This is a genomic window from Dactylosporangium sp. NPDC048998 (assembly GCF_043197855.1).
Taxonomy (GTDB): domain Bacteria; phylum Actinomycetota; class Actinomycetes; order Mycobacteriales; family Micromonosporaceae; genus Dactylosporangium.
This window is the reverse complement of the sequence record NZ_JBICTV010000001.1, coordinates 355,588-411,539: the sequence shown is the minus strand read 5'-3', so window position 1 is coordinate 411,539 and position 55,952 is coordinate 355,588. Positions and strand designations below refer to the sequence as shown.

At 72.2% G+C, this 55,952-nt stretch carries 55 protein-coding genes and 1 pseudogene (2 of these 56 only partly in view); 11 read left to right on the top strand and 45 right to left on the bottom strand.

The window, feature by feature from the left end; translation table 11 throughout:
• The 5 genes from ACGFI8_RS01950 to ACGFI8_RS01930 form a co-directional block, all read right to left on the bottom strand.
• Positions 1 to 1,178, bottom strand: the 5' portion of a protein-coding gene (locus ACGFI8_RS01950; RefSeq protein ID WP_392798566.1) for a M50 family metallopeptidase. The gene continues 121 nt to the left of window position 1, outside the view; only the first 1,178 of its 1,299 coding nucleotides appear in the window; it begins with the start codon at positions 1,176 to 1,178; the stop codon falls past the left edge of the window.
• Positions 1,178 to 2,371: a 1-deoxy-D-xylulose-5-phosphate reductoisomerase gene (dxr, locus tag ACGFI8_RS01945; RefSeq protein ID WP_392799608.1), complete on the bottom strand. Its 1,194-nt coding sequence runs from the start codon at positions 2,369 to 2,371 to the stop codon at positions 1,178 to 1,180. The genes ACGFI8_RS01950 and dxr overlap by 1 nt, the downstream gene beginning before the upstream one ends.
• 338 nt (positions 2,372 to 2,709) lie before the next feature.
• A complete protein-coding gene (gene aspS, locus ACGFI8_RS01940) occupies positions 2,710 to 3,939 on the bottom strand; it encodes an aspartate--tRNA(Asn) ligase (protein ID WP_392798563.1) in 1,230 nt (409 codons plus the stop codon).
• Positions 3,940 to 4,213: 274 nt separating this feature from the next.
• The gene (locus ACGFI8_RS01935) at positions 4,214 to 4,912 is read right to left on the bottom strand and encodes a DUF2786 domain-containing protein (protein ID WP_392798561.1); all 699 of its coding nucleotides are present in this window, start codon (positions 4,910 to 4,912) and stop codon (positions 4,214 to 4,216) included.
• Between the two features lie 9 nt (positions 4,913 to 4,921).
• A complete protein-coding gene (locus ACGFI8_RS01930; protein ID WP_392798558.1) occupies positions 4,922 to 6,532 on the bottom strand; it encodes a Rieske 2Fe-2S domain-containing protein in 1,611 nt (536 codons plus the stop codon).
• Positions 6,533 to 6,703: 171 nt separating this feature from the next.
• On the opposite strand from ACGFI8_RS01930, the gene ACGFI8_RS01925 reads away from it, so the two are divergent.
• Positions 6,704 to 6,925 carry a DUF2631 domain-containing protein gene (locus tag ACGFI8_RS01925; protein ID WP_392798555.1) on the top strand — a complete coding sequence of 74 codons (222 nt, stop codon included), beginning with the start codon at positions 6,704 to 6,706 and terminating at the stop codon, positions 6,923 to 6,925.
• A 130-nt stretch (positions 6,926 to 7,055) separates the two neighbouring features.
• On the opposite strand, the gene ACGFI8_RS01920 is transcribed toward ACGFI8_RS01925, so the two are convergent.
• The 8 genes from ACGFI8_RS01920 to ACGFI8_RS01885 form a co-directional block, all read right to left on the bottom strand.
• The gene (locus ACGFI8_RS01920) at positions 7,056 to 8,165 is read right to left on the bottom strand and encodes a DivIVA domain-containing protein (protein ID WP_392798553.1); all 1,110 of its coding nucleotides are present in this window, start codon (positions 8,163 to 8,165) and stop codon (positions 7,056 to 7,058) included.
• A complete protein-coding gene (gene rlmN, locus ACGFI8_RS01915) occupies positions 8,162 to 9,346 on the bottom strand; it encodes a 23S rRNA (adenine(2503)-C(2))-methyltransferase RlmN (protein ID WP_392798550.1) in 1,185 nt (394 codons plus the stop codon). Before rlmN ends, ACGFI8_RS01920 begins: the two co-directional genes overlap by 4 nt.
• Positions 9,347 to 9,418: 72 nt before the next feature.
• Complete coding sequence (locus ACGFI8_RS01910; RefSeq protein WP_392798547.1) at positions 9,419 to 10,273, bottom strand: phosphatidate cytidylyltransferase; 855 nt, start codon at positions 10,271 to 10,273, stop codon at positions 9,419 to 9,421.
• Between the two features lie 137 nt (positions 10,274 to 10,410).
• Positions 10,411 to 10,968 carry a ribosome recycling factor gene (gene frr / locus ACGFI8_RS01905; RefSeq protein ID WP_392798544.1) on the bottom strand — a complete coding sequence of 186 codons (558 nt, stop codon included), beginning with the start codon at positions 10,966 to 10,968 and terminating at the stop codon, positions 10,411 to 10,413.
• Positions 10,965 to 11,756 carry a UMP kinase gene (gene pyrH, locus ACGFI8_RS01900; protein WP_392798541.1) on the bottom strand — a complete coding sequence of 264 codons (792 nt, stop codon included), beginning with the start codon at positions 11,754 to 11,756 and terminating at the stop codon, positions 10,965 to 10,967. The genes frr and pyrH overlap by 4 nt, the downstream gene beginning before the upstream one ends.
• 93 nt (positions 11,757 to 11,849) lie before the next feature.
• A complete protein-coding gene (gene tsf / locus ACGFI8_RS01895; protein WP_392798538.1) occupies positions 11,850 to 12,677 on the bottom strand; it encodes a translation elongation factor Ts in 828 nt (275 codons plus the stop codon).
• Between the two features lie 36 nt (positions 12,678 to 12,713).
• Positions 12,714 to 13,565, bottom strand: a complete 852-nt coding sequence (gene rpsB, locus ACGFI8_RS01890) for a 30S ribosomal protein S2 (protein ID WP_392798535.1) — start codon at positions 13,563 to 13,565, stop codon at positions 12,714 to 12,716.
• Positions 13,566 to 14,094: 529 nt separating this feature from the next.
• Complete coding sequence (locus tag ACGFI8_RS01885; RefSeq protein ID WP_392798533.1) at positions 14,095 to 15,234, bottom strand: hypothetical protein; 1,140 nt, start codon at positions 15,232 to 15,234, stop codon at positions 14,095 to 14,097.
• 441 nt (positions 15,235 to 15,675) lie between these two features.
• On the opposite strand from ACGFI8_RS01885, the gene ACGFI8_RS01880 reads away from it, so the two are divergent.
• On the top strand, positions 15,676 to 16,854 hold the full coding sequence (locus tag ACGFI8_RS01880; RefSeq protein WP_392798531.1) for a pyridoxal phosphate-dependent aminotransferase: 1,179 nt from the start codon (positions 15,676 to 15,678) through the stop codon (positions 16,852 to 16,854).
• Between the two features lie 5 nt (positions 16,855 to 16,859).
• Here ACGFI8_RS01880 and dprA read toward each other — a convergent pair whose 3' ends face one another.
• The 4 genes from dprA to ACGFI8_RS01860 form a co-directional block, all read right to left on the bottom strand.
• Positions 16,860 to 18,062, bottom strand: a complete 1,203-nt coding sequence (gene dprA, locus ACGFI8_RS01875; RefSeq protein ID WP_392798527.1) for a DNA-processing protein DprA — start codon at positions 18,060 to 18,062, stop codon at positions 16,860 to 16,862.
• Between the two features lie 14 nt (positions 18,063 to 18,076).
• Complete coding sequence (locus tag ACGFI8_RS01870; RefSeq protein ID WP_392798524.1) at positions 18,077 to 19,591, bottom strand: YifB family Mg chelatase-like AAA ATPase; 1,515 nt, start codon at positions 19,589 to 19,591, stop codon at positions 18,077 to 18,079.
• Positions 19,591 to 19,944 (bottom strand): YraN family protein, encoded by a 354-nt coding sequence (locus ACGFI8_RS01865; RefSeq protein ID WP_392798521.1) that lies wholly within the window; start codon positions 19,942 to 19,944, stop codon positions 19,591 to 19,593. The genes ACGFI8_RS01870 and ACGFI8_RS01865 overlap by 1 nt, the downstream gene beginning before the upstream one ends.
• Positions 19,945 to 20,105: 161 nt before the next feature.
• Positions 20,106 to 21,029, bottom strand: a complete 924-nt coding sequence (locus tag ACGFI8_RS01860; RefSeq protein WP_392798518.1) for a GNAT family N-acetyltransferase — start codon at positions 21,027 to 21,029, stop codon at positions 20,106 to 20,108.
• Between the two features lie 13 nt (positions 21,030 to 21,042).
• On the opposite strand from ACGFI8_RS01860, the gene ACGFI8_RS01855 reads away from it, so the two are divergent.
• The 4 genes from ACGFI8_RS01855 (at position 21,043) to ACGFI8_RS01840 (ending at position 24,147) form a co-directional block, all read left to right on the top strand.
• A complete protein-coding gene (locus ACGFI8_RS01855; RefSeq protein WP_392798515.1) occupies positions 21,043 to 21,414 on the top strand; it encodes an ACT domain-containing protein in 372 nt (123 codons plus the stop codon).
• Entirely contained in the window at positions 21,411 to 21,770 is a 360-nt protein-coding gene (locus tag ACGFI8_RS01850; RefSeq protein ID WP_392798512.1) for a hypothetical protein, read from the top strand. Before ACGFI8_RS01855 ends, ACGFI8_RS01850 begins: the two co-directional genes overlap by 4 nt.
• A 71-nt stretch (positions 21,771 to 21,841) precedes the next feature.
• Complete coding sequence (locus ACGFI8_RS01845; protein ID WP_392799605.1) at positions 21,842 to 22,729, top strand: tyrosine recombinase XerC; 888 nt, start codon at positions 21,842 to 21,844, stop codon at positions 22,727 to 22,729.
• 254 nt (positions 22,730 to 22,983) lie between these two features.
• Positions 22,984 to 24,147 (top strand): aminotransferase class V-fold PLP-dependent enzyme, encoded by a 1,164-nt coding sequence (locus ACGFI8_RS01840; RefSeq protein WP_392798509.1) that lies wholly within the window; start codon positions 22,984 to 22,986, stop codon positions 24,145 to 24,147.
• Between the two features lie 107 nt (positions 24,148 to 24,254).
• Here ACGFI8_RS01840 and ACGFI8_RS01835 read toward each other — a convergent pair whose 3' ends face one another.
• Positions 24,255 to 24,815, bottom strand: coding sequence for a M23 family metallopeptidase (locus tag ACGFI8_RS01835; protein ID WP_392798506.1), 561 nt, complete (start codon positions 24,813 to 24,815; stop codon positions 24,255 to 24,257).
• Between the two features lie 138 nt (positions 24,816 to 24,953).
• On the opposite strand from ACGFI8_RS01835, the gene ACGFI8_RS01830 reads away from it, so the two are divergent.
• Positions 24,954 to 25,136: a hypothetical protein gene (locus tag ACGFI8_RS01830; protein WP_392798503.1), complete on the top strand. Its 183-nt coding sequence runs from the start codon at positions 24,954 to 24,956 to the stop codon at positions 25,134 to 25,136.
• A 36-nt stretch (positions 25,137 to 25,172) separates the two neighbouring features.
• Here ACGFI8_RS01830 and ACGFI8_RS01825 read toward each other — a convergent pair whose 3' ends face one another.
• The 19 genes and pseudogenes from ACGFI8_RS01825 to ftsY all read right to left on the bottom strand — a co-directional run bounded on the left by ACGFI8_RS01825 (position 25,173) and on the right by ftsY (position 42,754).
• Positions 25,173 to 25,493: a DUF2469 domain-containing protein gene (locus ACGFI8_RS01825; protein ID WP_033357832.1), complete on the bottom strand. Its 321-nt coding sequence runs from the start codon at positions 25,491 to 25,493 to the stop codon at positions 25,173 to 25,175.
• Positions 25,490 to 26,236, bottom strand: a complete 747-nt coding sequence (locus tag ACGFI8_RS01820) for a ribonuclease HII (RefSeq protein WP_392798500.1) — start codon at positions 26,234 to 26,236, stop codon at positions 25,490 to 25,492. Before ACGFI8_RS01820 ends, ACGFI8_RS01825 begins: the two co-directional genes overlap by 4 nt.
• A 2-nt stretch (positions 26,237 to 26,238) precedes the next feature.
• On the bottom strand, positions 26,239 to 26,697 hold the full coding sequence (locus tag ACGFI8_RS01815; protein ID WP_392798497.1) for an NUDIX hydrolase: 459 nt from the start codon (positions 26,695 to 26,697) through the stop codon (positions 26,239 to 26,241).
• Between the two features lie 21 nt (positions 26,698 to 26,718).
• Positions 26,719 to 27,360, bottom strand: coding sequence for a signal peptidase I (gene lepB, locus ACGFI8_RS01810; protein WP_392798494.1), 642 nt, complete (start codon positions 27,358 to 27,360; stop codon positions 26,719 to 26,721).
• A gap of 21 nt (positions 27,361 to 27,381) precedes the next feature.
• Positions 27,382 to 28,254, bottom strand: a pseudogene (gene lepB, locus ACGFI8_RS01805) (signal peptidase I); the annotation flags it as partial.
• Positions 28,255 to 28,888: 634 nt separating this feature from the next.
• Complete coding sequence (rplS, locus tag ACGFI8_RS01800; RefSeq protein WP_366226223.1) at positions 28,889 to 29,248, bottom strand: 50S ribosomal protein L19; 360 nt, start codon at positions 29,246 to 29,248, stop codon at positions 28,889 to 28,891.
• 131 nt (positions 29,249 to 29,379) lie between these two features.
• Entirely contained in the window at positions 29,380 to 30,096 is a 717-nt protein-coding gene (gene trmD / locus ACGFI8_RS01795) for a tRNA (guanosine(37)-N1)-methyltransferase TrmD (protein ID WP_392798491.1), read from the bottom strand.
• Positions 30,093 to 30,641: a ribosome maturation factor RimM gene (gene rimM, locus ACGFI8_RS01790; protein WP_392799602.1), complete on the bottom strand. Its 549-nt coding sequence runs from the start codon at positions 30,639 to 30,641 to the stop codon at positions 30,093 to 30,095. Before rimM ends, trmD begins: the two co-directional genes overlap by 4 nt.
• Before the next feature lie 7 nt (positions 30,642 to 30,648).
• Positions 30,649 to 30,906, bottom strand: coding sequence for an RNA-binding protein (locus tag ACGFI8_RS01785; protein WP_033357826.1), 258 nt, complete (start codon positions 30,904 to 30,906; stop codon positions 30,649 to 30,651).
• Positions 30,881 to 31,342, bottom strand: coding sequence for a 30S ribosomal protein S16 (gene rpsP / locus ACGFI8_RS01780; protein ID WP_392798488.1), 462 nt, complete (start codon positions 31,340 to 31,342; stop codon positions 30,881 to 30,883). Before rpsP ends, ACGFI8_RS01785 begins: the two co-directional genes overlap by 26 nt.
• Positions 31,343 to 31,566: 224 nt before the next feature.
• On the bottom strand, positions 31,567 to 32,190 hold the full coding sequence (locus tag ACGFI8_RS01775; protein ID WP_392799599.1) for a DUF402 domain-containing protein: 624 nt from the start codon (positions 32,188 to 32,190) through the stop codon (positions 31,567 to 31,569).
• A gap of 29 nt (positions 32,191 to 32,219) precedes the next feature.
• Positions 32,220 to 32,870 carry a DUF402 domain-containing protein gene (locus tag ACGFI8_RS01770; protein WP_392798485.1) on the bottom strand — a complete coding sequence of 217 codons (651 nt, stop codon included), beginning with the start codon at positions 32,868 to 32,870 and terminating at the stop codon, positions 32,220 to 32,222.
• Positions 32,871 to 33,083: 213 nt separating this feature from the next.
• Positions 33,084 to 34,157: an amidohydrolase family protein gene (locus ACGFI8_RS01765; protein ID WP_392799596.1), complete on the bottom strand. Its 1,074-nt coding sequence runs from the start codon at positions 34,155 to 34,157 to the stop codon at positions 33,084 to 33,086.
• A 259-nt stretch (positions 34,158 to 34,416) separates the two neighbouring features.
• Entirely contained in the window at positions 34,417 to 35,973 is a 1,557-nt protein-coding gene (ffh, locus tag ACGFI8_RS01760; protein ID WP_392798482.1) for a signal recognition particle protein, read from the bottom strand.
• Positions 35,974 to 36,435: 462 nt separating this feature from the next.
• Positions 36,436 to 38,691, bottom strand: a complete 2,256-nt coding sequence (locus ACGFI8_RS01755; protein WP_392798479.1) for a [protein-PII] uridylyltransferase — start codon at positions 38,689 to 38,691, stop codon at positions 36,436 to 36,438.
• A gap of 19 nt (positions 38,692 to 38,710) precedes the next feature.
• The gene (locus ACGFI8_RS01750; protein WP_190249674.1) at positions 38,711 to 39,049 is read right to left on the bottom strand and encodes a P-II family nitrogen regulator; all 339 of its coding nucleotides are present in this window, start codon (positions 39,047 to 39,049) and stop codon (positions 38,711 to 38,713) included.
• 27 nt (positions 39,050 to 39,076) lie between these two features.
• Complete coding sequence (locus ACGFI8_RS01745) at positions 39,077 to 40,393, bottom strand: ammonium transporter (RefSeq protein ID WP_392798475.1); 1,317 nt, start codon at positions 40,391 to 40,393, stop codon at positions 39,077 to 39,079.
• Positions 40,394 to 40,636: 243 nt separating this feature from the next.
• Positions 40,637 to 41,425: an aminoglycoside phosphotransferase family protein gene (locus ACGFI8_RS01740; protein WP_344611383.1), complete on the bottom strand. Its 789-nt coding sequence runs from the start codon at positions 41,423 to 41,425 to the stop codon at positions 40,637 to 40,639.
• Positions 41,426 to 41,530: 105 nt separating this feature from the next.
• Entirely contained in the window at positions 41,531 to 42,754 is a 1,224-nt protein-coding gene (gene ftsY / locus ACGFI8_RS01735) for a signal recognition particle-docking protein FtsY (protein ID WP_392798472.1), read from the bottom strand.
• A gap of 118 nt (positions 42,755 to 42,872) precedes the next feature.
• On the opposite strand from ftsY, the gene ACGFI8_RS01730 reads away from it, so the two are divergent.
• Positions 42,873 to 44,528: an alkaline phosphatase D family protein gene (locus ACGFI8_RS01730; RefSeq protein ID WP_392798469.1), complete on the top strand. Its 1,656-nt coding sequence runs from the start codon at positions 42,873 to 42,875 to the stop codon at positions 44,526 to 44,528.
• Positions 44,529 to 44,606: 78 nt separating this feature from the next.
• On the opposite strand, the gene ACGFI8_RS01725 is transcribed toward ACGFI8_RS01730, so the two are convergent.
• Positions 44,607 to 45,041: an NUDIX domain-containing protein gene (locus tag ACGFI8_RS01725; protein ID WP_392798466.1), complete on the bottom strand. Its 435-nt coding sequence runs from the start codon at positions 45,039 to 45,041 to the stop codon at positions 44,607 to 44,609.
• A gap of 228 nt (positions 45,042 to 45,269) precedes the next feature.
• On the opposite strand from ACGFI8_RS01725, the gene ACGFI8_RS01720 reads away from it, so the two are divergent.
• Positions 45,270 to 45,752 (top strand): glutathione peroxidase, encoded by a 483-nt coding sequence (locus ACGFI8_RS01720; RefSeq protein ID WP_392798464.1) that lies wholly within the window; start codon positions 45,270 to 45,272, stop codon positions 45,750 to 45,752.
• A gap of 51 nt (positions 45,753 to 45,803) precedes the next feature.
• On the opposite strand, the gene ACGFI8_RS01715 is transcribed toward ACGFI8_RS01720, so the two are convergent.
• The 3 genes from ACGFI8_RS01715 to ACGFI8_RS01705 form a co-directional block, all read right to left on the bottom strand.
• Entirely contained in the window at positions 45,804 to 46,421 is a 618-nt protein-coding gene (locus ACGFI8_RS01715) for an HAD family hydrolase (RefSeq protein WP_392798461.1), read from the bottom strand.
• Positions 46,418 to 49,990, bottom strand: a complete 3,573-nt coding sequence (smc, locus tag ACGFI8_RS01710; protein WP_392798458.1) for a chromosome segregation protein SMC — start codon at positions 49,988 to 49,990, stop codon at positions 46,418 to 46,420. Before smc ends, ACGFI8_RS01715 begins: the two co-directional genes overlap by 4 nt.
• 282 nt (positions 49,991 to 50,272) lie before the next feature.
• Positions 50,273 to 50,467 carry a hypothetical protein gene (locus tag ACGFI8_RS01705; protein ID WP_345124836.1) on the bottom strand — a complete coding sequence of 65 codons (195 nt, stop codon included), beginning with the start codon at positions 50,465 to 50,467 and terminating at the stop codon, positions 50,273 to 50,275.
• 302 nt (positions 50,468 to 50,769) lie between these two features.
• On the opposite strand from ACGFI8_RS01705, the gene ACGFI8_RS01700 reads away from it, so the two are divergent.
• Both ACGFI8_RS01700 and ACGFI8_RS01695 read left to right on the top strand, forming a co-directional pair.
• Positions 50,770 to 51,417: a CAP domain-containing protein gene (locus ACGFI8_RS01700; protein ID WP_392798455.1), complete on the top strand. Its 648-nt coding sequence runs from the start codon at positions 50,770 to 50,772 to the stop codon at positions 51,415 to 51,417.
• Between the two features lie 26 nt (positions 51,418 to 51,443).
• Positions 51,444 to 52,223, top strand: coding sequence for a spherulation-specific family 4 protein (locus ACGFI8_RS01695; protein WP_392798452.1), 780 nt, complete (start codon positions 51,444 to 51,446; stop codon positions 52,221 to 52,223).
• Here ACGFI8_RS01695 and mutM read toward each other — a convergent pair.
• The 4 genes in view from mutM to ACGFI8_RS01675 are tightly spaced (at most 50 nt apart) and all read right to left on the bottom strand, a layout consistent with a single transcriptional unit that may run on beyond the window.
• The gene (gene mutM / locus ACGFI8_RS01690; RefSeq protein ID WP_392798449.1) at positions 52,159 to 53,013 is read right to left on the bottom strand and encodes a bifunctional DNA-formamidopyrimidine glycosylase/DNA-(apurinic or apyrimidinic site) lyase; all 855 of its coding nucleotides are present in this window, start codon (positions 53,011 to 53,013) and stop codon (positions 52,159 to 52,161) included. The two genes, ACGFI8_RS01695 and mutM, sit on opposite strands and share 65 nt — an antisense overlap.
• A 10-nt stretch (positions 53,014 to 53,023) precedes the next feature.
• Positions 53,024 to 54,250, bottom strand: coding sequence for a hypothetical protein (locus ACGFI8_RS01685; protein WP_392798446.1), 1,227 nt, complete (start codon positions 54,248 to 54,250; stop codon positions 53,024 to 53,026).
• On the bottom strand, positions 54,225 to 54,989 hold the full coding sequence (gene rnc / locus ACGFI8_RS01680) for a ribonuclease III (protein WP_392799593.1): 765 nt from the start codon (positions 54,987 to 54,989) through the stop codon (positions 54,225 to 54,227). The genes ACGFI8_RS01685 and rnc overlap by 26 nt, the downstream gene beginning before the upstream one ends.
• A gap of 50 nt (positions 54,990 to 55,039) precedes the next feature.
• Positions 55,040 to 55,952, bottom strand: partial view of a phosphate acyltransferase PlsX gene (locus ACGFI8_RS01675; RefSeq protein ID WP_392798444.1) — the 3' portion only. It continues 140 nt past the right edge of the window; only the last 913 of its 1,053 coding nucleotides appear in the window; its start codon lies off the right edge, out of view; its stop codon occupies positions 55,040 to 55,042.

The window sequence follows — 55,952 nt, the reverse complement described above, 5'->3', positions numbered from 1 at the left end:
TCGGGCCGGCCCATCCGGGCCGCGATGAACGACCGGATCCGCTCGAACCAGGCGATGGCGATGTGCCCGCCGTCCATGGGCAGCAGCGGGAACAGGTTGAAGATGCCGAAGAACAGGTTGAGGGTCGCGAACAGCGACAGCAGCGTCGGCCAGTCGCCGAGCGCGAACAGCTCGCCGCCGATGCGGCTGGCGCCCACGACGCTGACCGGCGTGTTCGGGTCGCGCGGCTCGCCGAGGATCGCCTTGAACAGGTTCGGGATGCGCCCGGGGATGGCCTTGAACGACTCGAACGTGCGCTCGACGAGGGTGGCGGTGGCCGACGCGGTCTGGCCGACGCCACCGGCCGGGCCGTAGCGCAGGACTGGCAGGTCGGAGCTGCGGATGTCGACGCTGATACCCAGCATCCCGCCGCGCTCAAGGTCGTCGGGGGTGATCTGGTCCGGGGTCTTGTCCGTGATGCCGAGCTTGAGCCGCTGCGCCTCCGGGATCAGGGCCGTGCCCGAGAGGGTCTGGTCCCCGCGCTTGTACTGCACGGTCACCGTCTGCCCGACGTCGTCCTTGAGCTCGTCGCGCAGCGCCTGGTTGCCGCCGATCGCGTGCCCGTCGATGCTCAGGATGATGTCCCCGGGCTGCAGACCGAGCTGGGCGGCCGGGCTCTTCGGGTCCTTGGCCGGGTCACAGGGCTTCTGGGCCTTCGTCTGCGGGTCGACCACGTAGGTGGGGCTCACGCACTGGGAGATCGCGCCGACCCGGACGGGCACCTGGTTGGCCTTGGTCACGTCGGGGATCCCGACGAACGAGAAGAGCACCCACAGCGTGACCAGGGCCAGCGCGAAGTGAGTGATGGAGCCCGCGGCCATGACGATGGTGCGTTTCCACACCGGGTATCGCCACATGGCCCTCGGATCGTCGGAGCCCGGCTTGCCGGTCTCGGGATCGACGTCCTCCTCGTTCGGGGTCATCCCGACGATCTTGACGAACGCACCGAACGGCAGGGCCTTCAGCCCGTATTCGACGCCTTTGCGCTTGAACGCGAAGATCGTCGGACCGAACCCGATGAAGAAGCGGGTCGCCTTCATCCCGAACCAGCGGGCCGTCCAGAAGTGCCCGGCCTCGTGCAGGCCGACGGCGATCAGGATGCCCAGGGCGAACACGACGACGCCCAGCGCGAAGGTCATCAGACCCCTCTCCGGTCGGCGCCCGCGGCGATGAGCGCACGGGCGTGGGCCCGCGCCCAGGACTCGGCGGCGAGCACGTCATCGACGGTACCTGGTTCGGCGAAATCCGGGGCCTCGGCGAGGGTTCGCTCCAGCGTCTCGACGATGCCCAGGAACGGCAGATCACCCGCCGTGAACGCGGCCACACACTCCTCGTTGGCGGCGTTGTAGATCGCCGGACGGCATCGGCCGGCCTCTCCCGCGGCCTTGGCCAGCGCCACAGCCGGGAACGCCTCCTCGTCCAGGGGCCGCAGCTCCCAGGTGTGCGCCTTGGTCCAGTCCACGGCGGGGGCGGCGTCGGGGACCCGGTCGGGCCAGCCCAGTGCGAGGGCGATCGGCAGGCGCATGTCGGGCGGGCTGCACTGGGCGAGGGTGGAGCCGTCGGTGAACTCAACTAGCGAGTGGATCACCGACTGCGGGTGGACCATGACCTGGATCGCGGAGTACTCCACGCCGAACAACTCATGCGTCTCGATCACCTCCAGCCCCTTGTTCACCAGGGTGGCGCTGTTGATCGTGACGACGGGCCCCATGTCCCACGTCGGGTGGGCGAGGGCCTCCTGCGGGGTAACGCCGACGAGCTGGTCGCGGGTGCGGCCGCGGAACGCGCCGCCGGAGGCGGTCAGCACGAGCCGGCGCACCTCGCCGCGGCTCCCGCCGCGCAGCCCCTGGGCCAGCGCGGAGTGCTCGGAGTCGACGGGGACGATCTGGCCCGGCCGCGCCGCGGCGCGCACCAGCGGGCCGCCGGCGACCAGGGATTCCTTGTTGGCCAGGGCGAGGGTGCGCCCGGCGCCCAGGGCGGCGAGCGTCGGGGCGAGCCCGAGCGAGCCGACGACGCCGTTGAGGACGGTGTCGCAGGGCCAGTGCGCGAGCTCGGTCATCGCGTCGGGCCCGGCGAGGATCTTCGGCAGCCGGAAGTCGCCGGTCGCCCAGCCGCGGCGCTGCGCCTCGGCGTAGAAGGCGAGCTGAAGGTCCTGGGCGACGCTGGCCCGGGCCACCCCGACGGCCTCGACGCCGAGCTCGAGCGCCTGCCGGGCGAGGAGGCCGACGTTGCCGCCGCCGGCACCGATCGCCACGACCCGGAACCTGTCCGGGTTACGCCGCACGATGTCGATCGCCTGAGTGCCGATCGACCCGGTGGAGCCGAGGAGCACGATCTCTCGGGGTGTCACACCCTCATTGTGTCAGGCGCCGGCCCGGGCCGCCCCGGCCGTGCACCGTGCCCGCCGCAAACCTTCACGAACCCCCCGCCGGACACGGTGTCCTATGTGGAATTACGTCGAGGCACGGCCGACGAAATCCCCCCGCCGGCCGTGCCCCACTATGACTCAGCCCGCTACCGCCGGATGCGATCAACAGCGGTATGAACTGGGCCGATGCGATGCGCGCAGGGCGCGCCCCCATCCATCAGCGTGGTGAATCCCAGATGCCATCCCCGTTCGTACGCATGTATTAATTATAGATCATCACTTGCCGCCCGGCAATCGAATTACTACGGCGCCAGGCGGTGCAGGTCCCGCGGGAACAGCGTCGTCTCGCGCACGTTCGCGGCCCCCGTGAGCCGGGCCAGGAACCGCTCCAGGCCGATCGCGAAGCCGCCGTGCGGCGGCATCCCGTGACGGAACGCGGCCAGGTACCCCTCGAGGTGCTCGGCCTGCGGGCCGAGCACGGCGAGGTAGTCGCCGAGGCGGTGCAGCCGCTGCCCGCCGGTCACCAGCTCCACGCCCCGGAACAGCAGGTCGAACGAGTTCGACCAGCGCGGATCCGACGGCTGCGGGTGGGTGTAGAAGGGGCGTTTGGCCATCGGGTACCCCTCGACGTACACGAGGTCCGAGCCGTGCTCCCGCAGCGCCCACGCGCCGAGCGCCCGCTCGTGCTCGGGCGCCAGGTCGGGCTCGTCCCCGGGCGCGCCGGCCAGCCGCAGCGCCTCGCTGAAGTGCACCACCGGCACCTCGTCCGGGATGCGCACGGCGTCCAGACCCGCGGCGGCCGTCATCGCCCGCACGACCTGGGTCAGCACGGCCATCACGTCGCGGTGGTCGCGCACGAAGCCGAGCTCGGCGTCCAGCGAGGTGTACGTGGCCAGGTGCCGCGACGTGTCGTGCGGCTCGGCCCGGAACACCGGCCCGACCTCGTAGACCCGCTCGAACACCCCGACCATCGTCTGCTTGTAGAACTGCGGGGACTGGGCGAGGTACGCGGGACGGCCGAAGTAGTCGAGTGCGAAGACGTTGGCGCCGCTCTCCGTCGCGGTACCGACGATCTTGGGGGTGAAAACTTCGGTGAAGCCGAGGCCGTCCAGCGTGGCGCGGAACGCCCCGACGGCGGCCGCGGCCGCGGCGAACACGGCCCGGCGCGCCGGGTGGCGCAGCGTCACCGCGGCGTGGTCCAGCAACGCCGGCAGGCCCGCCTCGACCGCCGGGCGGAACAGCTCGACCGGCGGCGGTTGGGCCTCCGACAGCACCTCGATCGACTCGTGCACCACCTCGAACCCGCCCGGCGCGACGTCGTTGGCCACCACCCGGCCGGTGACCTCGATCACGGACTCCTCGCCCGGCACCGGCACCCCCGGCGGCACCACCACCTGGGCCAGCCCGGCGCGGTCGCGCACGATCAGGAACGTGACCTTCGCCAGCACCCGGCGGCGATGGACCCAGCCACACAGCCGGATCGTGGCTCCCGTGTGCCGGGCGAGCTCGCCGGACAACACGCGGTACGACATGAAACACCTCCTCGGAAGGGACGCTCCCCGGAGGTGTGGGCGATGGGGCCGGTCGCGGTGCCACCACACCTTTACCGCGGCGGGACGCCGCGGCCTCTCGGCCCCGGTGACGGGGGGCCGGCCGGCGGGGCATCCACGGCGGTCGTCACCCGCCGCCCCGCACCATCGAGGATGCCGGGTTCGCCGATCCGGCGCGACGGAATTCCCGCTCGGGTGAGCAGCCCCCTGGTGCCCGGCCGGTGGGTGCCGGCCCGGCCGGCCACCGACGTGGTCCTCAGCGGGCGGTGACCCCGGCCCGGCCGGCCGCGTCGACCCGGGCCCCGCCGAGGTCGGCCCGCTGCCCGGCCGCGCTGCCGGCCTCGAAGCCGCCGCCGCTGAGCCGCCGCCGGCGCCCGGCGCGCACGTTCGGGTACTCCGCGGCCACCGCGGCGTCGACCGCGCGCTCCCGGTCGGCGAGGACCAGCGCGGTGCCCGGCTCGGCCAGCTCGTCCGGACGGGAGGCGGCGGCGAAGCGCTGCGCGACCGCCGAGCCGAACCCGACCAGCCAGGATCGCCGCCACGCCGCGGCCTGCTGGCCCGGCGGCACCGGCTCGCGCAGCAGCCCGCGCGCCGCCTGGACCAGCAGCGAGGCGAAGAGCAGCTCGACGCCGGCGACGTCGGGCTCGAAGCCGAACAGGTGCACCGACACCCGCAGCCCCTCGGCGGCGCGCCGCTCCAGGCGGATCGAGCGGCAGCGCAGCGCCGCCGCCACGATGTGCAGCAGGTACGCCTTCTCCCGCAGATACGGCGCGGCCAGCTCGACGACCCGGTTGCCGACCACCTGCGGCCGCTCCTCGCGGGCGTCCAGCAACGCCTGGTCGATGCCGTACTTGGCGATGAGCGCGGCCGCCTTCGCGGTCAGCGCCTCCGCCTCCTCCGGCGTGCACGCCGGGTCCTCGGCCTTGGCCAGCAGCTTGCGGACCTTGTCGAGCACCGGCCGCGCCTAGTCGCCGTCCGCCGCGGCCCCGGCGGGAGCCTCGATCGGGGCCTCGATCGCGGCCGAGTCCGGCGCCGGGGTGCCGGCCGGGCGGGAGCGCAGCTCGTGCCCGACGCTGGTCAGGCAGCGCCCGCTGGGCAGGTCGAACTTCCAGCCGTGCAGCTGGCAGGTCAGGGTGTTGCCGTCGACGATGCCGAACCGGGTCAGGTCCGCCTTCAGGTGCGGGCAGCGCCGCTGCACGACCCAGTCGCCGAGCTTGATGTCCTCGGCGTCGGGCTTCTGCTCGGCGAACCAGCCCTCGGCGTACTGCAGGCGCTCCTCGGACAGGCACTTGAAGAACGAGTAGACGAACTCGTTGTACTGCCCGATGCGCGCGGCGGAGAACCGGCAGGACAGGAACAGCGAGTTGACCCAGTCGACCTCCTCGACGAACAGGAGGTGCTCGATCAGGGCCCGCTCGGTGCGGAACCGGTAGCGGACCTTCTCGTCGGCGTAGGCGCGCACCTGCTTGTCCGGGAAGTCCACGACGATCGACTCGACGGATTCGCCGTCGTAGCCAACCAGGTCGAAGCGGACCGGGCCGCCGACGCCCTTGGCCAGGTACACCGACTCGTCCAGCAGCGGCTCGATGCGCCGCTTCATCTCCTTGAGCACGTCGACCTCGGGGTGCCGCCAGCTCGCCTTCGCCGCCTCGATGACGGGCCGCTTGCGCTCCCGCATCTCCTCCAGGTGCTCGCGCTTGTGCGCGAAGAACTCCTCGACGTCGGTCGGATGCGTCGTCTCGGCGGAGTCGGCGGTGAGCGTCATCACCGAGCCCGGCAGCAGGACCGTCGAGTTGGTGCCGCCGACCTTGGCGTACTCCTGCTGGAACACCCACTGGTCGGGGAAGATGTTGCCCTCGTCGCCGAAGATGTCGTTGAACTGCCACAGCTCGTCGTCGAGGAAGCACGGCGGCCCGGCGATCGGCACCACGTGCGAGGCATTCAGGTCGGCGATGTAGCGGAAGGTGCGGTCGAACTGGCGGTCCCGCTTCTGCTTGCCGAACGCGCGCTTGGCGGCCTCGGGCAGCTCGTAGACCATCGGGTACCAGATCGCGCCGGAGAACTGCAGCAGGTGGGCGTGCACGTGGCCCAGCGCGTGGAACGTGGTCAGGTCGGTCGGGCGGGCGTCGTTCTGGTTGAGCAGCCGGACCCCGTCGTGCTCGACCCACAGCGACGAGTCGCCGATCGGCCCGTCCGTCGGCGACGTCAGCGCCTGGACCATGATCTTCAGGCCGCCGTCGAGCTCGTGCACCTCGTTCGACTTCGTCTCCAGGAACCGGGTGAAGCCCAGCGCCTCCAGCTCGTCGCGCATCTCGCTGGTCGGGAACTCCGGCAGCAGGACGGTCGCCTTCTTCGACACGAACCGCTTCAGGTGCTCGGCGTCGAAGTGGTCGCGGTGCAGGTGCGACACGTACAGGTAGTCGCAGTCGCCGAGCGTCTCCCAGTCCAGCAGCGAGTTGTCCGGGAACGGGAACCACGAGGCGAAGTAGGCGGGGTTGACCCACGGGTCGCACAGAATGCTCCCGGCCGGCGTGTCGATGCGCAGGCTGGCATGGCCGGTCCCGGTGATACGCACCGTGCTTCCTCCTTCGTTGGTACCGCCTGAGTTGGTACCGCGTACTGCCCGCACCGACGCTACCCGACCGACCCGCAGCCGTCCCTGCCGGTGCCGCATGCCAGACTTTGTGCAGAACCACCCCGGCCGCCTGATCCTCCGCGGCGGCCCCGAGCGCCGAAAGGACGAGCCGTGTCCGAGCAGCACGAGCCTGTGACCTCCCCCGACCAGCTCAAGCCGGGTCACCCGCGCGCGGCCCGCATTGGTGCGGCCGTCTCGGCGCTGATCCTGCTGAGCATGCTCATCGGCAACCACCGCGGCCGCGTCGAGGACATCTTCCTGATCGTGAGCGCCTCGCTGCTCGTGCTCGCCCTGGTCGGCGACTGGGTGCTGCGCCGCAACGGCCTGCGCTGAGGCGGTTTCCGCCTCGTCACCCACCGTGACGTTGGGTGATGACGAGCAACTGTCATGTTTCGAACTGTGCACACGAAGAGGGCGCGTCCGGCATCCGCCGGGCGCGCCCTCTTCGATGTTGCGTGCTTGATCAGCGACGCCGCGTGACGATGTCGCGGACCTCCTTCAGCGCCGCGTCGACCTCGGCCTCGAAGTAGCCGCCGGGCACCAGGTTGAAGTGCGACGGGTCGAGGTCACCGTCGGTCAGTGGGCCGCCACGGCCGGTCAGCGACGCCATGACGCCCTCGAAGAGGCGGTCGACCTGCGCCCGGTCGTAGCCGCTGCCGAAGCGGCGCAGCTGGAACGTGCGGCGCAGCTGGTCGATGCGCGCCACCTCGGCCGACTGGTGCTGGACCGGCGGGCCGCCAGGAGGGCCGCCATACGGGTCGGCGGGGGCGCCGCCATACGGGTCGCGGTCGGCCGGCGGGCCGTAGGGGTCACGCTCGGGCGGGCCGCCGTACGGGTCGCGGTCGGGGCCGCCGCCATACGTCACCGGCTCGGGCCGGTCCAGGCGGATCTCGGCGGTCATGTCCGCCCGCGGCCCGCGGGGGCCCTGGTCGTAGGGGCCGCGGTCCTCGTCGAAGGCGCCGCCGTAGGTGGGCTCGTCGTAGCGGCCGTAGCTCGGGTCGCGCGGCGGCGGGCCGGCCGGCGGCGGCGGGGTGGGCCGCGTCGGCAGGGGCGCACCGGGCGGCGGGGGCGCCATGCGGTCCATGGGCGGCGGGCCCATGCGATCCATCGGCGGCGGGCTCATCCGGTCCATCGGGGGCGGACCCATGCGGTCGGGCGGCGGGGGCGCCATGCCGACCCGGTCGGGCATCCGCTCCGGCATCCGCTCCGGCATCCGCGGCGGCTCCATGCGCTCCGGCATGCGCTGGGGCTCCATGCGCTCCGGCATCCGCTCGGGCGCCATGCGCAGCTCGCCGCTGCGCGGCTCCAGGGACCGGCCGAACCCGCCGCTGCCGCGCTCCTCCAGCTCGGCCAGCTGGCGCTCGACGCGGTCCAGGTGCAGGTCGACCTGCCACTCGTCATATCCGCCGAAGCGCACGCGGAAGACCACGTCGTGGACCTCCTGCGCGCTCACCGGCGCACCCATCGGGTCTCCGGAGAGGGTTGCCTCCACCCGGTCGAGGAACGAGTCGACCTCGTCGACCTTGTATCCCCGACGCATCGCACGGCGCCGGAACCGCTGACCCTGACTCACTGTGTCTCCTTGTTCGCTCGCCGTGCTAGCAAGCTGTCTTCTCCCACCTTGCCACCTCCGGAGGCCGCAAGCTGCCCGCAAGCTCCGTCAATCTCCCGACCCCGGGTGTCACGCACCGTAGTGGGAACACCGGCGGCGCGGAGCCGCCGGACGAACTCCCGCTCAACCGGCTTAGGGCTAGCGTCCCACTTGCTGCCCGGAGTCGGATTGAGCGGGATGAGATTGACATGTGCGAGACGGCCGGACAAGAGCCGACCGAGCAAATCCGCCCGCCACGGATGATCGTTCACATCCCGGATCATTGCGTATTCAATGGACACGCGCCGACCCGTGCGAGCCGCATACTCGAACGCGGCATCAAGCACTTCGGCGACCTTCCAGCGTTGGTTGACCGGCACGAGCGTGTCGCGCAGATCATCATCGGGCGCGTGCAGCGACAGCGCAAGCGTCACCGACAGCCCCTCCTGCGTCAACCGCCGCATCGCGGGGACCAGCCCGACGGTCGACACCGTGATGTGCCGCTGCGACAGGCCGAGGCCCTCCGGCGCCGGCTCGGTGAGCCGCCGCACGGCCGCGACGACCCGGTTGTAGTTCGCCAGCGGCTCGCCCATGCCCATGAACACCACGCGGGAGAGCCGGTCGGGACAGCCTGGCAACGCGCCGCGAGCGGCGAGGCCGGCAAACCACACGACCTGGTCGACGATCTCCGCGGTGGACAGGTTGCGGGTCAGCCCGGCCTGCCCGGTCGCGCAGAACGGGCACGCCATGCCGCAGCCGGCCTGGCTGGACACGCAGACGGTGACCCGGTCCGGGTATCCCATGAGCACGCTCTCCACGAGCGAGCCGTCGTGCAGGCGCCACAGCGTCTTGCGGGTTGCGCCGCTGTCTGTGGCGAGCTCCCGCACGGGCTCCAGCAGCTGCGGCATCAGCGCCCCGGTGATCGCGGCGCGGGTGCTGGCCGGCAGGTCGGTCATCGCCTCGGGGTCACGCACGAGCCGGCCGAAGTAGTGCGCGGAGACCTGCCCGGCGCGGAAGGCGGGCTCACCCAGCTCGGCGACGGCGGCGCGCCGTGCGGCAAGGTCGAGGTCGGCCAGGTGGCGCGGGGGCAGGGCGGCGCGGCGGCCGTCGCTCGTGGTGCCGGTCGCGCTGGAGGACAGGTTCAGTAGGGGAAGCTGCGTCATGAGGTTTCCAGTGTCCCATGCCGCGCCGCATCGTCTCCAAGACCGCCGGACAGCGCGGCAGGGCGACGAGGGCTACCTGGGGGGCACCAGGAAGGCGAGGACCGCATAGGCCGTGGGCAGGGCCAGCAGTACCGAGTCGAGGCGATCCATGAGGCCGCCGTGCCCGGGCAGCAGGTTGCTCATGTCCTTGACGCCGAGGTCCCGCTTGATCAACGACTCGCCGAGGTCGCCGAGGACGGAGGCGATCGACACGGCCACGCCGAAGATCGCGCCGTGCCACCAGACGGCGCCGTCGAGCAGCAGCGGCAGGGCGATCGCGCTGCCGGCGCCGGTCCACACGATCGAACCGGCGAAGCCCTCCCAGGACTTGGCCGGGCTGACCGACGGGGCCATGGGGTGCCGGCCGAGGAAGACGCCGGTGGCGTACCCGCCGGTGTCGGAGAGCACGACGGCGAGGATCGTCACCAGGACCCGGACGCTGCCGTCGTCGGCCGGGTAGGCCAACAGCGCCGCGAAGGAGCCGAGAAACGGCACGTACACGGCGATGAGCGCGGCGGCGGTGACGTCGCGCTGGTAGTGCTGGACGCCGTCGGCGAAGCGCCAGAGGAAGACCAGCAGCAGCGTGGCGAGCAGGCCCAGCGGGAGCCGCTGCGCGCCGCCGAACCAGGCCAGGCAGACCATGAGCGGTGCGCCGAGCAGCAGCGGTACCAGCGGCGGGCGCGCCTTGCGGACGCTGACCGCGCGGACCATCTCCCAGACGCCGACCAGCACGGCGACGATGACCAGGCCGAGGAAGAGCCACTTGTCCCAGACGAACAGGGAGAGGACGACCAGCCCGCCGAGCCCGGCGCCCACCCCGATCGCCGCCGGCAGGTTGCGCCCGGCCCGGCTCTTGCGCTGCTGCGGCGGCTCGGGGGTTTCTTCCACGGACGACGTCTTTCCCACGGACGGCGTCTTTTGCACAGACGGCGTCTTTTGCGCAGACGGCTCGGGCGCGGCATCGTTCTGCCGCGCCCGCGTCGGTGACGGGTCGGGGGCCCGGTGAGCCCGGTCGAGATGGGCCATCAGACCTCGAGTAGCTCGGTTTCCTTGTGCTTGAGCAGCTCGTCGACCTGCGCCACGTACTTGTGCGTCAGGTCCTCGAGCTCCTTCTCGGCGCGCCGGACCTCGTCCTCCCCGGCCTCGCCGTCCTTGACGATGCGGTCGAGCTCCTCCTTGGCCTTGCGGCGCACGTTGCGGATCGCGACGCGGGAGTCCTCCGCCTTGTTCCGGGCCACCTTGATCATGTCGCGGCGCCGCTCCTCGGTCATCTGAGGCAGCAGGATGCGGATCTGGGTGCCCTCGTTGTTCGGGTTCACGCCGAGGTCGGAGTCGCGGATCGCCCGCTCCATCGCGCCGATCTGCGACGCGTCGTAGGGCTTGATGATCGCCATGCGCGGCTCGGGGATCCCGATCGAGGACATCTGCGGCAGCGGGGTCGGGGTGCCGTAGTAGTCGACCATCACCTTGCCGAACATCGCCGGGGTGGCGCGGCCGGTACGAATGACCGCGAACTCCTCCTTGGCGTGGTCGATCGCGCGGTCCATCTTCTCTTCGGCCTCGAAGAGTGTCTCTTCGATCACGTGGTCTGTCCTCCTCGATCCGGGACGGGCTCGGCGGTGATGAGCGTGCCGATCCTCTCACCACTCAACGCGCGAGCGACGTTGTCCTCCCCCTCCGCACCGAAGACCAACATCGGCAGCGCGTTTTCCTGGCAGAGGCTGAACGCCGTCTGGTCGACTACCCGCAGACCCTGCACCAACGCCTCGGCGAACGTGATGTGGTCGATCTTGCGGGCGGTCGGATCGGTGCGCGGGTCGGCGGTGTATACGCCGTCGACCCCGTTCTTGCTCATGAGCACGGTGTGCGCGTGGATCTCCAGGGCGCGCTGGACGGCGACCGTGTCGGTGGAGAAGTACGGCATGCCGGCGCCGGCCCCGAAGATGACCACACGGCCCTTCTCCAGGTGGCGGATCGCCCGGCGGGGGATGTAGGGCTCGGCGACCTGGGCCATGCTGATCGCGCTCTGCACGCGCGTGTCGATGCCGTCCTTCTCCAGGAAGTCCTGTAGCGCCAGGCAGTTCATCACCGTGCCGAGCATGCCCATGTAGTCGGCGCGGGAGCGGTCCATGCCGGCCCGGGAGAGCTCGGCGCCGCGGAAGAAGTTGCCGCCGCCGACCACGACCGCGACCTGCACGCCGTGCCGCACGACCGCGGCGATCTGGCGTGCCATGCCGCGCACGACGGTGGGGTCGACGCCGACGGCGCCGCCTCCGAACACCTCACCGGAGAGCTTCAGCACGACGCGCCGCGCCCCGATCGGGGCGGGGGTCAGGGACTGCCTTGCCGCTTCAACGGCGGTGTTCGTCATGTGGGCACCCTTCTGTCTGTCCGGTTCTGTGGAAAGGGGGTCACGGTCTCCATCCGATGGACCGTGACCCCCTGACTTCCGTTGTACGGCCGATCAGGCCTGGCCGACCTCGAAGCGCACGAACCGCGTCACTTCGATACCGGCCTCGGCCAGCACCTGCTTGACGGTCTTCTTGTTGTCCCCCACCGAGGGCTGCTCAATGAGGACGAAGTCCTTGAAGAAGGCGTTGACCCGGCCCTCGACGATCTTCGGCAGGGCCGCGTCCGGCTTGCCCTCCTCGCGGGCGGTCTCCTCGGCGATGCGCCGCTCCGACTCGACGACGTCCGCGGGCACCTCCTCGCGGGTGAGGTACTTCGGCCGCATCGCGGCGATCTGCATCGCCACGCCGCGGGCGTCGGCGAGGGCCGCCTCGTCGGTCTTGCCGGTGAACTCGACCGCGACGCCGACCTGCGGCGGCAGGTCGGGGCTCTTGCGGTGCATGTAGATCGCCACCTGCTCGCCCAGTACCGCGATGCGGTTGATGACGAGCTTCTCGCCGATGCGCGCCGACTCGGCCTGGACCAGGTCGGCGACCGTGGCGTCGCCGACCTTCGAGGCCAGCAGCGCGTCGACGTCGGCCGGCTTGGTCGCGTCCACCTGCTGCGCCAGCTTCTGGCCCAGCTCGACGAACGCCTCGTTCTTGGCCACGAAGTCGGTCTCGCAGTTGATCTCGACCAGACCCGAGCCGTAGTGCGCGACGAGGCCGTTGGCCGTGGTGCGACCGGCGCGCTTGCCGACGTCCTTGGCGCCCTTGATGCGCAGCAGCTCGACTGCCTTGTCGAAGTCGCCCTCGGCCTCCTCGAGCGCCTTCTTGCAGTCCATCATGCCGGAGCCGGTCAGTTCGCGGAGCCGCTTGACGTCAGCGGCGGTGAAGTTGGACATGACTCTCTCTCGCTCTGGTGGTGAACGCCTGGGCTGTTATGCCTGGGGGTTGTCTTCGGCGGCGGGAGCAGCGGCAGGAGCAGCGGCGGGAGCGGCGTCGGCGGACTTGGCGCCCTCGAGCAGCTCGCGCTCCCACTCGGCGAGCGGCTCGTCACCGGCCACGACGCCCGGCTCGGGCTTCTGGTCGGCCCGGGTGGCGCGCCCGGACCGGGCGATCAGCCCGTCGGCGACGGCGTCGGCGACCACGCGGGTCAGCAGCGCCGCGGAGCGGATGGCGTCGTCGTTGCCCGGGATCGGGAAGTCGACCTCGTCCGGGTCGCAGTTCGTGTCGAGCACGGCGATGACCGGGATGCCCAGCTTCCGCGCCTCGTCGACCGCGATGTGCTCCTTCTTGGTGTCGATCACCCAGATCGCCGACGGCAGCTTCTGCATGTCGCGCAGACCACCCAGCGTGCGGCTCAGCTTGGTCTGCTCGCGCGACAGCTGCAGGGTCTCCTTCTTGGTGTACCCCTGCGCGGTGCCCGTCAGGTCGAGGCTCTCGAGCTCCTTCATCCGCTGCAGCCGCTTGTACACCGTCTGGAAGTTCGTCAGCATGCCGCCCAGCCAGCGGTGGTTCACGTAGGGCTGGCCCACGCGCGTCGCCTGCTCGGCAATCGCCTCCTGGGCCTGCTTCTTCGTGCCGACGAACAGCACGGAGCCGCCCTCGGCCACGGTGTTGCGGATGTAGTCGTACGCCTTCTCGATGTAGTCGAGCGTCTGGCGCAGGTCGATGATGTAGATACCGTTGCGCTCGGTGAAGATGAAGCGCTTCATCTTCGGGTTCCACCGGCGGGTCTGGTGCCCGAAGTGCACGCCGCTCTCGAGCAGCTGGCGCATGGTCACGGTCATGTGCGGGATCCCTTCGATCCTGGTTGTCACGGCGGGCCGGTCGGACCGCCGTCCTGGCGCCCAGTCGTCGGCCGTCTCACCCTTCGCACACGCCGCCGTTACCAGCCGGCGTGCATCGGGACCAGGGCGGCCGCCGCCCTTGAACGCTCGCCCGGCGCGGGAAGAAATGCGGCGGGCTAAGGGAGGGCGCGCGAGGTCGACCGCACGGTGTGCGGTCGCCGGAGGAAAGTGTACGCGCCGGGCCCGGACGACATCGAATGCCCCCGGTGTCGGGTTGTTTGTGCCGCTCTGTCCGCACTTTCGATCATCCCATATCGGGATGCGTCCGGCTTTGTCCGGCTTCTCGGGATTTGTTCGAACCCCTGTGACTCGTCCCGCGACTCGGGTGATTCGGCGGCCCTGTCTTCGGCTTTTCGGCGACCCGGTCGTCGCCCAGGCCCGGCGGTCCGTTTTCGGCTTTTCGGCGGCTCGGATTTCAGCGGCCTAGCTCGTTGACGACACCGCCGGGCTGGAAGGACGACCCGCCCGGCTAGGAGGCGGCCAGCCCGGCGGCGACGAACAGCAGGAGCGCGACCGGCAGATACGCCAGCGGCGTCCGCAGCCACGCCCGCGCCCCAGGGGACGCGGCGGCCGCCCCGCCGATCAGCCCGTACAGCCCGAGCGCGAACATCGGCAGCGCGGGGATCATGAAAATGCCGGAGAGCGTCGCCCCCGCCTGGATCTCCTTGGCCGTCATCGCGCTGAGGAACAGCCGCAGGATCGGCAGCTCGAACAGGATCGTGAGCACGACCAGCACGACCGCCAGCCCGGGCCGCTTGCTCCGGTACACCGCACCCCCCGGCTCCGCCCCCTGCCCGTACTGCTGCGGCGCCGGAACGGCCGCGGTCAGCGTGGTGGGCGCGACGAACGCGCTCGGCGGCGCCCCGGTCGGCCCGCTGGAGACGGGTGCGCCCGAGACCGGCCCGGTCGCACCCTGGCCCGGCGCCCCCGGCCCGCCGATCTGTTGCGTCGTCATCCCCTGGCTCGGGATGCCCTGGCTCGGGATGCCCTGGCTCGGGATGCCCTGGCCCGGGATGCCCTGCGACGGCAGGCCCGGGATGGGCGCGCCGGAGCTCGACAGACCGGACGATCCCGCGCCCGACGATCCCAGGCCCGACGATCCCAGGCCCGACGATCCCAGGCCCGACGATCCCGCGCCGGACGGACCGCCGCCGGACACCGGCCGCTGCAGCGCGGCGCGGTCGATCGCCTCCGACCGCCGCGAGCGACCGCCGAACTCACCGGACAGATCACCCGTGTCGACGGACCGACCGGCGGCCGCCGGGGCGCTGAACTGCCCGCTCGGGCTCTCGCCGTAGCTCAGCGGGTCGCCGCCGTACCCGCGACCGCCGCCCCGCGGGTCGGGAACCCGATACCCGTCGTCGTAGTCCCGCTCGTCCGCGTACCGCGTCGGCGTGTATCCGCGGTCCTCGCGCTCGTCGCCGTACCCGCGATCGGCTTCGTCGCGGCCGCGCGGGCGGTCGTCCCAGTCCCTGTCGTCGCGGCCCCGGTCGTCGCGCATCCGGTCATCACGGCGGTCGTCGTACCCGCGGTCGTCGTATCCACGGTCGTCCGGGTACCAGCGCGAATCCGCATCCGGCTCCGGGGTGAAGTTCCGGCGTCCATCCACGGTGCGTCACGGTAAGCCCTCGCAAAGATCCTCGCCACCCGGCGAAGGTGCCTGTAATCTGCGTCGCTGCCGGGCAACAGTCCGCATGGCCTGTGCCACCGGCCGGCTCACCTCGGACTCCCCTGCGTGCCGGCCAACCTCGACCTCCGCCGTGCCCGGCCGAGACGTCCTGCCGGTCAAGCCGCGGGAAAGGTCCACCGCCCGTCCGTACCAAGGCTCGGCGACCGGCCGGTGCAACGCCCGCCACAGGTAACGCGGCACACGCGGTCTTCGGCGGCTCCCGTCCGCCCACGTCGCGCGGGCGGGCGGCGCCGCACGAGCCGCGGCCGGGCGGTGACCGGCGGCCCGGCGCACCGGCCCCCGTCCACCGGCGCCGCTCACGCACGCCACCGGGCCGGTCTCCCGTCCCGCCCCGGGGAGGGTGGGCCGCATACTCGGGGGGTGACTGACGCCCCTCGTGATCCGCTCGTCGCCCGCATGCGCCCGTTCGGCACCACCATCTTCGCGGAGATGTCGGCGCTCGCCGTGCGCACCGGCTCCGTCAATCTCGGGCAGGGCTTCCCCGACACCGACGGTCCCGCCGCCATGCTCGATGCGGCCGCCGCGGCGATCCACGGCGGGCGCAACCAGTACCCGCCGGGCCCCGGCATCCCCGAGCTGCGCGCCGCGATCTCCGCCCACCAGAAGGCGTTCTGGGGCCTGGACTACGACCCCGACGGCGAGATCCTGGTGACCGCCGGCGCGACCGAGGCGATCGCCGCGAGCATCCTCGCGCTGTGCGAGCCGGGCGACGAGGTCGTCTGCTTCGAGCCCTACTACGACTCCTACGCCGCGTCGATCGCGCTCGCCGGCGCGGTCCGCCGCCCGGTGACGCTGCGGGTCGACGACGGCCGGTACGCCTTCGACCCCGCCGAGCTGCGCGCCGCCTTCGGCCCCCGGACCAGGCTGGTGCTGCTCAACTCCCCGCACAACCCGACCGGCAAGGTCTTCACCCCCGCCGAGCTCGCCCAGATCGCCGAGCTGTGCGTGGAGTACGACGTGCTCGCCGTCACCGACGAGGTGTACGAGCATCTGGTGTTCAGCGACGCCGCCGCCCCGCACCTGCCGCTCGCCGGGCTGCCGGGCATGCGGGAGCGCACACTGCAGATCTCCTCCGCCGGCAAGACGTTCTCGTGCACCGGCTGGAAGATCGGCTGGGCGTGCGGACCTCGGCCGCTGGTGTCCGCCGCGACCCGGGTCAAGCAGTTCCTCACGTACGTCAACGCCGGGCCGCTGCAGCCCGCCGTCGCCGTGGCGCTGGACTCGCCGCCGTCGTACTACCAGGAGTTCCGCGACGACCTGCAGCGCAAGCGCGACCGCCTGTGCAAGGGCCTGGCGGAGGCCGGGTTCGCGGTGCTGCAGCCGGAGGGCACGTACTTCGTGACCGCCGACATCACCCCGCTGGGCGGCACCGACGGCATCCAGTTCTGCCTGTCGCTGCCGGAGCGCTGTGGTGTCGTCGCGGTACCGACGCAGGTCTTCTACGACGACGCGGCGGCGGGCCGTCGGCTCGTGCGGTTCGCGTTCTGCAAACGCGACGAGGTCCTCGACGAGGCGGTCGCCCGGCTGCAGCGGCTCTGACGGGTTCACCGGTCCTCTTCCTCCTCGCCGATCGCGGCCCGCGGCTGGCTGCTCAGCCGGTACCCGCCCGGGCTGGACACCACGAACCCAAGCTCCTCCAGCAGCGGCAGGTTGCGCCGGGCGTCGCGCCCGCTGACCCCGGCCACGGCGGCGATCTGCTCCGCCGACGTGGCCCGTCTCGGCCGTACCGCGTCGAGGATGCGCGCCTGCAGCGGGTCCAGGACGTCCTCGGGCCGCCCCGCGCCCTGGATCGGCACCGCGAGCTCGCCGACGCTGCCAACCTCCTCGATGATCTCCTCGACCCGCGTGACCAGGACCGTGCCCGGCTGCCGCAGCTCGATGTGGCAGCCGACCGACATCGCCGAGTTGATCGGCCCGGGAACCACCATCGCGGAGCGGTGCAGCAGCCGTGCGTACCCGAGCGTGCTGCGCGCCCCGCTCCGCGACCCGGCCTCCACCACCACCGTTCCCTTGGTCGCGGCCGCGATCACCCGGTTGCGGGTCAGAAACCGGGTCTTGTGCGGCTGCGTGCCGGGCGGCCACTCGGTGAGCAGTAGCCCCTCGGCGCCGATCTGTTCGAGCACCGCCGCGTTGGCCGCCGGGTACGCGCGGTCGATGCCGCACGCGAGCACCGCCACTGTGTGCCCTCCGGTGGCCAGCGCGCCGCGGTGCGCGGTCACGTCGACCCCGAGCGCCCCGCCGGACACCACCGTCCAGCCGCGCTCCGCGAGCCCGAAGCCGAACTCGGAGGCGACATATCCGCCGTACCCCGTGATCGCCCTCGCCCCGACCACCGCCACGGACCGTTCCAGCGTCTCCGCCAGTCGCAGCGGCCCACGCAGCCAGACGCACATCGGCGGGTCCGTGTCCCGCCGCAGCATGTTGCCCTCGCGGCTGGCCCGCACCAGCTCGTCGAGCGCACGCGGCCACTCCTCGTCGACGGCGGTGACGATCCGCGCGCCGAGCCGCTCGGCCAGCTCACCCATCTGCGTGGTGAGACGCTCCCCCGGGTTCGCCGAGCCGTCGACGCCCGCCGAGCGCAGCCGGGCCTGCACGGCCCCGGCCAGCCCGGCCGTGATGTTGTACCCGCCGACCACCCTGGCCAGCGCCTCCTGCGCGCCGACGGCCCGGACCAGCAGGCCGAGCTCGCGGCTGCCGGGCTCCACCAGCATGCCAAGCGCCATCCGCGCGGTCCGTTCGTCGCTCATCCACGGCTCCCGGCTCATCGGACAGTCCTCGATCGCAGCTCAAGGGCCTCGCGGACGTCGCCGGCCTCGGGCCGCTCCCGCCCGTCGAGATCCGCAATCGTCCACGCGACCCGCACAGCCCGGTCGAACCCGCGAGCGGACAGGCGGCCACGATCCATGGCCTCCGTGAGCGGCCTTACCACCGGTTTCGGCAGGCGGAAGCGATGGTGCCGCAAGATCGAGCCGGGCACGTCGCCGTTGGAACTGGCGTCCGGTGCCCAGCGCGCGACCGCTGCGCCGCGGGCCGCCCGCACCCGGCCAGCGACGACCGTCGTTGGTTCCACGGCCTCGGCGTTGATCAGGGCCGCCGACCGCACGGGGTCCAGATCGACTTGCAGGTCGACCCGATCCATCAACGGGCCGGACAGCCGCGCCTGGTAGCGCCGGCGCACGATCGACGGGCATTCGCACATGTGCTGGCCGCCCGGCTTCGCGCACGGGCACGGGTTGGCGGCGAGCACGAGCTGGGCACGGGCCGGGTACACGGTCTCGCCATAGGCGCGCCTGAGCCTCACCTGGCCCTCCTCGAGGGGCTGTCGTAGCGCCTCGATCGCGCCATTGGCGAACTCGGCACATTCGTCCAGGAAGAGCACACCGTTGTGGGCCAGGCTGATCGCGCCGGGCTTGGCCAGCCCGCTGCCGCCGCCGACGAGGGCGGCGACCGAGGCCGTGTGGTGCGGCGCCTGCAGCGGTGCCCGGCGGATGAGCGTGCTGCCGGGCGAGAGGAGGCCCGCGACCGAGTGCAGCGCCGTCGCCTCGATCGCCTCCTGGTCATTCAGCGGCGGCAGCACGCCGGGCAGGCGGGCGGCGAGCATCGTCTTGCCGGCGCCTGGGGGACCGAACATCGCGACGTGGTGGCGGCCGGCGGCGGCGAGCTCGATGACCCGCCGGCCGCGCTCCTGGCCGAGAACGTCGGCGAGGTCCAGGGGTGCGGCCTCGGGCGGCGGGGGCTTCGCGGCCGGGTCGAGCAGGTTCTCCGATCCGTACAGGTACCCGATGATCCGGCCGAGGCAGTCGGCGGCGCGGACCTCGATGTCGGGCACCAGGCGCGCCTCGGTGACGTTCGCCAGCGGTACGACCGCGAAGCCGACGCCGGCACGGCTGGCGGCCAGGACCGCCGGGAGGATGCCGCGGACCGGGCGCACGGTGCCGTCCAGGCCGAGCTCGCCGAGGACGACCGCGTCGGCGAGGCGACCGATCGGCAGGTCCGACCCGGCGGCGAGGACGGCGATGGCGACCGCGGCGTCGAAGCCGGAGCCGTGTTTGCGCACGTGCGCAGGCAGAAGGTTGACGGTGATGCGCTGCTGCGGCCAGTACGCGCCGGAGTTGTGCACGGCTGCGCGGACGCGATCGCGGGCCTCGCTGAGCGCGGCGTCCGGCAGGCCGGACACGACGAGGCTCGGCAGGCCCGGCGCGACGTCGGCCTCGACGACAATCACCTCGCCGGCCACGCCGTGCAGGGCGACGGAGCGGACCATGGCGTATCCCATCAGAACGCCCCGCGCAGGTGCTGGACCGCCACCGACCGGCCCACGAGCACGCTGACCACGTCGAAGCGGAGCCGTTCGCCCCGCACGTCGTTGGCCGCCAGCCACATCAGGGCGAGTGTGCGCAGGCGGCGCACCTTGGCCGGCACGAGCGCCTCGGCGGGCTGGCCGTATCGGGTGCCGCGGCGGGTCTTGACCTCCACGAACACCAGGTCGGCGCCGTCCCGGGCGACCACGTCGAGCTCACCCGACCGGCTGCGCCAGTTGCGGTCGAGCAGCACGAGCCCCTGTGACACGAGGTATCGGCAGGCGACGCGTTCGCCGAAGCCGCCGACGAGCTGGTTGTGGTTCGTCATGCGGGCGACTGTGGCGGATCGGGGCGATCAATGCGGCGCGTTGAAGATCAACCTGTGGACAACGAGGTGCTTGTGGATAAATTCGGACAGGTTATTTGACTTTGGTATGCGGCCGGGTCGCGACGCAGGTCGGGCGGGGTGGGGCCACTACCGGGCCGGATTCAAAAAATTTTGCGCCAGTGCTGGTGGACGAGCTCCTGGCCGTACGCCGGCTTACGCTCCTCGCTGTCGAGGACGAACCCGGCGCGCTGGTACAGCCGTCGCGCGTCGGCGAGGACGTCGTGCGTGAACAGGACCATCTCGCGGTAGCCGGCGCGCTGGGCGAACCGGATGCACTCGTCGACCAGCCGGCCGCCGACGCCCAGGCCGCGGGCCTTCGGCTCGACGAGCAGCAGCCGGAGCTTCGCCGTCGCCTCGCAGTCGCGGACGCAGAAGATCGATCCGACGGGCTCGCCGTCGACCTCCGCGATCCAGCCGCGGTCCCACCGGGGGTCGTGCGACTCGGCGTAGTCGGCGACGATGCGCGCGACCATCGCCTCGAACTGCTCGTTCCAGCCGTACTCCGCGGCGTAGAGCGCGCCGTGGCGCTGTACGACCCAGCCGAGGTCCCCCGGGCCGGGTGGGCGCAGTACGACCGTCCGCGCGGACGCGGAGCCGCCCGCGAAAATGGACTCGATAGCGTCCATGGCGCCCACCAGCCGCCGCTGGTCCGCCTCCGTCGCGGTCGTCAGCAGCGCGGCCGCCTGCGCGTCCGAGCGCCTGTCGAGCTCGCCCTGCGCAGCCCGGCCGGCGTCGGTGAGCCTGATGCGCTGCTTGCGCGCGTCCGCGTCCGAGCGCTCGCGCACGACCAGCCCGTCGTTCTCGAAGCGGCCCAGGATGCGGCTCAGATATCCCGCGTCCATGTCCAGCCCCTGCCGCAGGTCGGCGACCTCCAGCGCGGGCGCGGGGGCGGCGGCCAGTTCGTACAGGACTCGCGCCTCGGCGAGGGAGTAGGGCGAGTCGAGCAGCCCGGCCCGCAGAACGCCGATCAGGTTCGTGTAGAAGCGGTTGAATCGCCTCACCGCGGCCACCGTCTCGATAGTCATAGTTGACATCGTCATGCGATCCGTTGACTCTGTCAACGATCTCCCGGAAAGCCGGGCGACGTGGCGTCGTAACTGTTGGGAAACGCGGCGTCGTCAGGCTTGCCCCATGTCGCTACGTCACGTAATCGTCGAGCTTCCCGACCGACCCGGCTCCCTCGGTCAGGTGACCACGCTCCTCGGGCGCCTCGGCGTCGACATCCGCCAGATGCGGGTGCTGAGCCGCGACGGCGCGGTGGCGACGGACGAATTCGTGGTCAGCGTGCCGGGCCCGGTCATCGACCGGACGCTGCCGGAGCTTCTCGAAGAAATTCAAGGAGTTCGTGTACTCACGGTTGTGCCGACCGACACCGATAGCGGGATAGCGGGCGCTATCGTGGCGCTATGACCGCTCCTGTCGACAAGCTCGTGGAGCTGCTCGAATCGCTCCCGCCCGCCGACCGTCAAGAGATCACCGTCTGGCTGCTCAACCGCACCGTCCCCGCCGGCCCGGGGGCGCTACTGGCCAGCGCCACGCTGCGCGGCCGCAACCTGATGGGCGCACCCGACCTGCGCCCCGAGAGCAGCCACGGCGCGCTCGGGGGCTCGCTGCCGGTGGGCGAGGAGAGCCAGCTGGTGACGTTCCGCCTGCCGGCCGAGCGGCACGCCGAGCTGCGCGCCTGGTGCACCGAACACGGCTTCACGATGGCCGCCGTGGTGCGCGGGCTCATCGAACGGTTCCTCGAAGAGCAGCAGCGCAGGTGAAGCCGCGCAAGGCAGCCTCGACCGGGACCGCGGCCGGGACCGCCGAGCTGCACGAGCGGCTGCCCCCGGCGATGCGGGAGGCCGTCGACGACTTCGCGCGGCACCTCGCGGCCGAGCGGAACCGGTCGGTGCACACGGTGCGGGCGTATGTCGGCGATGTCGTGTCGCTGCTGGACCATGCCGTGGCCGCGGGCGCGGAGGCCCCCGCCGCGCTGACGCTGGCGGTGCTGCGCGGGTGGCTCGCGCGGAGGCGGGCGGCCGGGCATGCCCGGACGAGCCTGGCCAGGCATGCGGCGGCCGCGCGGACGTTCACCGCATGGGCGAAGCGGGAGGGCCTCGCCGACGCGGACCCCGGGCAGCGGCTGGCCAGCCCGAAGGCGCACCGCGACCTGCCGACCGTGCTCCGCGCGGATCAGGCCGAGACGTTGGTGACGTCCCCTTCCGGGCGCGCGGACGCGCTGGGGCTGCGCGACCGGGCGGTGCTGGAGCTGCTGTACGGCACCGGGATCCGGGTCAGCGAGCTGTGCGGCCTGGACCTCGGCGACGTGGACCGGATGCGCCGCGTCGTGCGGGTCGTCGGCAAGGGCGACAAGGAGCGCTCGGTGCCGTACGGGCTGCCGGCCGACCAGGCCCTGACCGAATGGCTGCGGCACGGCCGGCCGGCGCTGGAGGCCGCGCAGAGTGGCCAGGCACTGCTGCTGGGCGCCCGCGGTGGCCGGCTGCAGGCCGGGGCGGCCCGGCGGGTCGTCGACGGGTACGCCCGGGCCGCCGGCCTGCCGCCCACCTCGCCGCACGACCTGCGTCATTCCGCCGCCACGCACCTGCTGGAGGGCGGCGCCGACCTGCGCTCGGTGCAGGAGATACTCGGCCACGCCTCGCTGTCGAGTACGCAGATCTACACCCACGTGTCGATCGAGCGGCTGCGGAGCGCGTACGAGCAGGCGCATCCGCGCGCGTAGGCACCCAAGCCGGCGCGGCCGCGCGCGTCAGACACCCCGCCAGCGCGTCCAGGCGCGGAGACAGCCGAGCTGGCGCGTCCGCGCGCGACGGGTCCGCGCGATGGCGGCCAGACCCGGCCCGTGGCCGCGCCGGCGTGCCGAGGTCCATCCGGGGCGGGGCGGGCGCGGTAGCGCGCGGGGCGTGGGCGCGCGTCGGGGGGCGTGGAGGGCCAAGCAGCCGCGGGCACGCGGGTTGGAGCCCTAAGATCGTGGATGTGTCCGCACCCGAGCCGCTTCCGGGCGCGCGGCTGCTCTTCTCGCACGATGCAGCCGTCGCGCATCTGAACCACGGGGCGTTCGGCATGGTGCCGATCACCGTTCAGCGGGCCCAGCAGCGGCTCCGCGAGGAGATGGACGCCAACCCGCACCGATTCTTCGCCGTCGGGCTCGAGGAGCGTATCGCGCACGTACGGCGGCACCTGGCCGCGTTCGTGGGCGCCGATCCGGAGGGTACGGCGCTGGTCGGCAACGCCAGCACGGGCACGTCGATCGTGCTCGGGAGCCTCTCCCTCGGTACCGAGGACGAGATCGTGACGACCGATCACGGCTACGGCGCGGTGGATCTCGCCGTGGCGGCGACCTGCCGGCGGACCGGGGCGGTCCATCGGGTCGCGCGGGTGCCGCTGGCGGCGGACGATGCGACGGTGATCGCGGCCGTGCTGGACGCGATCACCGCGCGGACGCGGCTGGTGATCGTCGACCACGTCACCGCCGCGACCGCGCGGGTGTTCCCGGTGCGGCGCATCATCGAGGCGGTGCGGGGGCGCTGGGGCGACCGGGTGGCGGTCCACGTCGACGCCGCGCATGTGCCGGGCATGCTCGACCCGGCGGTGAGCGAGCTCGGCGCGGACTTCTGGGTCGGCAACCTGCACAAGTGGGCGTACGCGCCTCGGGGCACCGCGCTGCTGGCCGTCGCGCCCGCGTGGCGGGACCGGATCCGGCCGCTGGTGCTGTCGTGGTCGGCCGAGGCGGGCTTCCCGGCCAGCCTGGAGTGGCTCGGCGCGCACGACTACACGTCGTGGCTCGCGGCACCGACGGGGCTGTTCGTGCTGCGCTCGCTCGGCATCGAGGTGGTGCGGCGGCACAACACGGCGCTCGCCGAATACGGGCAGGGCGTGGTCGCGGAGGCGCTCGGGGCCGAGGTGCCGGCCGCTACCGGGCTGCCGATGACGCTGATCCCGCTGCCCGCGGGCGTGGCGGTCGACCAGGCGGGCGCGGCCGCGCTGCGCCGGCGGATCTCGGACGAGCTCGCCGCCGAGGTGGGGCTCGCCGGCTGGCGCGGGCGCGGATACCTGCGGCTGTCGGCCCAGGTGTACAACCGGCCCGAGGACTACCAGCGGCTCGCCGAGGGCCTGCCAAAACTACTGGAACGCCCGTAGCCCACGCGCGGACGCGGCACCCACCAAACGAGCACAGCGCGCGCGGGCGCACTGAAGCAGAGACCGAGCCGCGTGCGGCATCAGGAACAGCGCGCCGGGCCGACGGGCTACCTCAGCGGAAGCAGGCGGACGCGGGCGCGGTGCAGCAGGGTGAGCGGATCGGAGTACACCCCCTCGTCCGAGCGCAAGCCCCAGTGCAGGCAGGCCGCGACCGGGCAGCGCGGATGGCCCGGTCTCAGCGTGCCCAGTTGCGTCCCCGGGGACACGGCCTGGCCCTCCACGACGGTGGGGGCCACCGGCTCGTACGTGGTGCGGAACCCGCCCGGATGCCGGACGCTCACCACCGGCCGCCCGCCGACGGTCCCGGCGAAGATCACCGTGCCTGGGCCGGCGCTGCGCACGATCTGCCCGGGGGCGCCTGCCAGGTCGACGCCGCGGTGGCCGGCGGCGTACCGGTCCGAGGGCGGCTCGAAGCCCCTGGTGACCGTCACGGGGCCGTCCAGCGGCGCCTGGTACCCCTCAGCCAGGGGCTCATGGGCAACCGGCGTCTCGCGGGAGACCGGCGGTGAGGCGAGCGCGGAGCCGACGGCCGCCACGGCGGCACCGGCGGCGGCGAGGACGGTAGCGGCGGTGACCAGGATCCCGAAACGAACCAGCGTCTTGAACATGGCGGGCAGCGTTGCCGAAACGGGCGTTCGCGGCAAACGCGATCATGGCTATCCTGTGGACAAAGCACCGCTTGTGGACAACCCGCGCGCCGCCGCGAAATGTGCTAGAAGCGCCGGACAAATCGGGAGGAAACCGGCATGAACGCATTGAAGGCCGTGCTCGTCGTCGTCGGGCTGATCGTGGTCGGCATGCTCGCGTGGTGGCTGCTCAAGCTGGTGTTCAGCCTGGTGCTGTACCTGGTCGTCGGGGCGCTCGTCGTGGGCGCGGGCTGGTACGTGTACAACCGCTATGGCAAGCCGACGCGGACCCGGCGCTGGTAGAAAATTTCTTCTCCGGGTCCGCGCGACGGCGAGGCGTCAGCCGCCGAAGCCGTTGTCCGGCAGCGAGATGTCGGGCTTCTCGAGCTCCTCGACGTTGACGTCCTTGAACGTCATCACCCGGACGTTCTTCACGAACCGGGCGGGACGGTACATGTCCCAGACCCACGCGTCGTGCATCTCGACCTCGAAGTAGACCTCGCCGTCGGAGTTGCGCACGTGCAGGTCGACCTGGTTGGCCAGGTAGAACCGGCGCTCCGTCTCCACCACGTAGGAGAACTGGCGGACGATGTCGCGGTACTCCCGGTAGAGCTGGAGTTCCATCTCGGTCTCGTACTTCTCGAGATCTTCGGCGCTCATCGCGGTCCGCCTTCCATAGCCACATTGTCGCCCACTTGCGCCGGAACCCGTGCGGCCTCGCCGGGCGCCACGCCGACGTTACCGCGCCTTTGCCCCGGCCGCTCCACCGCCGCCACGTTCGCGTAGGAGAAACGGTGCTCGGGACACGGCCCGTGGGCGGCGAGCGCGGCGCCGTGGTCCGGCGTCGAATAACCTTTGTGCTCGTCGAAGCCGTACTCGGGGTACGACTCGTGCAGTTTCTCCATGATGCGGTCTCGCGTGACCTTCGCCACGACGCTCGCCGCCGCGACGCACGCGGCGACCTGGTCGCCCTTCCACACCGCGAGGCCGGGTATGCCGATGCCGTCGACCTTGAAGCCGTCGGTGAGCGCGTAGTCGGGGCGCACGGACAGGCCCGCGAGGGCGCGGCGCATGCCGGCGAGGTTGCACACGTGCAGGCCGCGGCGGTCGATGTCGCCGGGTGGGATGATCACGGCGCTCCACGCCTCCGCGCGCCTGATCACCTGCTCGTAGATGCGCTCCCGCGCGGCCGCGGTGAGCAGCTTGGAGTCGTTGAGCTCCTCGATCTCGCCGCGGCGGCCCGGCGGCAGGATGACGGCGGCGACCACGAGCGGCCCCGCGCAGGCCCCACGGCCCGCCTCGTCGGCGCCGGCCACCCGGGTGAAGCCTCGCCGCTGCAGGGCCCGTTCGAGCGCCCACAGGCCCGCTGCGCGGTGCACGACGGTGCGCGGAGGCGCGAGCATGCTCAGCCCACCTCCCGCAGGAGATCGGCGAGGTCCGGCGGGTAGAAACGCTCCGACGTCGCGTCGAGTTCGCCTGCGGACCACCAGCGGGTGGCGTCGACGCTGGTGACCTCGTAGTCGGCGAGGTTGGCCAGGTCGGCGGTGAACGCGTCCGCGCGCACGACGAAGAACGACTGCCGCTGCGAGTACCAGCGGCCGTCGAACGGGAACTCGACCCGGTCGGTGCGGACGGGGCCGACGAGGTCGGCGGGGGTGATGCGCAGCCCGGTCTCCTCGTAGACCTCGCGCACGGCCGTCTCGGTGAGCGACTCACCCGCCTCCACGCCACCGCCGACGGTGAACCAGTAGCGGTGCTCTGGGCGCGCCGGATCGCATCCGCGCAGCAGCAGCACACGCCCGGACGGGTCGAGCAGCAGCACCCGAGCCGCCCGGCGGTCGATGTCCGCCGCAGCCTCCGTCATACCGACGAGACTACGGCGTTGTCACTTGGAAGTCGGATCCGGCACCTTGTCGAAGCCGTCGGGGACGCTGAGCCAATTCGCTCGCGAGAAGGGCCAGAAGACCACGAAGGCGCGTCCGATGACGTCGCTCTCGGCGATCGTCGCCTGGTTCGGGTCCTTCGTGCGGATGAAGTTGTACCGCGAGTCGCCCGACCGCGACCGATGGTCACCCATCACCCAGAGACGGTCCTTGGGGACGGTGACGTCGAACTGTTCCTCGCTCGGCAGGTCCTGCAGCCCGTCCGGGTTGGTGTAGATGTACGGCTCGTCCAGCGCCGTGCCGTTGATCGTGATCCGCTGCTTGTCGTCGCAGCACACGACGTGGTCGCCACCGACGGCGATGACGCGCTTGATGAAGTCCTCTTCGGACGGGTCGTTGCGCCACGAGTCGGGCGCCCGGAACACGATGATCTCGCCGCGGTGGGGGGAGCGGAAGTCGTACACCAGCTTGTTGACGAGCACGCGATCCTTGATCAGCAGCGTGTTCTCCATCGATTCGGACGGGATGTAGAACGTCTGCAGGACGAAGGCCCGCACCACCACGGCGACGATGATCGCCACGCCCAGCAACACCGGCAGTTCGCGCCAGAACGTACTGGGTTTCTTGGTCTGCTCGTCAATCACGCCCTGAAGGGTACGTGCTCGTCACCATCGGCGATGCCTCAACCGCTCCTGACGCGCCGAACGGGTCGAAAGCCCCAGGGAAACCACGATCGGGGCAATCACCATGTCCGGGACGGGCGGGATGGCGGGCGCAGGCGTGATTCGCGGCCCCGGAGGCCCCATAGCCGCGGGTTTCGGGACGTTCTTGAACGTGTCGGGCACCGGTAGCCAGCCCCATCGGCTGCTGGGCCACAGGATGACGAACGCGCGGCCGATCACGTTGGCGATCGGGACCTGTCCCTGGCAGCGGGAGTCCTGCGACACGCCGCGATGGTCGCCCATCACGAACATCTGGCCCGGCTGCACCTTCACCGGGCCGAACCGGCGCGCCGTGCACTGCTTCGGGTTGGGCGCGGCGTCCAGCGGCGAGTCCTCGTACAGGTACGGCGACTCGTCGAGCGGATAACCGTTGACCGTCACCCTGCCGTCCACGTCGCAGCACGCCACGGTGTCTCCGGGCAGGCCGATCACCCGTTTGATGAAGTCCTTCTCGCCGGGTTGGGAAAAGCCCACAAGATCGCCGACGGTACGGCCGAGCTCCGCGAAGAAGCCGGCGTCCTTGTCGACCTGGTTCTCCGGCGCCCACGCGTCGGGGCCGGTGAAGACGACGACCTCGCCCCGCTCGGGCTCGCGCACGTCGTAGAGGACCTTGTTGACCAGCACCCGGTCACCGACGAGGAGGGTCTCCTCCATCGAGCCCGACGGGATGAAGAACGCCTGCACCAGGAACGTGCGGATGAGCACGGCGAGGCAGAACGCGACGATCAGCAGCAGCGGCAGCTCCTGCCACAGCGGCATGTTCTTGCGCTTGCGGCGGACCTTGCTGCCCCACGAGGACGTCGAATCGTCGTCGTCGTAGTCGCCGCGCGCGCGGGAGCGCGACCCCGACCCCGTGGAGCGCTCGCCGCGGTCATAGCTTCGTTCGTACCGCTCGCCTCGGTCCCGGCGGTCGCCGTAGCCGTCGTCGTCCTCGAACGCGCGGTCTCGCACGATCGGCGGCTCGTCGCTGTCCCGGCGGCCGCGGCGCGAGCCGTACGGGTCGTCCCAGGCCCGGCTGCCGCGGTTCCAGTCGCCGCGGTCGGAGTCGTCGCGCTGGTCACCCTGGCGGGGCGCGACGTCGCGGCGCCCGTGGGCGTCGCCGCGCGTCCAGCCACCGTCGTAGGCGCGCTGCTCCTCCGGGGCGTCCGGGCGGCCCGTGGCGGCCCAGTAGTCGTGGCCCGGGTAGCTGACGCTGCCGAAGGGGTGTTCCTGCTGCTGCCCACGCTCGTCGCCCGCCTGGTCCAGGTGGCGGTTACGTGGGTGTAGGTCTTCGGCGCGATCGTCGTAACCATCGCGTCCGTAGGGGTCGCTTGCCATCGGCGTCAGCCTAGAGGCACAAGACCACTTTGGGGAGCCCGGTTCCGCTTGACCAAAAGACCCGATCCCGGACGCGACTCAGGGAGGGTACGCACAGCGCCCCTCCCCGACGACGATTCAGTGAAACGCGCGGTCAGCTGCTGACCTTGGTCTCGCGCTTCTCCTTGATCTTGGCCTTCTTGCCCCGCAGGTCGCGCAGGTAGTACAGCTTGGCGCGGCGCACGTCGCCGCGGGTCACGACCTCGATCTTGTCGACGGCCGGGCTGTTGACCGGGTAGGTGCGCTCGACGCCGACGCCGAAGCTCACCTTGCGAACCGAGAAAGTCTCCCGCAGGCCAGCGCCCTGGCGACGGATCACGACGCCCTGGAAGACCTGGACCCGGGACCGGTTGCCCTCGACGACCCGGGCGTGCACCTTGATGGTGTCGCCGGCGCGGAAGCTCGGGATATCGGTCCGCTGCGACTGTGCGTCCAGCGCGTCCAGCGTGTTCATCGCGGCTGTTCCTCGTCACTCAAGGCACGCCCGATTTCCGCGGCGCGCGAGGGTTAGGTGATCATGGGTGCCCGGCTCATCAGCCCGCGGCAACCTCACTACTTTGCCACATCGACGCGCCGAACCTGAAATCAGGCCCCTTCATCGGCGCTGCGGGCCCGCCGCTCCAGCGCCTCGATGAGGTCGGGGCGCCGCTCGACGGTGCGCTGCAGCGCCTGTTCGCGCCGCCACCGGGCGATGCGGCCGTGATCGCCAGAGCGCAGGATCTCCGGCACGTCCAGGCCTCGCCAGCTGGGCGGCTTCGTGTACATCGGGGCCTCGAGGACGCCGTCGGCATGCGACTCGTCCACGAGCGAGTCGGCGTTGCCCAGCACGCCGGGCAGCAGCCGGGTGATCGCCTCCAGCACGACGAGCACCGCGACCTCGCCGCCGAAGAGCACGTAGTCGCCCAAGGAGATCTCGCTCACCCGCATCCGGGTCGCGGCGTGATCGAAGACCCGCTGGTCGATGCCCTCATACCGGCCGCAGGCGAACAGCAGGTGCTCCTCCGCGGCCAGGGCGCGCGCGGTCGCCTGGGTGAACGGTGTTCCGGCCGGGCTGGGGACGATCAGGTGCGTTTCCGGGCCGGCCAACTCGTCGAGGGCCTGGCCCCACGGCTCGGGGCGCATGACCATGCCGGGGCCGCCGCCGTATGGGGTGTCGTCGACGGTGCGGTGCACGTCGTGGGTCCATCGGCGCAGGTCGTGCACGGCCAGCCGAAGGGCGCCGTTCGCGCGGGCCTTGCCGATGAGCGACAGATCGAGCGGCGCGAGGTACTCGGGAAAGATCGTGACGACGTCGACCCTCATAGGTCGAACAGGCCTTCCGGCGGGGTGATCACGATACGGCGCCCGGGCACGTCGACCTCGGGCACGATCTCGCGCACGAACGGCACCAGGCCGGTGCGTCCGTCCTCGAGCCGCACCACCAGCAGGTCGTGCGCGGGCGCGTGGTCGATGCGCGACAGCTCGCCGACGCGCTCCCCCGCGGCGTCGACGACGTCGAGGCCGATGAGCTCGTGGTCGTTGAACTCGTCGGGGTCCTCGCTGGCCGGGATCGTGGCGCTGTCCACGCACAGCAGAACGCCGCGCATGTCCTCGGCGAGGTTGCGGTCGTAGATGCCCTCGAAGACCACCAGGAGGCGGCTCTGGTGCGGGCGTACCGACTCGATGGTGAGCGTCGGCGGTGGCCGCCAGGCGCCGGGAGGAACGGTCTGCAGATGCCGCACCGCCGTCGAGTCGGTCTGGACGACCGACCCGACGGCGAAACGCTCTGCTGGCGCATCCGTGCGCACGTCCACGAGGACCTCGCCCCGGACGCCGTGCGCGCGGATTACCTGGCCGACGACGAGCAGCATGCGGTCAGTACGCGTCGACGATCTCGACGCGCACTCCACGGCCACCGATCGACGTGATGACCTGCCGCAGCGCCTTGGCCGTGCGGCCACCGCGCCCGATCACCGTGCCGAGGTCCTCCGGGTTGACCCGGACCTCCAGCCGCTGACCGCGACGGGAGTCGACCATGCGGACGCGGACATCGTCGGGGTTGTCGACGATGCCCTTGACGAGGTGCTCGAGCGCTGGGCGCAGCACGTCAGGCCTCCGCGCCGGCGCCGGCACCGGACTGCTCCTCCGCCTGCGCGGCCGGAGCCTCGGCCTCGGCCTTCTTCTTCGGTTCGGCGGTCTTCTTCGCCTTCGGCGCGTCGGCCAGGCCGGCGGCGGCCTGCGCCTCGGCCTCGTACGTCGCGCGGCGGTCTGGGGCCGCCGCAGCCACCTTCAGCGGCTCGGCCGGGGCGGGCAGGCCCTTGAACTTCTGCCAGTCGCCGGTCTTCGACAGGATGGCCTGCACGGCCTCGCTCGGCTGCGCGCCGACGGAGAGCCAGTGCTGGACGCGGTCGGAGTTGACCTCGATACGCGAGGGCTCCTCCTTCGGGTGGTACAGCCCGACGAATTCGATCGCCCGGCCGTCGCGCTTGGTGCGCGAGTCGGCGACGACGATGCGGTACTGCGGGTTGCGGATCTTGCCCATCCGCAGGAGCCGGATCTTGACGGCCACTTGGTTGCTCGCTCCTGGATCTGTTGGAAGCCGAGCGACCGCCCGGACACCGTGGGGATGGTGCCGTCGGCTGCTCTGTTGGACTGGCGTAACGCCGGGTTAGAGGGCTCGGACGCACACCGGATACCAGCAGACCATTGTGCCAGACCCGCTACCGTGCGCAAAAAGGGGGCCCTGTCCCGACGGCCCGGCGCCCCGCGCCGTGCTCGCGTCGTGCGCGTCGCTCAGCGCAGCGGCGGGCGGTCCCAGCCCGGCTCGAGGCCCGGGATCCCCCACTCCGGCGGCGGCATGAAGTCCGTCCACGTGCCGTCGAACGGGAACCCGCCGGCCTCGATCTCCTTGACGACGCGGAGGCCCTCGTCGCGTACCGCCGCCTCGTCCGCGACCCAGTAGTGCTCCGGGATCGCGAGGCGCTCGAGGAACTCCTCCTCATCCTTCCACTGCCAGCTGCGGTCGGGCGCGACGACGATGTCGAGGTCCTCGTCGGTCACGTCGACCCCGGACGCGCCGCCCGGGTCGCTCCAGCGGATCGCCGGGCGTTCGAGGTTGACGTACCACCCGGTGAAAACGTCGGCGTCGTCGCGGAACCACCACACGGAGTGCGCGGGGTCGCCGGGCCGGTGCAGCTTCAGTACCCCGGGCCCGTTCCAGATGCTGTGCTCGAGCCCGGTGCCGAGCGTGACGTACTCGGCGAACGGCATCGTGCGCATCCCCCGCCCGTCGCCGGAGACCTCACTCACGACCGGCGTGCGCCGGGTGATCCAGATCAGCAGCCCGCGCTCGTCGTCGGACACCACGCGGGCGGGGCGCACCCAGCCGATCCGCCCCCGCCGCACGTTGCGATGCATGATCACCTGGCCGGGCGTGAAGACGACGCTCAACCGCGCTCCCTCGGTCGGTCCCAGCCCTCGGTCACGGGCTCCGGGATGGTCCAGCCGGCCGGCGGCCGGAAGTCGGTCCACGTGCCGTCGAACGGCCACGCCCCCGCCTCGATGGCGGGCACGATCTCGCGCCCCTGCGCCCACACGGCGTCGGGGTCCCCCACCCAGTACGCGTCCGGGTACGCGAGGCGCTCCTCGAGCTCGTCCTCGTCCTTCCAGTCCCAGCGGCGGTCGGGCCAGACCCAGATGTCGAGGTCCTGGTCGGTCAGGTCGACGCCGGCGACCACGCCGTCGTCCCAGGTGACGCCGGGCTCCTCGAGATTCACGTACCACGCGCGGAAGCCGCCCTGCGGGTCGAAGAGCCACCACACGGAGAACGCGGCCCCGAGCGGATGAAACTTCAGCGTGCTCGGCCCGCGGTACACATCCTGGATGACCTTCTTCGGCGCCTCGATCCACTCGCCGAACGGCATGTCACGCGGCCCGCGGCCGTCCTCGCTCACCTGACGGATGAGCGGGCTACCGGTCGCGAGCCACAGTCGCGTGCCCTGCTCATCGTCGGAGACCACCCGGGTCAGCGGCGCCCAGACCAGCGTGTCATGGGTGAAGTGCCGGTGCAGGACCGGTCTTCCGGGACGCAGCGGCACGCCTGAGATTGTATCGGCTCCGCGCTGCGCCCCGGTGTCCGCTGCGGGCGACCGTTCCTTTGCGGTCGCCGCTCCGCTCCCGCCGCTTGGCCGCCGCCTTGCCGCCGCCTTGAGGTTCGGCCGCCGCCTCTTCTGGAAGCGAAGCGCCACCGCGCGGACGCCGCCACCACGTCCCGGCTTTGGCAGGCGGACACGCGCGGACGCGGGCAGAGATCAGCGGATCACCCGGCCGCGCAGGACGATGCGGCGCGGGCGGAGGAGGGTGGTCAGGTCGCGGCGGGGGTCCTCGGCGTAGACGACCAGGTCCGCCAGGCCGCCCTCGACCAGGCCGGGGAAGCCCAGCCACTCCCGGGCGCCCCAGGATCCGGCACGCAGCACGGCCTCGGCGGGCAGGCCGGCCTCGCGGTGCAGCAGGAGCATCTCTTCGGCGGCCAGGCCGTGGTTGATGCCGCCGCCGGCGTCGCTGCCGACGTAGATGGGCACGCCCGCCTCGTGTGCGGCGCGGACCACGGACGGGAAGCGGTCGCGGAGGGCGAGCATGTGGTCGGCGTACACCGGGAACTTGTCCTCCGCCTGTGCCGCGATGCCGCCGAACGTCGCGATGTTGATCATTGTTGGGACGAGGGCGGTGCCGCGGCGGGCCATCTCTTCGATGTCGGCCTCCGCCAGGCCGGTGCCGTGCTCGACGGAGTCCACGCCGGCGCGGACCAGGGCCGCCACCGAATCCTCCGCGAACACGTGGACCGCCACCCGGGCGCCGGCGGCATGCGCGGCCGCGACCGCGCCGGCCATCGCGGCGACGTCCCACGCGGGCGCGAGGTCGCCGCTGCCGCGGTCGATCCAGTCGCCGACGAGCTTGACCCAGCCGTTGCCGAGGGCGGCCTGGCGTGCCATCTCGCCGGGCAGATCGGCCTCGCCGACCTCGACCCCGATGTCGCGCAGGTACCGCTTCGGCGGAGCCACGTGCCGCCCCGCCCGCGCCAACCTCGGCATCTCGGGGTCGTCGTCCAGCGACGGGTACGGGATTGGCGACCCCGCGTCGCGGATCGCCAGTACGCCCGCGTCGCGGTCCACGACGGCGAGCGACCGCGCGGCGTCGAGGTCGTCGGAGGGCCTGCCGCCGGACTGGATGCCGATGTGGCAGTGGGCATCGACGAGACCGGGCAGGATGAACCCCTCGTCGGCGATCGTGAGCGCCCCGGCGACCGGCTCGAACGTCACCCGGTCACCCACCAGCCAGAGGTCGCGCCGCTCACCGGAGGGCAGCAGTGTCCCCCGCACGTGCAGCGCGGGCCCGGACGCCGCTGACCTGGTGGCCGCGGCCGACCTGGCCGACGCGTCCCGGCCGACAGACGGGCCTGAGCCTTCGGATCCGCCCGGGCGCCCGGGCGCGGCCGAGTCCGTTGGCGCGGCTGAGTCCGCGGATGCGGCCGTGCCCGGGCGCGCGGGCGCGGTCGTGGACTGGGCCGAGTCGGCGGTCGTGGACGCGGGTGACGTCGTGGGCGCGCCCGAGGGCACGTCGGGGTTCAAGGTCACGGCCGGTGCTTCAGGCGTCCTTGTCACGCTTCTGCAGCTTTGAGAAGTCGAGCTTCGGCAGGCGGAAGCCGGGCGGCATGCCCGCCGCGTTCGGGTCCATCGCGGCCGGGTCGAGGCCGGGCGGAAGCTGGGGCATGCCGGGCATACCGGGCATACCGCCACCGAGCCTGGGCTGACGCATGCCGCCGCTGTTGCCGCTCTTGGTGCCCTTGCGCTTGTTCTTCGGCGACTTGGTGGCCTTGCGGCGGCCGCCGGGCAGGCCCATCATGCCGCCCATCTGCTTCATCATCTTCTGCGCGTCGGCGAAGCGGGTCAGCAGCTGGTTGACGTCGGTGACCGAGACGCCGGAGCCGTTGGCGATGCGTACGCGGCGGGAGGCGTTGAGGATCTTCGGGTTGGCGCGCTCCTTCGGGGTCATGGAGCGGATGATCGCGGTGACCCGGTCGAAGTGCTTGTCGTCGATCTCGGCCAGCTGGTCCTTCATCTGGTTCATGCCCGGCATCATGGCCAGCACGTTGGCGATCGGGCCCATGCGGCGCACGGCCTGCAGCTGCTCGAGGAAGTCCTCGAGGGTGAAGTCCTGGCCGCCCATGAGCTTGGCGGCCATCCGCTCCTTCTCGTCATCGGCGAACGCCTGCTCGGCCTGCTCGATGAGGGTGAGCACGTCGCCCATGCCGAGGATGCGCGAGGCCATCCGGTCGGGGTGGAAGACGTCGAAGTCCTCGAGCTTCTCGCCCGTGGAGGCGAACATGATCGGCTGGCCGGTGACGTGGCGCACGGACAGCGCGGCGCCACCGCGCGCGTCGCCGTCGAGCTTGGACAGCACGACGCCGGAGATGCCGACGCCGTCGCGGAACGCCTCGGCGGTGCTGACGGCGTCCTGACCCACCATGGCGTCGATGACGAACAGGACCTCGTCGGGGTCGACGGCGTCGCGGATGTCGGCGGCCTGCTTCATCATCTCGGCGTCGATACCGAGGCGGCCGGCCGTGTCGACGATCACGATGTCGCGCATCTGGCGCTTCGCGTGATCGATCGAGTCGCGGGCGACCTGGACGGGGTTGCCGACGCCGTTGCCGGGCTCGGGCGCGTAGACCTCGACGCCCGCGCGGCCGCCCAGGACCTGCAGCTGGTTGACGGCGTTGGGCCGCTGGAGGTCGGCGGCGACGAGCAGCGGCTGGTGGCCCTGTCCCTTGAGCCACCGGGCGAGCTTGCCGGCGAGCGTGGTCTTGCCGGAACCCTGCAGACCGGCAAGCATGATCACGGTCGGCGGGTTCTTGGCGAACTGCAGCCGGCGCGCCTCGCCACCGAGCGTCGCCACGAGCTCCTCGTGGACGATCTTGATGACCTGCTGGGCCGGGTTGAGGGCCTGTGACACCTCCGCGCCCCGCGCCCGCTCCTTGAGCCGGGCGATGAACGCCTTGACCACGGGCAGCGCGACGTCGGCCTCGAGCAGGGCCAGCCGGATCTCCCGCGCGGTGGCGTCGACGTCGGCGTCGGTGAGCCGCCCCTTGCTTCGCAGCTTCGAGAAGATGCCGGAAAGCCGGTCACTCAGGGTGTCAAACACGACGCATCCGTCCTCGGGTGTAGGAGACCCTTGAAGGGTACGCGACCGGGGACAGCGCGTCGCGGTCCGCGGCGCCGCGCGCCCGCGCGCCGCCGCTGGCGAAGCGCCCGCGACCAGTGCGTTCTCCGCGTCCGCGCCGCCACCGGCCCGGCGCGGCAACGACCCGCCATCGCCCGGCGGAAATTACGCAAATACGGCACAGAGGCTCAGACCTCGCCGGCAAGCCATCGAAGCGTCGCAGTGACACGGCCCCATGACGCACGCACGGAGGCGCGGACGCGGAGGTGAAGGAGGTGAAGGGTGAAGGAGGGAAGCCGGACGCCGTGGACGCGGGAGCGCCGCGGACGCAAAGACGCGGGCGCGGACGCAAAGACGCGGGCGCGGACGCAAAGACGCGGGCGCGGACGCAAAGACGCGGGCGCGGACGCAAAGACGCGGGCGCGAAGACGCGAGGCGTTGGCGTCAGGACGCGGTCGCGGCCCGCAAGACTGCGGCCCCGACACGGGCGCGGGCGTCCGCGTCCCAGGAGCCGGCCAGGTAGAACGCGTCGACGACCTCGCCGCCCAGGGTGGAGATGCGGGCGGAGCGTACGTCGGCGTCGATGTCCTCCAGCGCGCTCGCCACCCGGAAGAGCAGGCCCGGGGTGTCCGTGGCGCGCAGTTCCAGGACCGTGGCGTCGGTGGCGGCCGAGGGGGGCTGCCACACGACGCGCGGGGGCGCGGTGGTGCTGCGGCGGGTGGAGCGTTCGCGGGCGGCGAGGCGTTCGGCCACCGGGAGGTCGCCGGTGACGGCGCGGCGCAGGTCGGAGACCACGGCCTCGCGGTCGACGTCGCCGCCGTAGCGGGGCTGGACGGCGCAGACCATCCTCGCCAGGCCGTCCACGGTAGCCGTGTCGGCCGTGACCACGTCCAGGCGGTGCAGCGACAGGCAGCCGGCCACGGCGGCGAGCAGGCCACGGCGGTCGGGGGCGATGACGGAGACCGAGTCCGTGTCCAGCAGTACCGATGGGAGGGTTTCGGGAACGGCGAGCGCGGCGGCGGGCGACAGGGGCGCGGCGACCACGCCGGTGTCCAGGGCGCGCTCGACGTGGCGGACGAGCTCGGCGATGAGCCGGCCCTTCCAGTCCGACCAGGCGGCGGGGCCGGTGGCGGCCGCGTCCGCGCGGGCCAGGGCGTGCAGCAGGGCGAGGGTGGAGGCGTCGCCGACGGCACCGGCGACGGTGGCGATGGTCTGGGGGTCGGACAGGTCGCGGCGGGTGGCGGTGTCGGGCAGGAGGAGGTGCAGGCGTACGACCTTCTCGACCTGCGCCACGTCGGCCGCGCTGAGGCCCAGGCGGGACGCCACGGCGGCGGCGATCGGGGCGCCGACGACGCTGTGGTCGCCGGGCAGGCCCTTGCCGATGTCGTGCAGCAGGCCGCAGAGCACGAGCAGGTCGGGGCGGTCGACGTCGCGGGTGAGACGGGCGGCCTGGCGGGCCGTCTCGACCAGGTGGCGGTCGACGGTGAACAGGTGCACCGGGTTGTGCTGCGGCAGGCTGCGCACCCGCGCCCACTCGGGCAGCCAGTTGACGACCAGGCCGTACCGGTCGCAGGCCTCCCAGACCGAGATCATGGACCGGCCGCTGCCGAGGAGGGTGAGCAGGGCGTCGCGCGCGGGGGCGGGCCAGGGGCGCGGCATCGGGCCGGCGAAACTGCCGAGCCACTCGAGCGTGGCGTGCGCGATCGGCAGGTCGGCACGGGCGGCGGCCGCGGCCACGCGCAGGGGCAGGACCGGGTCGGGGCGCGGCGTGACGGCGGCGCGGGCGAGCACGACCTCGCCGCGCTGCTCGACGACGTCACGAGCGAGGGGGCGGCGCTCCTCGTGGCCGCGGCTGCTGGGGGCGGACCAGCGCTCCACGGCGCGCCAGGCGTCGTCGCTGGCGTAGGCGATGGTGCGGGCGGCCTCCGCGATGCGGCGCAGCACCTCGTCGCGGTCGCCGAGGTCGAGCAGCTCGGCGACCTCGTCGCGGTCCTGCGCGAGGAGGCGGTCGACGCGGCGGCCGCGCACGGCGTGCAGGGCGTCGCGGACGTCGAGCAGGGTGCGGTGGGCGCCGCGGACGGCGGGGCGGGGGCCGTCGGCGACGCCGGCGAAGCCGATGCCGCGCAGGAGGCCGAAGTCACGCAGCCCGCCGCGGGACTCCTTGACGTCGCCCTCCAGGAGGAACGCCAGCTCGCCGTGGGCCTTCCAGCGATCCTGGGTGAGGGTGCGCAGCGCGGGCAGCAGTCGGCGGGCCTCACGCCGCCACTGGGCGACGGCGTCGCCGTGCAGGCGGGTCAGGAGCTCGCCGTTGCCGGCGACCAGGCGGGCGTCGAGCAGGCCGAGGGCCACCTTGAGGTCCTGGCGGGCCAGCTCGAGCGCCTGCTCGGGGCTGCGGGTGGAGTGGTCGAGGGCGAACTTCGCGTCCCAGATCTGGTACCAGATGCGGCTGCCGAGCTGGTCCGCGGACGCCTCCGCGCCCGGGCCGCCGTCGTGCAGCAGGACCAGGTCGAGGTCGCTGCGGGGGGCGCATTCGCGGCGTCCGAGCCCGCCTACGGCGACGAGCGCGGCACCCGAGGTACCGCCGCCGGCTTCTGAAAAAACCTTCGAGAGCCACTCGTCGATCGCGGCCGAGCGCTCGGCACGCGCGTCGGCGCCCGCCCCGGTGGAAAGGACCGGAACGGGCGCCGACGGTTGTGTCATCTTGGAGATCAGCAGCGGCTTAGAGGGCGTCGAGCCCGCGCTCGCCGGTGCGGACCCGGACGACCTCGTCGACCGACGTGACCCAGACCTTGCCGTCACCGATCTTGCCGGTGCGGGCGGCGGTGACGATGGCGTCCACGACCTTCTCGAAGTCGAGTTCGTCGGTGACGATCTCGACCCGGATCTTGGGGACGAACTCCACCGTGTACTCCGCACCGCGGTAGACCTCGGTGTGGCCCTTCTGACGGCCGTACCCCTGAACCTCGCTCACGGTGAGGCCGGCCACGCCCAGCGCGTGGAGCGCCTCCTTCACCGCGTCGAGCTGATACGGCTTGATGACCGCGGTCACCAGCTTCATGCCCATTCCCTCCGACATTCCTCGACGCTATCCGGCTACCGTTTCCGACGCCGGGGCTTCCGCCGCCGGCGCGGGAGTCTTGCTCGTTCCGACGCCCGCCAGGGCGAACGCGCCGCCGGCACTACCGGTGCCCGGGGTCATGTCGTAGGCGCTCTCCGCGTGCTCCGCGATGTCGATGCCCTCGACCTCGGCCTCGCTGCCGACCCGGAAGCCGATCGTCTTCTCGATGATGAAGGCGAGAACGAACGCGATCGCGAACGAGTAGACCGTGACGATAGCGCTCGCCCCGGCCTGCGCGCCGAGCTGGCCCACGCCGCCGCCCATGAACAGGCCGTTCTTGGCGCCGCCGTCGGTGATGACCGGGTTGAGCTTGTCGTTGGCGAAGAAGCCCAGCCACAGCGAGCCGATCCACCCGCCGACGAAGTGGACGCCGACCACGTCGAGGGAGTCGTCGAAGCCGAAGCGGTACTTCAGGCTGACCGCCAGGGCGCAGACGATGCCGGCGACGAGGCCGAGCAGCACAGCAGCCCACGAGTCGATGAAACCACAGGCGGGGGTGATCGCGACCAAGCCGGCGACCGCACCGGAGGAGGCGCCGACGAGGGTCGGCTTGCGGTCGCGGATCCACTCGACGATGACCCAGCCGAGGAGCGCGGCGGCCGTGGCGACCTGGGTGTTGACGAAGGCCAGGCCGGTGACACCGTCGACGGTGAGCTCCGAACCGGCGTTGAACCCGAACCAGCCGAACCACAGCAGGCCGGCGCCGAGGGCGACGAACGGCACGTTGTGCGGCTTCGTGCTCTCCCGCGGCCAGCCGATGCGCTTGCCGAGGACCAGGGCCACGCCGAGTGCGGCGGCACCGGCGTTGATGTGGACCGCGGTACCACCGGCGAAGTCGAGCGGGTGCAGGTGCTGGGCGATCCAGCCGCCGCCCCACACGTTGTGGGCGACCGGGAAGTAGACGAGGGTGGCCCAGCCGAACGCGAACAGCAGCCAGCCGCCGAACTTCGCCCGGTCGGAGATCGCGCCGCTGATCAGCGCGACGGTGATCACGGCAAACGTCATCTGGAAGACCATGAAGACGTACGTCGGGATGCCGCCGACGCCGCTGGGCTTGTCGGCCGTCGCGCCCCAGAATTCGCCGATGTAGGTCTTGCTGCCGAAGTACTGGCCGAGATCACCGAACAGGCCGCCGGCGCTGTCGGCGCCGAACGACGCGCTGAAGCCGTAGAACAACCACAGGACGCTGACGAGCCCGATCGTCGAGAAGCTCATCATCATCATGTTGAGGACGCCTTTGGAGCGGTTCAGGCCACCGTAGAACAGTGCCAGAGCCGGCGTCATGAGCAGCACAAGAGCGGTCGATACGAGAAGCCACGCTGTGTTCCCGGTATCGATGGTCGCTGCAGGCACGCGGGCCTCCTAGTAGTCGAGATCCTCCCTCCCGACCTTCGAGGCAGCATTGCCCTTCAGCCGGTTGCGCGAGAGCTTTCAGGGCTCACGTTTCACGCACCGGCGCTGCGCGGTTTCTACCGCGTCACGTCATGTTTCCAGCGTGTGAAGAAACGCTCACACACAGAGAAACGCCTATCGCAGCGCATATTCGAGCGTGTGCCGCTCGTAATCGATGAGCCGCAGGTCACGTACCGGACGACGGAGATGCCCCTTGTGCACGATACGTACGAAGGCGGGATCTCCGGCGGCCGCCATCCGTCGAATTCCCTCGATATGATCGACGATGCGCTTGCGGATCACGCGCACCAGGCGGTGCCGGTCGCGCGGGGTCAGACCATAGGCGTCGGCGAACATGCGCAGCCGGCGGGGCCGGTTCGGCCGTTTCCAGCCCAGCGTGTACGAGTCGCGGTCGGAGAACAGCGGGACCCACGTCCACGCCGCGTACGCCACGTCGTAGATCCGCGCGCCGGGCGAGGCGAGGTCGAAGTCGATCAGCGACAGGGTGCCGTCGGGACGCCAGATGACGTTGTGCGGCGCGGCGTCGTGATGACAGATGACCTCGGTGTCCGGCGGCGGCGGGCCGAACGAGCGCCACACCGCGTTGGGCGGCGGCCGGAAGCCCGCCTGGGCGTCGTGGAACATCCGCAGCATGGTCGCGACGGTGACCATCGCCTCGTCGGTCACCCAGTGCGGCGCCAGCGGATACTCTCCGCACTCACCTTCGAGATATTGCAGTACCTCGCGGCCGCGCTCGTCGATGCCGTACGCGCGCGGCGCGCCGGTGAACCCCACGTACTCGAGGTGGCGCAGCAGCGCGTGCACCGCGGGCGTCCATGGGCCCGCATTGCGGCGTACCGTGTCGCCCGAGCGCACCACGACGGAGGTGTTCCCGCCGTGGAGCGGGATCTCCTGCTGCGTCACGTGATCGTCCTTCGTTGACCTGACCGGGGAACCTGGCTGTACTGCAGTTTTCCCGGCCGCGGGTGAGCGCGGCCGAGCGTTACCGTCCCAAGGTACCGTCCGAGGTTACGCGTCCGCGCCAACCAGGGCGTCGACGAACTGTCGGGCATCGAACGGCGCGAGGTCGTCGGGGCCCTCGCCGAGGCCGACGAGCTTCACCGGAATGCCCAGTTTGCGCTGAACCGCGATGACGATCCCGCCCTTGGCGGTGCCGTCGAGCTTGGTCAGTACCACGCCCGTGACGTCCACCACCTCGGTGAACACGCGCGCCTGCTCCAGCCCGTTCTGGCCGGTCGTGGCGTCCAGGATGAGCAGGGTCTCGTCGACCGGCCCATGCTTCTCGACCACCCGCTTGACCTTGCCCAGCTCGTCCATCAGGCCGACCTTGTTCTGCAGCCGGCCGGCCGTGTCGATCACCACCGTGTCCACACCCGCGTCAATACCCCGTTTCACCGCGTCGAACGCCACCGACGCCGGATCGGCCCCCTCCGGGCCGCGAACGACGTCGGCGCCGACCCGCCCGGCCCACGTGGTCAGCTGCTCGGCCGCGGCCGCGCGGAAGGTGTCGGCGGCGCCGAGCACGACGGTGTGCCCGTCGGCGACCAGCACGCGGGCGATCTTGCCGCAGGTGGTGGTCTTGCCCGCGCCGTTGACCCCGACGACGAGCAGCACCGCCGGGCGGCCGTCGCGCGGCGTCGCGGCGAGGGAGCGGTCCATGTCCGGCTCGAGCGCGGCGACGAGCTCGGCGGTGAGCATGCCGCGCAGCTCGGCCGCGGAGGCGGTGCCGTGCACCCGGGCCCGCTCGCGCAGCTTGGCGACGAGCTCGGTGGTCGCCTGCACGCCGACGTCGGCGCCGATGAGCGTCGCCTCGATATCGTCCCAGGTGTCGTCGTCGAGCTTGTCGCGCGACAGCAGGGCGAGCAGGCCCTTGCCGAGCATGGTTTGCGAGCGCGACAGGCGCGCGCGGAGGCGCACGAGCCGGCCGGCGGTCGGCAACGGGATCTCGATCGCCGGGGCGGGCGCGGGGGCCGGCGCCTCGACCACCGGCGGTGCCGGGGCCTCCTCGACCGGTTTCTCCTCGACTTTCTCCTCGACCGGCGCGGGGGCCCCGGCGGGCTTCTCGACGACGGGCGGGGGCGCCTCCTTGGTCGGGACCTGCTTCGTGGGCGCCCGCTCCGGGGGAGCCGGCGGCAGTGTCGGGGGCTTACGGAAACGCGGCGCAACCAGCGCCAGGGTGGCCCCGATCACCACGACGAGCAGCACCAGGCCGAAGACGATGTACGACTCCATGACTGGAATCCTCCCAGATGCGGCGCCGAGTGGCCTGCGGTGGCGCCCAGACCAGCCAGGCAGCATCATCAGATTGCCCGGGTCACCCCCGCCGCCCACCCTGGGAGGTCGCGTCGCCATGTCCGACACCGAGCTCGACACCGACCGGGGCCCGCTCGTTCTTGGCCCGGTGCTGCGGCGGGTGGAGGGCGACCGCGCGACCGTGTGGGTGGAGACCGCCGGGCCGGCGACGGTCGAGGTCGACGCCGCGCCGGCGAGCGGGGCGGCCCGGACGTTCGCCGTGCACGGCCACCACTACGCGCTCGTCGTGGTCTCCGGGCTGCCCGAGGGCGCGGTCACGCCGTACCGCGTCAAGATCGACGGCGTCGAGGTCTGGCCGCGGCCGGACGACCCGTGCCCGCCTCCCGTCATCCGCACCCGCCGCGCGGGGGCGCCGGTGCGGCTCGTGTTCGGTTCCTGCCGCGAGGCGAGCCCACTGAGCGTCACGCGGTATCCCCCGGACGCGCTGGACGCATACGCCGGGCGGCTGATCGCCTCCATCCGCTCGGACGCGCCGACCGAGTGGCCGGACCTCCTGGTGCTGCTCGGCGATCAGGTGTACGCCGACGAGACGCCCGAAAAGATCCAGCGCTGGCTGCACGGGCGCCGGCAGCAGCGCCGCGCGGACGCGCCGGCGACGCAGGTGGTCGACTTCCACGAGTACACGAAGCTGTACCTCGACTCGTGGAGCGACCCGGAGATCCGCTGGCTGCTCTCCACCGTGCCCAGCGTGATGATCTTCGACGACCACGAGATCATCGACGACTGGAACACCTCGCAGCGCTGGCGCGAGCGCATGGCCCAGCTCAGCTGGTGGGACCAGCGCATCCAGGCCGGCCTGGCGTCGTACTGGGTGTACCAGCACATGGGCAATATGCCCCCGGGCGCGCTGGCGGAGTGCCCGGTCTACGCCGCGGTCGCCTCGGCCGGTGACGCCACCGAGGTGCTCGACAAGTTCGGCTCCCGCGCCGATCGCGACCGCGTGTCGTACCGCTGGAGCTACACCGTCGACATCGACCGCACCCGCCTCGTGGTGCTCGACAATCGCGCCGCCCGCGAACTGGAGCAGGGCAAGCGGGCGATGCTGCCGGACAGCGAGTGGGCGTGGTTCGCCAAGCAGTTGCCGGGCGACTACGACCACCTGCTGATCGGGTCGTCTCTGCCGTGGCTCCTGCCGCCGGCCATCCATCACCTGGAGGCCGCGACCGAGCGCCTGGCGGAGTCCCCGCGGGCCTGGGTGGGCCGCTTCGGCGAGAAACTGCGCCAGGCCGTCGACCTGGAACACTGGGCCGCATTCGGCCGCTCATTCGACGCGCTGAGCGCGCTGCTGGCCCAGATCGGCGCCGGCCACGGCGGCGTCTCCCCCGCACCGGCGTCGATCAGCGTGCTCTCGGGTGACGTTCACCACTCGTACGCCGCCCGGGCCGACCTCGGCCCCGAGGTCGTCAGCGCGGTCCACCAGCTGACCTGCTCCCCCGTCCACAACGACATGCCGAAGCTCGTCCGCCCCGCGATGAAGTTCGGCTGGAACCCGCCGGCGGCGCGGATGATGCGATCGCTGGCGCGGACGCTGGGCCTGCGCAAGCCGGTCGTCCGGTGGGGGAAGACCGCGGGCCCGTACTTCGGCAACGCGGTCGGCCTGCTGCTCCTGGACGGCCGGACGGCGCACGTGACGATCGAGGGCACTCGACCTGACAAGACGCTGGGTGAGGTGGCGGCGCTGAAGCTGAGCTGATGCGCGGACGCCCTCGGGTCAGACCGCAGCGCTCGGGCCCAGCGGGGCGCCAGAGGTGCAGGCCCGGACGCGTGGTGCTCAGGCCGGGGTGACGTGCGGGTGGGTCACCGGTGGTTCGTTGAGGTCCGTCCAGGTCCACAGGGTCGCCACCCGGGCGCGGCCGGTGAGATATGCCACAGCCGGGTCCCTGATGGGGGCGAACCACATGCGACCGAGCCGGTCCACCGCCTCCGGGAGCGGCACCCACGCGCCCGAGCCGTCGTGCTGGCCGACGCCGGTCACCTCGAAGCCCAGCATTTCGTACTCGACGCCGGCCGCCGGGTAGCGGGCGACCCAGAGGAGACGCTCCGGGAGTACCGACGTGAAACCCGCCTCCTGGGTCACCTTCGTCAGGAGGGGCTCGCCCGGCTCCACCGAGCCGCCGGGCAGTGCCCAGTCCGGAGGGTCGCTGATCAGCAGGACGTCCTTGCCGCGGCGGAGTACGGCACCGACCGCAAGCTGGTGACCGGTCACGCCTCACCTTAGGCCGCCCGCGCGGACGCGGCCTCGAACCGACCCCGGCCGCCGCCCGGACGCACGGACCAAACGCACGGACAAGGCGCGGGCGCGCGGGCGCCGCGAAGCGGGCTACGACGCGCGGACGCGGGGCGCGGACGCGAGCGCGCGCGGGGGCCGCGAGGGAGCGGGCGGTGGTCGCCGGGCTGCGGTGGATGGGCACGACACCGGCATACGATCGCTGGCATGAGCTTTTATGACGTCGAGATCGCCGACCTGCAGGGCAAGCCGCTCGACCTGGGGCAGTTCCGCGGGCGGCCCGTCCTCGTGGTCAACGTGGCCTCGCGGTGTGGGCTTACGCCGCAGTACACCGACCTGGAGGCGCTGCACAAGGAGTACTCGGGGCAGGGCTTCTCCGTCCTCGGGGTGCCGTGCAACCAGTTCGCGGGGCAGGAGCCGGGCACGTCCGAGGAGATCGCCGAGTTCTGCAGCACCACCTACGGCGTGACGTTCCCGATCACGGAGAAGGTCGAGGTCAACGGGGAGGGGCGGCACCCGCTGTACGAGCTGCTGACGGCCGCCGCGGATGCCGAGGGGCACACCGGGGACATCCGGTGGAACTTCGAGAAGTTCCTCGTCGCCGGCGACGGGACTGTCGCGGCGCGGTTCGGGCCGCGGACGGAGCCGAAGTCGGACGAGGTGGTCCAGGCGGTCGAGGCCAGCCTCTAGGGAGACCGAAAACCAGGCAAACGGCGGTGACCGGGCACAGAGGGTGCCCGGTCACAGGCCGAAGGCGCGGCGCGGATAGGAGAGGTCGTCGCCGGGCGTGTAGCGGTACGCGGACAGGCCGGCCGCGCGGGCGCCGCGGACCATGCGGTCCGTGTCGTCCACGAGCATGCACCGCGCGGGCGGGGTGTCGACGAGGGCGCACGCGGCGAGGAAGTACTCCTTGGCCGGCTTGTGCACGCCGATCTCGGCGGAGTTGGCGACCGCGTCGAACTCGCCGACCAGGTCGAAGGTCTCCAGCACGTCACGGAACTCGACCGTGGAGTTGGTGGCGATGCAGACGGGGTGGCCGGCGGCCCGCACCTCGCGGACGAACTGCAGCACCTCCGGGGAGACGACGCCCGGATAGACGACCCACTCCTCCATCAGCTCGGCGGCGCGCTGCGGGCCGCCCACCCGCTCGGCCAGGGCGGCCGCGACCGTGGCGAGCCACTCGGAGCGCGTGATGCGGCCCGTGATGGCCGGCTGGAGGCGGTCCCACTCGAGGGCGACGTCGAGGACCGTGCCGGGCTCCAGGCCGTATCGCTGCTCGATCTTGGCGTTGATGGACGGGTCGAACGTGCGCAGGACCCCGTCGAAATCGATGAGCAGGGCCGTTGGCGCTTGAGTCACGCTGCCTCTTCCGTTCGCAGGCGCTGGGAGATGACCTCGGTGACGCCGGAGCGCATGGTGACGCCGTAGAGCGCGTCGGCGACCTCCATCGTGCGCTTCTGGTGGGTGATGATGATCAGCTGGCTTCGCTCGCGGAGCTGCTCGAACAGCGTAATGAGGCGGCCCAGGTTGACGTCGTCCAGGGCGGCCTCGACCTCGTCCATGATGTAGAAGGGGCTGGGGCGGGCGCGGAAGATCGCGCAGAGCAGCGCGACGGCGGTGAGGGAGCGCTCGCCGCCGGACAGCAGCGAGAGGCGCTTGATCTTCTTGCCCGGCGGGCGGGCCTCGACCTCGATGCCGGTGGTGAGCATGTCCTCGGGGTCGGTGAGCACGAGGCGGCCCTCGCCGCCCGGGAAGAGCACCGAGAAGACCTGCTCGAACTCGCGGGCGGTGTCGTGGTACGCGCTGGCGAAGACCTCGAGGATGCGGTCGTCGACGTCCTTGACGACGGTGAGCAGGTCGCGCCGGGTCGCCTTGAGGTCCTCGAGCTGGTCGGAGAGGAACTTGTAGCGCTCCTCCATCGCCGCGAACTCCTCCAGGGCGAGGGGGTTGACCTTGCCGAGGAGGTTGAGCTCGCGCTCGGCCTTGGCGGCGCGCTTCTCCTGGGTGGCCCGGTCGAACGGCACCGGCTCGGGCGCGGGGCGGCCGTCGGCCTCCGCGGCGGCGATCTCCGGCGCGGTCGGCGGCACGGACAGGTGCGGGCCGTACTCCGCGACGAGCGTGTCGGCGTCGAGGCCGAACTCCTCGGCGGAGCGGGCCTCGAGCTGCTCGATGCGCATCCGCTGCTCGGCGCGGGCGACCTCGTCGCGGTGGACGGCGCTGGTGAGCCGCTCGAGTTCGGCGGTGAGGTGCTTGGCGCGCCCGCGCACGCCGCTGAGGGTGGTCTCGCGCTCGGCGCGCGTGGCGGCGAGGGTGTCGCGGGTCTCCTGTGCCTCGGCGATGGAGTCCCCGAGGCGCTCCAGGGCGAACGCGGCGCCGTTGACGACGACCTCCGCGACGCGGGCGCCGCGGGCGCGGGTGGCCTTGCGGGCCGCGGCGCGCTCCCGGGCGGCGCGCTCGGCTGCGGCCTGGCGCAGCAGCGCGTCCGCGCGGCCGGCGAGCGCACCGACGCGCTCCTCCGCGGTGCGTACCGCGAGCCGGACCTCCATCTCCTGCTGCCGCGCGACCGGCACCTCCCCGGCCAGGTCGTCGCGCTCCAGGGTCGAGGGATCCTCGTCGATCGGGATCTCCTCGGCCAGGGCGAGGCGCTCCTCCAGCTCGGTGAGGCTGGCCAGGCCGGACTCGCGGGCCGCCTCGGCCTTGGCCTTCGCCGCGGCGTGCCGCTCGACCTCGGCGCGGGCGGACTTGGCCGCGGCGCCGAGCTCGGCGAGGCGCCGCGCGGCCGCGTTGCGGGCGCTGTCGGCCTCCTTCTTGGCCGCGGCGGTCTCGGCGACGACCTGCTTGGCGCCGGCGGCCGCGTTGCGGGCCAGGGTCAGCAGCTCCCGGGCCTCGGTGACGCGGCGCTCGGCGTCGACCTTCTGCTGGCGGGCCTCCTCGACGGCGGCCTGGACCTCGATGAAGCTGTGCTGCTTGCCGGAGCCGCCGGCGGCCGCGTAGGCGCCGATGACGTCGCCGTCGGGCGTGACGGCGCGCAGCGCGGGAGCGTAGGAGACGATGCGCCGCGCGGTGGCGAGGTCGGGGGCGAACACGACGTCGCCGAGGGCGCGCTCCAGGGCCGGGCGCAGCTCCTCGGGGGCGCGGACGAGGTCCATGGCCCACGCCGCGCCCGGGGGCAGCGGCACCCGCTCGACCGGGGCGGCGTCGAGCATCGGCGCGGACGCGATGAGCAGCGCGGCGCGGCCCGCGTCGTCCTGCTTGAGCATCTCGACGGCGGCGACCGCGCCGTCCACGCCGGCGACCGCGACGGCGTCGGCGAGGGCGCCGAGCGCGGCGGCCAGGGCGGCCTCGTGCCCGGCCTCGACCGACAGCAGGGCCGCGACGCTGCCGAGCAGGCCGGGGACGCGCTCCGCGCGGGCCAGCAGCGTGCCGGCGCCGTCCTTGCGGCGCAGGCCCATCGCGAGCGCCTCCTCGCGGGCCTTCCACTGCGCGGCGTCCTTCTCGGCGGCGCGTTCGGCGTCGCTGTGCTGCCGGACCTCGTTGTTGATCGCGTCGAGCTCGTGCGTCGCCTCCTGGTGGCGCATCTCGAGGTCGGCGTTGGCGTTGTCCGCGACGGACGCGCCGGCGCTCGCCTCGTCGTAGAGGCCCTGCGCGGCGTCCGCGCGTGCCTCGGCCTCAGCCAGTTGTACCGCGAGACGCTCGATCTCGTCCGCGGCGGCGGTCGTGCGGGAGCGTGCCGACTCGACCTGCCCGGCGAGCTTGGCGAGGCCCTCGCGGCGGTCGGCGATGGCCTTGTGCGCGGCGACGATGGCCTTCTCGGCGAAGGCGAGGCGACGCTCCAGGTCCTGACGGCGCTCGACGGCCTCCGCGAGGCGCTCCTGGCTCGCCTCCAGCGCGGCTCGCAGCTCCTCCTCCTGCTCGCGGACCTTCTCGGCCTCGGCGGTGAGCTGGTCGGGGTCGCGACCGAGCCGCTCCTCGACGGGTGCGGCGGAGAGGTTGCGGTGCCGCTCGGCGGCCAGTTGGTGCAGCGAGCGGTACCGCTCCTGCAGGGTCGACAGCTGATACCACGTGTCCTGCGCCTCGGCGAGGACGGGCGCGTCGGCGGCGTGCTCGGCCTCGAGCGCGGCGAGCCGTTCGTTGATCGTCTCGACCTCGGCCTCGACCTCCTCACGGCGGGCGCGCAGCGCGGTCTCGTCGGCGATCTCCCGGTTGAGCGTCTCGCGCAGCGTGGCGAGGTCGTCGGCGAGCAGGCGCAGCCGGGCGTCGCGCAGGTCGGCCTGGATGCCGGCGGCGCGGCGGGCGACCTCGGCCTGGCGCCCGAGCGGCTTGAGCTGGCGGCGCAGCTCGGTGGTGAGGTCGCCGAGGCGGTTGAGGTTGGCCTGCATCGCCTCGAGCTTGCGGATGGCCTTCTCTTTGCGCTTCCGGTGCTTCAGTACCCCGGCGGCCTCCTCGACGAAGGCGCGGCGGTCCTCGGGCCGGGCGTGCAGGACGCCGTCGAGGCGGTTCTGGCCGACGATCACGTGCATCTCGCGGCCGATGCCGGAGTCGGAGAGCAGCTCCTGAATGTCGAGCAGGCGGCACTGGTTGCCGTTGATCTCGTACTCGCTCTCACCCGAGCGGAACATCCGGCGGGTGATCGACACCTCGGTGTAGTCGATCGGCAACGCACCGTCGGTGTTGTCGATCGTGAGCGTGACCTCGGCGCGCCCCAGGGGGGCCCGGCTGGCGGTGCCGGCGAAGATGACGTCCTCCATCTTGCCGCCGCGCAGGGCCTTGGCCCCCTGCTCACCCAGCACCCAGGCAATCGCGTCGACCACGTTGGACTTGCCGGAGCCGTTGGGCCCGACGACGCAGGTGATGCCCGGCTCGAGCTTCAGCGTGGTGGCGGACGCGAAGGACTTGAAGCCCTTGACCGTCAGGCTCTTGAGGTGCACGGATCTCCACGGTGGTCGAGGTGTCTTACCGGCAGGCTACCGCCGGGGACACTACCCGCCCCTGCAGCACCGCACACCATAATGCGCGTGTCGTGGGCACAGCGCCCACTCGAGCCCCAACGCCACCAACTCCGGCTCGGAACGCTTCGCCGATCCGACCAGACCGGCGCCCGCAACCAACCGGACGACCGGGTCGTTACATGACTGCGCGCCGAGACCCATTGGATGTCGGCGCGCGGGTTTACTGTGCAGTTCTGCGCAGGTTGCGGTGTCCTGAGGTGTTCAGGCCATCGCCGGCTCGACGAGCCGGACCAGCTGGTCCGCCTCTGACGCCGCTGCAGCGAGCCGGTCGTTTTCGGCACGCAGCCGCACGACCTCGAACTCGAGCGCCCGAACCTTGGCGCGCAGTTGGGTGACCTCGTCGACAAGGCGCCGGTCAGGCGCGCTGCCTACGTGGCCGAAGAGGGCCTTAGCCATATCGTCTCCTTGTTAAGCGCAGCCGGTCGACTCCGGCAAACGCGCACCCAGCACCCAGCGACCGAAGCACAAGGGCATGAATGGGCGCGACTGGCGACCCCTCTATGTTCCTTCCGGGGCGCGACTTAGTCAAGCCAACCGGCACGCCAAACGTCCTGGCCAGGGTGTTCTCACTCACCCGGGTGCGCGATCCGCACCGCCACGCCGATCGTGGCAGTGTGCCACCGGTTGCCCCGCGGCGCCACTGCAAAGTAGCGTCTTGTCCGAGAAATTCTGGGACCCACACCGACCGGGAGAGCGCGATGACGGCACCGCGACCCGGCCTCATGACCAAGCTGGGTCCCGTGGGCATCGGCGCGATCGTCGCCGGCGTGCTGGTCGTGTTCGGTCTCGGCGCGATGATCATCCCAGCGCTCGGCAACGGCGGCGGCACGTCCAACGCCGAGCGGGCCGAGCCCCCGGCGAGCGTCCCCGAGCCCGCCCCGTCCAGCGCGCCCGCCGCGGCGAGCAGCGCGCCGCCCGTGAGCACCGCCCCGACCGCGGCCCGGACCACGCTGGTGTCGGCGAACTTCAACACCGGCTACGAGGACCGCGCCGTCCAGCTGATCAACAACGAGCGGCGCAAGCAGAAATGCGACCCGCTGCGGGTCGACGGCAGGCTGCGCACGGCCGCGCGGGGGCACGCCGCCGACATGGCCGCCCGGGACTTCACCGGCAGCAGCGGCAGCGACGGCAGCAACCCGGCCGGGCGCGTCCGGGCGGCCGGATACACCGCCTTCGCCGACGAGCTGACGGCCAAGGGCGGCGACCCCGGCGAAACCGTCAAGCGCTGGCTGCACGACGACAACGCGCACGCCGTGCTGGTCGACTGCGACATCACATCGATCGGCGTCGGGGCCGCGATGCGCGCCCGCACGCCCTACTGGACCGTGGACACCGGCCGTGCTTGAGGGGGCCCAGCATCGTTAATCCGGTCGTGGACCGGGTTCCGACGCTCCTGCCGCTGCGGGCGCATCCGCTGGCCCGGCCACACGCATGGGAGATCGTCGCGGGACACGGTCCGGCGTTCACCGTCGTCGTCGACGTCGCGCGCGGGCCCGGCAGCGGCCGGGACCCGCTGTGGACGGCCGCCATGAGCCGCCTGGAAGCGGCGGGCGTGCGGCTGCTCGGCTACGTCGACATCGACTACGGCACCCGCCCGGTCGCGGACATCCGCGCGGACGTGTACCGGTGGGCCGGCTATCCGGTGCGCGGCGTGTTCCTCGACCGCACGCCGGTCAGCCCGTACGCGATCGGCCCCGTCGCCGTCATCGCGCAGGCCGCCATCCGCGCCGGGCTGCCGGAGGTGCTGCTCAACCCCGGGGAGCCACCCGACGAGGCGTACCGCGACCTCGGCCTGCCCGTCTGCGTGTTCGACGGCAGCTGGCGGGAGTACCGGCGCTGGTCCGGCGAGGGGGCGCGCCCCGGCGACGGGCACCTGGTGCACGCCGTGCCGCCGTGGGAGCTCGACGAGGCGGCCCGGCTGCAGGTCAGCCGCGGGGCCGGCTTCGGGCTCGTCACCGACCTGGGCGCCCCCGACCCGTACACCGACCTGCCCGCCTGGTGCGGCCTCGTGCCCGGCCTGGCCGAGCTCGGCGCGGAGCTGGGCAAGCCGACCCCGGCGGCCCGCCACCCGCGCACCTACCGGCAGCTCAGCGTGGTGCGAGACGGGGCCGCGGCTGGCAGCGCGGGCAGGAGTACGAGGACCGGTTCATGAACGCCTCCCGGCGGATCGGGCTGCCGCAGCGGTTGCAGGGCAGGCCCTCGCGGCCGTAGGCGTTCAGGGCGCGCTCGAAGTAGCCGCTCTCGCCGTCGACGTTCACGTAGAGCGCGTCAAAGCTGGTGCCGCCCTGGCCGATCGCCTCGTTGAGCACGTCGCGCACGTGTCCGAGCAGGCGGCGTACCACCGGGCGGGAAAGCTGCGACGTGTCCCGCGCGCCGTGCAGCTGCGCCCGCCACAGCGCCTCGTCGGCGTAGATGTTGCCGACGCCGGAGATCAGCGTCTGGTCCAGCAGCGCCCGCTTGACCTCGGTGCGGCGGCGGCGCATCCGCTCGATGAACGCGTCGTCGACGAACAGCGGGTCGACCGGGTCCAGCGCGATGTGGGCGAGCTCGGCGGGCAGCACCGCGCCGCCCGCGGACACGCTGAGGCCGCCGAACGTGCGCTGGTCGACGAAGCGCAGCTCCGGCCCGTCGTCGTCGAAGGTGAAGCGCACCCGCAGGTGCGTCTCCGCCGCGGCGTCGGCCGGCTGCATGAGCAGCTGCCCGGACATACCGAGGTGGCCCACGAGCGCGTCCTCGTCGTCCAGGGGCAGCCACAGGTACTTGCCGCGACGCATGACGGCGCCCACGCGGCGGCCCGCGAGGATGCCGGAGAAGTGCTCGGCGCCGGGCAGATGGCGGCGGATCGCGCGCGGGTGCAGCACCTCGACCGTGGCGATGCGCCGGCCGGACACCCACTTGTCGAGGCCACGGCGGACGGTCTCGACCTCGGGCAGCTCAGGCATGGAAGTCCTTCTAGATCGCGTAGTGCCAGACAGTGATGAGATACGAGCCATACCACAGCCCGAACGCGCCGCAGGTCGCCAGGACCAGCGCCGCCGTGCGCGGGCGCGCGCGTGCGAGCGCGACCGCGGGCGGCACCAGGATGAACAGCGCGGGCACGAGCAGCCGCGGTTTGGAGTGGTAGTAGCCGGCCTGGCCCAGGACCAGCACGAGCACGATGACGCCGTAGACGGTCAGCGGCGGCCACACGCGCCCGCGCAGTGCGGCGACGGCGAGGATGACGGTGCCGATGAGCATCCACGCGATGCTGACCTGGATCCAACCGTCGCCCCCGTGCAAGGCGTCGCGCACGAACTGCAGGCTGGAGGAGCCGTAGTCGAAGGTGGTGCCCCAGCCGGCGGTCTGGATGTCGAACCACGCGCCGAGGTCGCCGACGCGCAGCCCGACCCACAGCAGGTAGGCCGGCACGCCGGCGAGCGCGATGGCCGCGCCGAGCAGGGGTTTCCAGATCGGTGTCCTACCGCCGGTGCCCGCCGCGGCGCGCCCGTCCCCGTCCCCGTCCGGGTCCGGATCGACGTCGGGGCGGTCGTTCGCGCCCGCGCGGGCGCGGTACACGGCGATCCCGGCCGCGACCGCCAGCGCGATCGCCGCGGCCGCGCCCGTCGGGCGGGTCAGGCCGGCGCCCAGGCCGAGCAGGCCGGCGGCCAGCCAGGCGCCGCGGTGGGCCAGCAGCAGCATGCCGGCGACCAGGGCGGTGAACAGCGCTTCCGAGTACCCCATGGACAGCGCCATCGACATCGGCTGCACGCAGAACAGCGCGGTGAACACCAGGCCCACCCGCTCGTCGTACAGGCGGGTGAGCAGCGCGCACAGCAGCACCGCGGCCGCGCCGCCGGCCAGCCACGACACGGTGATCGCGGCGGTGCCGTAGTCGAGCCGGGTGACGTAGTGCACAAGGCGGACCAGCATCGGGTACCCGGGGAAGAACGCCAGGCCGTTGCCGGTCAGATTGCCGTCGGCGTCGAAGCTGTACCCGGTCGGGTACCCCTCGTCGGCCACGCGCACGAAGTGCCCGCCGTCCCAGGCGAGCAGCCGGTCGCGGATCTTGTCGTCGGGCGACATCCACCACAGAATCGCCAGCTGCAGCAGGCGGCTCAGGGCGTACAACCCCAGGGGGAAGGCGATCAGCGAGGAGCGCCCGCGCTGCGTGATCTCACTGACCGGCGTCATCGTCGTCATCGGCGGGCGGTTCCTCGGCGGGTTCGGTCGGGGTGTGGGTGGCGGAACCGGGGTTCGCGGGCCCGGAGGCGGCGGGCTCCGCGGGGGTGGCGGACGACTCCGGCTGGACGCCGGACAGCTCCCGCCAGGCGGCCTCGGCGGCGCGCTGCTCGGCCTCCTTCTTGCTACCGCCCTGCGCCCCGCCGTAGCGCTGCTTGGCGACGATCACCCAGGCGGTGAACCGCTTGGCGTGGTCGGGACCCTCCTCGTCGATGCGGTACTCGGGCACCCCGAGGCCCCGCCCGGCGGTGAGCTCCTGCAGGCTGGTCTTCCAGTCCAGGCCCGCCCCGCGCAGCGCCGCCTCGGCCATCAGCCCGTCGAACAGCTTGTGGATCACCTGCGCGGTGACGTCGAGGCCGTACTGCAGGTAGACCGCGCCGATGAGCGCCTCGAGCGTGTCGGCGAGGATGCTGGCCTTGTCGCGGCCCCCGGTCGCCTCCTCGCCCTTGCCGAGCAGCAGGAACGGGCCGATGCCGTGGGGGCCGAGGCGCCGCGCGACGTCGGCGAGGGCGCGCATGTTGACGACGCTGGCGCGCAGCTTCGCCAGCTGGCCCTCGGCGAGCTTCGGGTGGTTCTGGAACAGGGCGGTGGTGATCACGACGCCGAGGACGGCGTCGCCGAGGAACTCCAGCCGCTCGTTGGTGGGCAGGCCGCCGTTCTCGTACGCGTACGAACGGTGGGTCAGGGCCCGCTTGAGCATGTCCGGGTCGAAGTCGACGCCGAAGGCGGCCTCGAGATGGTTCTGGTTCTTCACGAGTGCTCTCCCAGTGCGTCACGGATGGTGAGGCCGCCGGCCGAGGAGAGTTCGGTCAGCAGATCGTCGGCGAGACCGGCGACCGCCGGGGTGATGCGGTCGCGGTGCAGTCGTGCGGCGAGGGCGATGCCGTCGGCGACCTCGGCCCCGCCGGCCGAGCCGTGGCAGACGACGACGTCGCCGGCCACGCCCAGGAGCACGGCGGCGGCCTCGTGGGGGCGCGTGCCGTACACATCGGAAATTTTGGATCCACCGCGACTTGCGGTGATTGCCCCCTCGATGCCCTTGAGCAGGATGTTGCCGGTGAAGCCGTCGGTCACGACCACGTCGGCGGGGCCCCCGCGCGGCACGTCGAAGCCCTCGACGAGCCCGACGTAGCGGCCGCCGGCGGGCAGCGGGACGTCGGACAGCGCCACCGACACGGCGCGGCGCAGCCGGTCGCCCTTGCCGGGCTCGCTGCCGATGGACAGCAGCCCGACGCGCGGGCGCGCGATGCCGAGCCCGACGGCGGCGAAGGCGGTGCCGAGCACGGCGTGCTGGACGAGCTCCAGCATGGTCGCGTCGAGGGTCACGCCGACGTCGACGAGGAGCACGGGGCCCCGTTCGGTGGGCACCCGCGCGGCGAGGCCGGGCCGGCGCACGCCGCGCAGCCGACCCAGCACGTGCGCGGAGGCGGCCACGGCGGCACCGCTGGAGCCGGCCGAGACCATCGCGTCCGCGCGGCCCGTGTACACCGCCTCGGCGGCCGCGCGGACCGTCGTCTCGCGGCGGATGTTGCGCAGCGGCGAGTCGGCCATCGCGATGACCGAGTCGACGGCGATGACGCTGACGCGCTCGCGGTCGCCGACCGCGAGCGCGCCGATGACCTCGCCGGCCGGCTCCCGCGGCCCGACGAGGATGAGGTGGAGG

What these genes read in the sequence shown, in the direction of transcription:
- ACGFI8_RS01825 (WP_033357832.1), bottom strand. Translation starts at nt 25,493, where the DNA reads ATGAGCGCCGAAGATCTCGAGAAGTACGAGACCGAGATGGAACTCCAG.
- ACGFI8_RS01870 (WP_392798524.1), bottom strand. Translation starts at nt 19,591, where the DNA reads ATGGGATACGCCATGGTCCGCTCCGTCGCCCTGCACGGCGTGGCCGGC.
- ACGFI8_RS01700 (WP_392798455.1), top strand. Translation starts at nt 50,770, where the DNA reads ATGACGGCACCGCGACCCGGCCTCATGACCAAGCTGGGTCCCGTGGGC.
- ACGFI8_RS01730 (WP_392798469.1), top strand. Translation starts at nt 42,873, where the DNA reads ATGTCCGACACCGAGCTCGACACCGACCGGGGCCCGCTCGTTCTTGGC.
- trmD (WP_392798491.1), bottom strand. Translation starts at nt 30,096, where the DNA reads ATGAGGGTCGACGTCGTCACGATCTTTCCCGAGTACCTCGCGCCGCTC.
- ACGFI8_RS01820 (WP_392798500.1), bottom strand. Translation starts at nt 26,236, where the DNA reads ATGCTCGCGCCTCCGCGCACCGTCGTGCACCGCGCAGCGGGCCTGTGG.
- ftsY (WP_392798472.1), bottom strand. Translation starts at nt 42,754, where the DNA reads ATGGAGTCGTACATCGTCTTCGGCCTGGTGCTGCTCGTCGTGGTGATC.
- ACGFI8_RS01850 (WP_392798512.1), top strand. Translation starts at nt 21,411, where the DNA reads ATGACCGCTCCTGTCGACAAGCTCGTGGAGCTGCTCGAATCGCTCCCG.
- ACGFI8_RS01860 (WP_392798518.1), bottom strand. Translation starts at nt 21,029, where the DNA reads ATGACTATCGAGACGGTGGCCGCGGTGAGGCGATTCAACCGCTTCTAC.
- ACGFI8_RS01855 (WP_392798515.1), top strand. Translation starts at nt 21,043, where the DNA reads ATGCGATCCGTTGACTCTGTCAACGATCTCCCGGAAAGCCGGGCGACG.
- dprA (WP_392798527.1), bottom strand. Translation starts at nt 18,062, where the DNA reads ATGAGCGACGAACGGACCGCGCGGATGGCGCTTGGCATGCTGGTGGAG.
- rplS (WP_366226223.1), bottom strand. Translation starts at nt 29,248, where the DNA reads ATGAACACGCTGGACGCGCTGGACGCACAGTCGCAGCGGACCGATATC.
- ACGFI8_RS01705 (WP_345124836.1), bottom strand. Translation starts at nt 50,467, where the DNA reads ATGGCTAAGGCCCTCTTCGGCCACGTAGGCAGCGCGCCTGACCGGCGC.
- ACGFI8_RS01745 (WP_392798475.1), bottom strand. Translation starts at nt 40,393, where the DNA reads ATGACGCCGGCTCTGGCACTGTTCTACGGTGGCCTGAACCGCTCCAAA.
- mutM (WP_392798449.1), bottom strand. Translation starts at nt 53,013, where the DNA reads ATGCCTGAGCTGCCCGAGGTCGAGACCGTCCGCCGTGGCCTCGACAAG.
- ACGFI8_RS01835 (WP_392798506.1), bottom strand. Translation starts at nt 24,815, where the DNA reads ATGTTCAAGACGCTGGTTCGTTTCGGGATCCTGGTCACCGCCGCTACC.
- rpsB (WP_392798535.1), bottom strand. Translation starts at nt 13,565, where the DNA reads ATGACCGTGACCATGCGCCAGCTGCTCGAGAGCGGCGTGCACTTCGGG.
- ACGFI8_RS01755 (WP_392798479.1), bottom strand. Translation starts at nt 38,691, where the DNA reads ATGACACAACCGTCGGCGCCCGTTCCGGTCCTTTCCACCGGGGCGGGC.
- ACGFI8_RS01815 (WP_392798497.1), bottom strand. Translation starts at nt 26,697, where the DNA reads ATGACGGAGGCTGCGGCGGACATCGACCGCCGGGCGGCTCGGGTGCTG.
- rnc (WP_392799593.1), bottom strand. Translation starts at nt 54,989, where the DNA reads ATGCTCAAGCGGGCCCTGACCCACCGTTCGTACGCGTACGAGAACGGC.
- rlmN (WP_392798550.1), bottom strand. Translation starts at nt 9,346, where the DNA reads ATGACGCAGCTTCCCCTACTGAACCTGTCCTCCAGCGCGACCGGCACC.
- tsf (WP_392798538.1), bottom strand. Translation starts at nt 12,677, where the DNA reads ATGTCCAACTTCACCGCCGCTGACGTCAAGCGGCTCCGCGAACTGACC.
- pyrH (WP_392798541.1), bottom strand. Translation starts at nt 11,756, where the DNA reads ATGACGAACACCGCCGTTGAAGCGGCAAGGCAGTCCCTGACCCCCGCC.
- ACGFI8_RS01720 (WP_392798464.1), top strand. Translation starts at nt 45,270, where the DNA reads ATGAGCTTTTATGACGTCGAGATCGCCGACCTGCAGGGCAAGCCGCTC.
- aspS (WP_392798563.1), bottom strand. Translation starts at nt 3,939, where the DNA reads ATGTCGTACCGCGTGTTGTCCGGCGAGCTCGCCCGGCACACGGGAGCC.
- ACGFI8_RS01845 (WP_392799605.1), top strand. Translation starts at nt 21,842, where the DNA reads ATGCGGGAGGCCGTCGACGACTTCGCGCGGCACCTCGCGGCCGAGCGG.
- ACGFI8_RS01865 (WP_392798521.1), bottom strand. Translation starts at nt 19,944, where the DNA reads ATGACGAACCACAACCAGCTCGTCGGCGGCTTCGGCGAACGCGTCGCC.
- ACGFI8_RS01775 (WP_392799599.1), bottom strand. Translation starts at nt 32,190, where the DNA reads ATGCATCGCAACGTGCGGCGGGGGCGGATCGGCTGGGTGCGCCCCGCC.
- ACGFI8_RS01830 (WP_392798503.1), top strand. Translation starts at nt 24,954, where the DNA reads ATGAACGCATTGAAGGCCGTGCTCGTCGTCGTCGGGCTGATCGTGGTC.
- ACGFI8_RS01685 (WP_392798446.1), bottom strand. Translation starts at nt 54,250, where the DNA reads ATGACGACGATGACGCCGGTCAGTGAGATCACGCAGCGCGGGCGCTCC.
- ACGFI8_RS01750 (WP_190249674.1), bottom strand. Translation starts at nt 39,049, where the DNA reads ATGAAGCTGGTGACCGCGGTCATCAAGCCGTATCAGCTCGACGCGGTG.